Raw genomic sequence first — 54,377 nt, forward strand, 5'->3', positions numbered from 1 at the left:
ACGAGGAATTCACCGGCGATCCGGCGGGCGCGGCGATCTCGGAGGCCGAGACCGAATACCTGTGCCGCGCCGTCAGCGGCTATTTCCGCCGCCCCGTCACCCCGGCCGACGTGGTCTGGAGCTATGCCGGGGTGCGCCCGCTGTATGACGACGGTGCCGGCCCTGCCCAGGAGGCGACGCGGGACTATGTCCTGACGCTCGACGCGCCGGCGGGGGAGGCGCCCCTGCTGTCGGTCTTCGGCGGCAAGATCACCACCTACCGGCGGCTGGCCGAGGCCGCGCTGGCGAAGCTCGGCCCGCACTTCGCCGGGCTGGGCGCGCCCTGGACCGCGACGGCCAGCCTGCCCGGCGGCGACTTCCCCTGGGACGGCGCGCCGGCCCTGGCCACGGCGCTGCGCGACCGCTTCCCCTTCCTCGATGCCCGGCTGGCACGGCGGCTGGTGCGGCAATACGGCACCCGTGCCGCCGCCGTGCTGGGCGATGCGCGCGGCATGGCCGATCTCGGCCAGGGTTTCGGTGCCGGGCTGACCGCGCGCGAGGTGGACTGGCAGATGCGCGAGGAATGGGCCCGCACCCCGGCCGATATCCTCTGGCGCCGGAGCAAGCTCGGCCTGCGGATCGATGCCGCGGGCCAGGCGGCGCTGGCGGCGCATATGGCCGCGGTGCCGGCCCGGCGGGCGGCGGAGTGAGCCGCGCGTCCGCCGGGCCGGGGCTGCCGCGCCGCGCCGCGGCGGCGCCTGCCGGGCCGCGGCGCGACGATCCGACCTGACTTCCGGGGGCTTCGGCCCCCGCCCATTCTTCCGTAGGGTTCCGCCATGCCCGCAGGCCATATCCTCGCCCTCGACCAGGGCACCACCTCGACCCGCGCCATCCTGTTCCGCACGCCGGACCTCACGCCGGTCGCCGTAGCGCAGCAGGAATTCGCCCAGCACTACCCGGCCTCGGGCTGGGTGGAACACGAGGCGGAGGATCTCTGGGAGACCTCGCTCGCGGTGATGCGGGAGGCGATGGAGAAGGCCGGGCTCGGGCCGGCCGATATCGCCGGCATCGGTATCGCCAACCAGCGGGAGACCACGCTGGTCTGGGACCGCCGCAGCGGCCGCCCGATTCACCGCGCCATCGTCTGGCAGGACCGCCGGACGGCGGCCGCCTGCGCCGCGCTGCGCGAGGCCGGCCATGCGGAGGCCGTCGCCGCCACCACCGGCCTGCTGATCGACCCGTATTTCTCGGCGACCAAGATCGGCTGGCTGCTCGACAGCGTCGCCGGCGCTCGGGAAGCGGCCGAGCGCGGCGAGCTCGCCTTCGGCACGGTGGACAGCTTCCTGCTCTGGCGCCTGACCGGCGGCCGGGTGCATGCGACGGATGCCACCAACGCCGCCCGCACCATGCTGTTCGACATCAAGGCCGGCGCCTGGTGCCCGGCGATGTGCGCGCTGCACCGCGTACCGATGTGCCTGCTGCCGGAGGTGCGCGACTGCGCCGCCGAGTTCGGCACCACCGACGTCCTCGGCGGCGCCGTCCCGGTGCGGGGCATCGCCGGCGACCAGCAGGCGGCGACCATCGGCCAGGCCTGCTTCCGGCCGGGGATGCTGAAATCCACCTACGGCACCGGCTGCTTCGCGCTGCTCAACACCGGCGATGCGCCGGTCGCCTCGCGGCACCGGCTGCTGACCACCATCGCCTACCAGTTGGATGGCCGCCGCACCTATGCGCTGGAGGGCGCCATCTTCGTCGCCGGCGCCGCGGTGCAATGGCTGCGCGACGGGCTCGGGCTGATCAGGGACGCCGCCGAGACCGGCGCGCTGGCGGCCGCCGCCGACCCGGCGCAGCGCTGCTACCTGGTGCCGGCCTTCGTCGGCCTCGGCGTGCCGCATTGGGATGCCGAGGCGCGCGGCGCCATCCATGGCCTGACGCGCGCCACCGGCCCGGCCGACTTCGCCCGCGCCGCGCTGGAGAGCGTCGGCTACCAGACCCGCGACCTGCTGCTGGCGATGCAGGCGGATATTGCCGGCGCCGCCGGGGTTGGCGGGGCGGCCGGAGGCGCCGGCGAGACCAATGTGCTGCGGGTCGATGGCGGCATGGTCGCCTCAGACTGGACCATGCAGTTCCTCGCCGACATCCTCGGCGCGCCGGTCGACCGGCCGGTGGTGCGGGAGACGACGGCGCTCGGCGCGGCCTATCTCGCCGGGCTGCAGGCGGGGCTCTGCCCGGACCCCGCGGCCTTCGCCGCGTCCTGGCAGCTCGACCGCCGCTTCACCCCGGCGATGCCGGCGGCCGAGCGCGACGCGGCCTATGCCGGCTGGCAGCGGGCGGTGCGGCGGACGCTCTCGGGCGTGCTGTAGCGCGGGTCGCCGCAGGGCCGCATCGCCCGAAGGCGCGGATCGGCCCGGGCACCGCAAGGCCAGGGCACGAAAAAAGGGCGGGCCCTGGCGGACCCGCCCCTGGTTCGGGAAGCGGCGCGAGGCCTACTTCATCGCCTTCTGCAGGTTGTCGTCGAGCTTCGCCAGGAAGGCCTGGGTGGTCAGGAAGGGCTGGTCCTTGCTGATCAGGATGGCCAGGTCCTTGGTCATGAAGCCGCTCTCGACGGTGTCGACGCAGACCTTCTCCAGCGCCTCGGCGAAGGCGGTCACGTCCGGCGTGCCGTCGAACTTGCCGCGGTAGGCCAGGCCCCGGGTCCAGGCGAAGATGGACGCGATCGGGTTGGTCGAGGTCTCGCGGCCCTTCTGGTGCTCGCGGTAGTGGCGGGTGACGGTGCCGTGCGCGGCCTCCGACTCGATGGTGTTGCCATCGGGGGAGAGCAGCACCGAGGTCATCAGGCCGAGCGAGCCGAAGCCCTGCGCCACGATGTCCGACTGCACGTCGCCGTCGTAGTTCTTGCAGGCCCAGACATAGCCGCCTTCCCACTTCAGGGCCGAGGCCACCATGTCGTCGATCAGCCGGTCCTCGTAGGTCAGCCCGGCGGCCTTGAACTTGTCGGCGAAGTCGGTGTCGTAGATGCGGCGGAAGATGTCCTTGAACTCGCCGTCATAGGCCTTGAGGATGGTGTTCTTGTGGCTGAAGTACACGCTGTAGCCACGGCTCAGGCCGTAGTTCAGGCTGGCGCGGGCGAAGCCCTCGATGCTGGCGCGGGTATTGTGCATGCCCATCATCACGCCGCCGCCGGCGGGGAAGTTGGTCACGTCCAGCTCGATCGGGGCGCCGCCGTCGGCCGGCGTCCAGGTCAGGGTGGCCTTGCCGGCACCGGGGATCTTGCTCTCGGCGGCGCGGTAGATGTCGCCATAGGCATGCCGGCCGATGACGATCGGCTTCGACCAGTGCGGCACCAGGCGCGGCACGTTCGAGCAGATGATCGGCTCGCGGAAGATGGTGCCGTCGAGGATGTTGCGGATGGTGCCGTTCGGGCTCCGCCACATCTTCTTCAGGCCGAACTCCTTCACCCGCGCCTCGTCCGGGGTGATCGTCGCGCACTTGACCCCGACGCCGTACTGCTTGGTGGCGTTGGCGGCGTCGATGGTGACCTGATCGTCGGTCTGGTCGCGGTACTCGATGCCCAGGTCGTAGTACTTCAGGTCGATATCGAGATAGGGAAGGATCAGCTTCTCCTTGATGAACCCCCAGATGATGCGGGTCATCTCGTCGCCGTCCATCTCGACGACCGGGGTCTTCACCGTGATCTTCGCCATACCGCGTCCTCGTCGCTTCCCGGCGCGACCAAACGATCATCCGGGATAGTGGGAAAGAGGCCGGACAATCGCACCGGGCCGGGAGACGGGCAAGCCCGGCGGCAGTGCATCACGGTTGCGCCAGCCTACCGTCAAATGTTAGTTGATGATTGGCTCAACATCGCGTCCCGCGTGCCGGGCCTGGGGTCGATCGACTATGCAAATGGGCCCGGGCCACGCGTCCCGCCCCGCCATCGTGCTGGGCACCGTCGCCGCCTTCGGCGCCGCGGTCTGGGGCGTGACCCTGCACCTGTTGGCCCTTGATGCCCGGCCGCCGGCGGTGACGAACCTGGCCGTCCTGCTGGTCCCCGCGGCGCTGGCCACCTTCGTTGCGGCCTTTGGCGCCGGCCTCTGGCTCGGTGACCGGCGCCAGGCAATCCGGACGGCGGCGGTCGCCGCGGCCGGGCAGTCGCGCCTGGCCATGGTGCAGCACGAGATGCACGCGGCCGCCGAACGCGCCGCGCTGGAAAAGCAGCGCATCGCCCTGCTGCTGGACAGCGCCGCGCCGGGCGCCGCGTTGTTCGACGCGGCGCACCACCTGCTGGCCTGGAGCCGAGGCTTCGCCGCGCTGGCCGAGGTGCCGGAGGGGGCGCTGCAGCCCGGCCTGCCGCTGGCCGACCTGGTGCGGCTGCAACCTGCCGGCCTGACCCGCAAATTGTCGCGGCACGGGATCGAAGCCGGCATTGCCGGCGCCGCCCGTCGGCAGCTCGGTGACGGCAGCCATGTCGAGGACCGCTGGGCGCCCGGGGCCGAGGGCGGGATGCTGCTGACCTGCCGGCTGGCCGAGCCGCCGCGCCAGGCCGTGCCGCTCTCGACCGCGGCGCTGGCGGCGCTCTGCGAGGAGGAGGTGCGTACCCGCCTGCCGCGGCTGGGAATCGCGATCACCGCCGGCGACGTCGCCGCCGTGCGGATGGAGGCGCATGCGATCCGCGGGGTCGCCGCCAGCTTCGGGCTCGATGCCCTCGCCGCCGCGCTGCTGGTGGTGGAGACCGCGGCGCGGGCGGGTGACCTCGGCGCGCTGGCTGCGGCGAGCAACGGCCTGCCGGATCTGGCGGAGGACGGGCTGCGGCGGCTGGCGCGGCAGCCGGCGTAGGCAAGGCCAGGGAGGAAGTGTCCTGCCTGGACCCTCCTCTGATTCTGCGGGCTGGCACTCGCCACGCGGCAGGTGCCAAGCCCACGGAAGGGGCGGGAGGGGCCTTGGAAGGGAATAGCTGTCCCTCCCCGAGCTTTCCTTCAGTCCCGCACCAGGATCGGCGTCAGCCCATGCCGTGCCGCCGCCGCGGCCAGGCTGCCATCCGCCTTGGCCGCGGCGACGAAGGCGTCCACCTCGGCCAGCCAGGCCGGCTCGCCCTTGGGCACCGCATAGGCATAGGCGGTTTCGCCGAACCGGCCGGGCGGGTCGATGATCCGCGCCCAGTCATGCATCAGCAGCATGCGGCGGGTGTAGGGGAAGTCGCTCATGAAGATGTCGGCCCGGCCGGCCTGCACCTCCGCCTCCCGCGTGCTGGGCGGGCGGACCACCAGCAATTCGGCCTGTCGCAGGCTCTGCCGCATCAGCGGCTCCATCAGCGTCCCGGCGGCGACCGCCACCACGGTGCCCGGCCGATCGATGTCCGCCCAGGCCTGGATCCGGGTGCTGTCCCGCGTGGTCACGCCATAGACCGAACTGGCCAAGGTGGGCCGGGAGAAATCGATGCGGGCCTGCCGCGCGGGAAGCACGCCGACCGCCATCATGGCGATGTCGCAGTCGCCGCGTTCCAGCCGGCCCATGAACTCGGCGAAATTGGTCTCGACGAAGCGCAGGCCCAGGCCGAGCCGGGCGGCGAGCGCCCGGGCCATGTCGATGTCGATGCCTTCCAGCTCCCCGTTGCGCGGGTTGCGGTAGCTGATGGCGAAGTACTCCGGCCACATGCAGACCTGGACCCAGCCACGCGCGCGAATGTCGCCTAGCCGGTCTTGTGCCGCGGCCGGCATCGAAATGATCTCCAAAAAAACGACAATGCATGCAATAAGGGACGCCACCATGCATCCCCCGCCCGGTTTCCACGCCATCCTGCGCCGCTCCCTCCGCCTGGTGCCGGCCAGCGCGGCCGAGCCGCGGCCGCGCCTGCTGTTCGGTGCCGCCGTCGGGCTCGTCCTCGCCTGTCTCGTTTCGGTTGTCTACTACGTCGTCTTCGAACGCGGCCAGCGCGACGCCCTGGCCGATGCCGAACGCCTGACCCAAAGCGTCGCCGGCGCCCTGGCCGACCAGCTCACCCGTGCCTCGCAGACGGTGGACCTGGTGCTGAACGACCTGGCGGCCCAGCCGCCAGACCGCCTGCCGGCCGACTTCGAGGCGCAGCTGGCGATGCGGGTGCGGGACGTGGCGCCGGTGCGGGCGCTGCTGCTGACCGACGCGGCCGGCCTGGTGGTGGCGGCCTCGCAGCCGGCGCTGGTCGGCCAGTCGGTCGCCGGCCGCGACTGGTTCCAGGCCCTGGCGGCGGGGCAGGCGGTGACCCGGGTCGGCGGGCCGGAAGCCGGGCGGTTCCTCGCCCAGGGCGGCCAGCGCATCGCCGAGACGCGGATCTGGTCGATCCCGCTGGCCCGCGCCGTGACGGGTGGCAAGGGCGGTTTCGGCGGCGCCACCGTGGCGCTGCTGAACCCCGACTATCTGGTCAGCGTCAGCCGCCGCTATGCCGAGGCCTTCGACGTCGCCATCCGGCTGCATTCCTTCTCCGGCCAGCTGCTGGCGCGCTCGGACGGCGCGGCCGAGGGGATCGGCGGCAGCGCCCTGCAGGCCTGGCTGTTCCGCGACTTCCTGCCGCGCCGGGAAAGCGGCACCTTCCGCGGCCAGGACCAGGACTCGGCCGCGGTCATCGGCAGCTTCGCCGTGACCCGCAGCGGCAGCTTCGTGGTCGAGGTGACGCGCGACCGCAGCGCGGCGCTGGCGCCGGTCTACCGGCTCGGCTGGCTGCTGACGGTGGGCATCGGCATCGCCGCGGCGGTCACCTTCCTCGCGCTCTGGCTGCTGGTGCGGCAGGCGGAGACGCTGCGGCTGCAAGGCGCCCGGCTGGCGGTGAGCGAGGCCGAGGCAGTGGCCGCAGGCCGCGCCAAGGACGAATTCCTGGCCGCCATGAGCCACGAGATCCGCACCCCGCTGCATGGCGTGATCGGCATGGCGGGCGTGCTGATGGACACCCGGCTCGACCCGCTGCAGCGCCGCTATGCGGAGACGATCGAGAAATCGGCCGAGCACCTGACCATGGTGCTGAGCGACATCCTCGACTTCTCCAAGCTGGAGACCGGGGCGATGGAGCGCGAGGAGGTGCCCTTCGACCTCGAGGCCGAGATCGGCACCATCGTCGAGCTTTTCGCGCCGCGCGTGGCCAATCGGGGCGTCGAGCTGGTCTGCGCCCTGGCGCCGGACATGCCCGCCCGGGTGGTGGGCGACCCCGGCCGCTTCCGGCAGCTGCTGTTCAACCTGGTCGGCAATGCGGTGAAATTCACCGAGGCCGGCTGGATCGAGCTGGCGGTCTCGACCGAGCGCGAGGGGGCGGGCTGGCGGCTGACCTGCCGGGTCAGCGATACCGGCATCGGGCTCGACCCGCAGCAGGTCCCGATGCTGTTCGAGCGCTTCACCCAGGCCGATGCCTCGATCCGGCGGCGCTATGGCGGCACCGGCCTCGGCCTGGCGATCTGCCGCCGGCTGGCCGAAAGCATGGGTGGGTCGATCGGTGCCGCGGCCCGGCCGGGCGGCGGCAGCATCTTCCGCTTCGACCTGCTGCTGGGCGCTGCTGCCGATGCAGGCGATGCGGCCGAGCCATGCCCGCTGCGCGGCCGGCAGGTGCTGGTGGTGGACGACCTGCCGCTGAACCGGGAGATCATGGCGCGCCAGCTCATCGCCTGCGGCGCAGAGCCGACGGTTGCGGCGGATGCGGAGGCGGCGGTGGCCGCGCTCCGCGCTGCCCGCCTGGCCGGCCGGCGCTTCGACGCCGCGGTACTCGACGGCCGCATGCCGGATTGCGACGGCGAGACGCTGGCGCGGCGGATCCAGGCCGAGCTGGGTGCGGACCGGCCCTCGCTCGTGCTGTGTTCGTCCGGCACCGCCCTGTTGCGGGAGCCGCCGGCCGCGGCGCTGTTCGATGCGGTGCTGCTGAAGCCGGTCCTGCCGTCGCGGCTGCGGGAGGCGCTGTTGCATGCGCTGCGCCGCGGCGAGCGTCCGGGCGAGCGCCGCGACGTCCCGCCGCCGCCGGAGGCCGCGCCCCGGCCGCGGGTGCTGGTGGTGGAGGACAACGCCACCAATCAGCTCGTCATGCGCAGCATCCTGCAGCGCGCCGGCTGCCATGTGGACGTGGCGGTGGATGGGCAGGAAGGCGTCTCGGCCGCGCGACGGCACGCCTATGGGCTGATCCTGATGGACCTGCAGATGCCGGTGATGGACGGGCTGGAGGCGACGCGGCAGATCCGCGGCGGGGCCGGGCCGAACCGGGCCGCACGGATCATCGGCCTGACCGCCGCGGCGGGGGACAATTTCCGTGTGCAATGCCTCGAGGCGGGGATGGATGCCTACCTGCCGAAGCCGGTGCAGCGTGGCGTGCTGCTGGCGGAGCTGGGGCTGACCGAGCCGGCGCGGACGGCGTGAAGGCAAGCTTGGGGAAGAATAAAGTATTCCTTCCCCAAGCCCCACCCTTCGTTTCTGCGGGCCGGCTCCTGCCGCGCTGAAAGGACCGACCCGGGAAAACAGATCAGGGGGCTGGGGAGAACACCTTCTCCCCGGCCTGTTGCTTATCCCCGCCGCGGCTTGACCAGCCCCTGCTCGTGCAGCGACTCGGCGATCTGCACCGCGTTCAGCGCCGCGCCCTTGCGCAGGTTGTCGGCGACGCACCAGAAGGCCAGGCCATGCGGCACTGTCGGGTCGCGCCGCAGCCGGCTGACATAGACCGCGTCCTCGCCGACCGAGTCGAGCGGCGTGATGTAGCCGCCATCCTCCCGCTTATCGATCAGCTGGATGCCCGGCGCCTCGCGCAGCGCCTCGATCGCCTGTTCCTCGGTGATCGCGCTCTCGAACTCCACGTGCACCGCCTCGGCATGGCCGATGAAGACCGGGACGCGGACGCAAGTGGCGACCACGGCGATGTCGGGGTCGAGGATCTTCCGCGTCTCGACCGCCATCTTCCATTCCTCCCTGGTCGCGCCGTCGTCCATGAAGGCGTCGATATGCGGGATGACGTTGAAGGCGATCGGCTTGGTGAACTGCTCCGGCACCGCGGCGTCGTTGACGAACATCGCGCGGGTCTGGTTGAACAGCTCGTCCATCGCCTCCCGCCCCGCGCCGGAGACCGACTGGTAGGTGCTGACCACCACCCGCCGGATGCGGGCGATGTCGTGCAGCGGCTTCAGCGCCACCACCATCTGGATGGTCGAGCAATTCGGGTTGGCGATGATGTTGCGCCGGGCGAAGCCCTTCAGGTGGCGGGCATTCACCTCCGGCACCACCAGCGGCACGTCGTGGTCCATGCGGAACTGGCTGGTATTGTCGATGACCACGCAGCCGGCCGCGGCTGCGCGCGGCGCATGGATGGCGGATACCGCGGCGCCGGGGGAGAAGAAGGCGAGCTCGGTATCCTTGAAGTCGTAGCGTTCCAGCGCCTGCACCTTGAGGACGGATTTCTCGCCGAAGGAGACCTGCTGGCCGACCGAGCGGCCGGAGGCGAGGGCGACGACCTCGCGGATGGGGAAGTCCCGCTCGGCGAGGGTCTTCAGCATCTCCCGCCCCACCGCGCCGGTGGCGCCGACGACCGCGACCCGGTAGCCCATGGAATTCTCCTTCGAAACAAGGGGCCCCGCAGCCATGGGGCTGCGCCCAACTAGGCCGGGGGGCGGCGGGGTTCAACCCGGGCGGCGGCGGCCGCGGGCGAACCATTCGCTTGATTGACCCTGGCTCCGCCCCCAATATCCGCATGGGCGATCGACGCCACAACGGAGGAAATCATGGCCTGGACCAAGCCGCGCGTGACCGAAGTTTCGCTCGCTCTCGAGATCAACAGCTACGCCTGCGCCGATATCGGCTGAGTCCGGCGGCCCGCCCGGAGTCCCGGGCGGGTCCTGACGTTGCCTGATCGCGTGCCTTGGCCCCGCGGCCGGATCATCCCGGCCGCGGGGCTTTTGCTGTGCGGCGCGCTGCTGGCGGGGCCGGCGGTGGCGCAGCAAGGCGCCGGCGATGCGCGGCCGGGGTGGCGGCTGGCCGCGGCCCGCTGCGCGGCCTGCCTTGGCGCCGCCGGCAGGGCGAGCCCATCCGACACGCCGGACCTGGCCTATCTGGAGATCCAGCTGCGGGCCTTCCGCCGCGGGGAGCGGCCGCATGCGCCGATGTACGCGGTGGCGCGAACTGACGGACGCGCAGATCGCCAGCCTGGCGGCCTGGTTCACCGCGATCCAGGTCCAGGTCACGCTGCCGGGACGGTAGGCACGGCCACCTTCGGCGGGGTTGGCCACCCCTTGGGCCGGCCCTACATTTCCACCCGACGCGGCCCGCAGTGGCTGCCGGAGGAGACCGCCATGGCCCATCCCGCCGCCACCCGCGCCCACTGAGCGCCTTGGCGATGCTGCATGCCATCGTCCTGGGGGCCGCTGCCGGCGGTGGCTTCCCGCAATGGAATTCCGCCGGGCCCGGCTGCCGCCGGGCGCTGGGCGGCGACCCGGCGGCGCCCGCCCGCAGCCAGGCCTCGCTCGCCGTCTCGGCGGATGGCGCGCGCTGGGTGCTGCTGAACGCCTCGCCCGACCTGCGGCAGCAGATCATCGCCACGCCGGCATTGCACCCGCGCCCGGCCCCGGGCGAGATCCGCCACTCCCCGATCGCCGCCGTGGTGCTGACCGGGGCCGAGGTCGACACCATCGCCGGCCTGCTGACGCTGCGCGAACGCCATGCCTTCGCGTTGTATGGCGCCGACCGGGCGCTGGCGGTGCTGGACGCCAACCCGATCTTCGGCGCGGTGAACCCCGCCATCGTGCCGCGCCGGACCCTGCCGCTGGACGCACCGCTGGCGCTGGCGGATGCCGCCGGCGGGCCGCTCGGGCTGACGGTCGAGGCCTTCGCCGTGCCCGGCAAGGTGCCGCTCTTCATGGAGGATGCCTCGGGCGCCGATCCCGGCCGGGCGGAGGCGGGCGAGACCATCGGCCTGCGCGTCTCGGCCGGCGGGCGGGCGCTGTTCTTCATCCCCGGCTGCGCCGCGCTGCCGCCCGACCTCGCCGCCCGGCTGGACGGCGCCGACTGCGTCTTCTTCGACGGCACGCTGTGGCAGGACGACGAGATGCTGCGGGCCGGCGCCGGGCCGAAGACCGGGGCGCGGATGGGGCATATGAGCCTCGACGGGCCGGGCGGGACGATCGCCGCCTTCGCCGGCCTCGGGGTGCGGCGGCGCATCCTCATCCACATCAACAACACCAACCCCGTCCTGCTGGCGGACAGCCCGGAACGCGCCGCGGCCGCGGCCGCCGGCTGGGAGGTCGCGCAGGACGGCATGGAGGTGACGCTGTGAGCCAGGATGACAGGCTGCTCCCGGGGGATGACCTGGAAAGTCGCCTCCGCGCCATCGGCGAGGAGCGCTATCACATCCACCACCCCTTCCATCACCTGCTGCACGGCGGCAAGCTGACCAAGCCGCAGGTCCAGGCCTGGGCGCTGAACCGCTACTACTACCAGGCCTCGATCCCGGCGAAGGACGCCGCGGTGCTCGGCCGGCTGCCGACGCCGGAACTGCGCCGCGAATGGCGGCGGCGCATCGTCGACCACGACGGCGACGGCAGCAAGCCGGGCGGGGTGGAGCGCTGGCTGAAGCTGACGGATGCGCTCGGGCTCGACCGGGACTACGTGGTCTCGCTGCGTGGCCTCCTGCCGGGGACGCGGCACGCGGTCGATGCCTATGTGAACTTCGTGAAGTACCGGAGCGTGCTCGAGGCCGTGGCGTCGTCGCTGACGGAGATGTTCTCGCCGAACATCATCTCCCAGCGGGTCGCCGGCATGCTGCGCAGCTACGACTTCGTCAGCCAGGAGACGCTGTCCTATTTCACGCCCCGGCTGACCCAGGCGCCGCAGGATGTCGAATTCGCCCTGGGCTTCGTCAAGCGGGAGGCCCGCACCCGGGAGCAGCAGGAGCAGGTGCTCGACGCGCTGCGCTTCAAGTGCGACCTGCTCTGGGCCCAGCTCGACGCGCTGCACTACGCCTATGTCGAGCCGGGCAACATCCCGCCCGGCGCCTGGAAGCCCTGAGGATGGAGGGCGCCTCCATCCCCCGCCTCGGCCGCGGCATGAAGCTGCGGGAGGACAAGGCGCGCGACCGTTGGGTGGTGATGGGGCCGGAACGCATGTTCGTCCCGGATGAGATCGCGCTGGAGGTTCTGCGCCTGGTCGACGGCGCCCGCAGCGTCGATGCCATGGTGGACGACCTGGCCGTGCGCTTCGCCGCGCCGCGCGGCGAGATCATGGCAGATGTGGTGGCCATGCTGGACGACCTGGCGGCGAAAGGCGTTGTGGTCGCATGACAGCAGACCTCCCGCCGGTTCGCGCCGCCGGTCCCGCCGCCCCGCTCGCGCTGCTCGCCGAGCTGACCCATCGCTGCCCGCTGCGCTGCCCCTATTGCTCCAACCCCACCGAGCTGACCCGGGTGGCGCAGGAGCTCGACACCGCCACCTGGGCCCGGGTCTTCGCGGAGGCCGCGGCGCTGGGCTGCCTGCAGGTCCACCTTTCGGGCGGTGAGCCGACGGCACGGCGCGACATCCTCGAGATCGTCCGCGCCGCCAGCCAGGCCGGCCTCTATACCAACCTCATCACCTCCGGCGTGCTGACCGGGGAGACGAAATTGCAGGCGCTGGTCGAGGCCGGGCTCGATCACGTCCAGCTCTCGGTGCAGGACGCCGAAGCGGGTTCGGCCGACCGCATCGGCGGCTATCGCGGCGGCCATGCGCGGAAGCTGGAATTCGCCAGGCTGGTGCATCAGGCCGGCCTGCCGCTGACGCTCAACGCCGTGGTGCACCGGCAGAACCTCGACCGGCTGGCGGACCTCATCGCGCTGGCGCTCGACCTCGGCGCCGGCCGGCTGGAAGTGGCCCATGTGCAGTACTACGGCTGGGCCCTGGCCAACCGCGATGCCCTGCTGCCGACCCGCGACCAGCTGGACGCCGCCACCGCGACGGTCGAGGCGGCGCGGCGCGACCTGCGGGGCCGGCTGGTGATCGACTACGTGGTGCCGGACTACTACGCGAAGCGCCCCAAGGCCTGCATGGGCGGCTGGGGTCGGCAGTTCCTCGCGGTCTCACCGGCCGGCCGGGTGCTGCCCTGCCATGCCGCGGAAAGCCTGCCGGGCTTCGACTTCCCCAATGTGCGGGAGGTCTCGCTGCGCGACGCCTGGGAGCATTCCGAAGCCTTCAACCGCTTCCGCGGCACGGATTGGATGCCGGCGCCCTGCCAGGGCTGCGAGCGGGCGGAAGTCGACTGGGGCGGCTGCCGCTGCCAGGCCTTCGCCCTGCTCGGCGATGCGGCGGCCACCGATCCCGCCTGTGCCTTGTCGCCGCACCACGGCGTGCTGTCGGTCGCGGTAGGCGCGGCCGCGGCGGCGGGGGAGGGGTTCACCTATCGGGAACCGCAGAAGGTTCCGGGCTGACCCAGGCTTGCGGTTGCCGCCGCGCGCGCCACTATCCAGGGCCGCTATCGAAGGATGATCCGGATGTTCCTCCCGCGTTGCAACCTGCTCGGCCTGCCCGGCCCCATGACCATGGCCGGCACCGCCATGGGCGGCATGGCCGTGCTCGCGGGGGTTGGTCCCTTCCTGGCCGGTATCGGCGTCGGCGCCGGGATCGTCGGCGGTGCCCTGCTGGCCCGGAAGGCGATGGACCGCCGCTCCGGCTGGCGCGACGAGCCCTCCGACACCCTGTCGGACATGCCCGACGAGGGCGAGGCGACGATCCCCGCGAACCCGATCTAGCGAGCCCCCACCCCGGCCTTTTGTGGGTCGGCACCCGCCACGCGGCAGGTGCCAACCCACGGAAGGAAGGAGTGGAGCCCGGGGAGGATGCCTCCTCCCCGCCTTGCCTCACGCGGGCGCGTTGCCACCCCGGCCGGAGATCGCCAGGCCGCTGGCATGGCCGGTGCGCAGTGCCTCCCGCGCCCAGCGCGGGGCGGTCGGCAGCCAGCCGGGCAGGGCGTCCCCGGCCAGGCCGAGCCGGACGCCATGGGTGTAGCAGACCCCCGAAAGCGCCTCGTCGAAGACCCGGCCGCGGCGGTTTTCCAGGGCCGCGCGCAGCGGCGCATCGTTGATCCGCCGGGTCGCCTGCCCTGGCCCTTCCTTGGCAGGCGCCGCACTGCCCATGGCGTGTCCGTCCATCATACCCTCCGGTCCTCCGCCTCAGCCTCCGCAATACCGTTGCGCAGGTCCAATCACGGGCTTTCGGCTTCGGCGGAATGTGATGCGACGGCAACCAACTGCCGCGCCCGTGCGCGCTGCGATATCCTGAGGCCGAACAGCAGGGGAGGGACCGGCATGGCCGGCGAGATTCGCGTGGAGATCCGGGAGGCGCCGGCGACCGGCCGCGTCGCCTTCGTCACCATCGCGCATGAGGCGAAGCTCAACACGCTGAACCCGGACCTGATGCGGGAATTCGCTGCCGCCATGGCCGGGCTCGCACGGGACGAGGCGCTGCACGCCGCGGTCCTGACCGGCGCCGGGCCGAAGAGCTTCGTCGGCGGCGCCGATATCGGCGTGATGGCGGGGCTGGAGGACGGCGAGGCGGCGCGTGGCTTCATCACGCTGGTGCACGGCTGCTGCCGCGCCGTGCGGGACTGCCCGGTGCCGGTGATCGCCCGCATCAATGGCTGGACGCTGGGGGCCGGGCTGGAACTGGCGGCCGCCTGCGACCTGCGGATCGCCGCCGACCATGCCCAATTCGGCATGCCGGAGGTCCGCGTCGGCATCCCCTCGGTGGTGGAGGCCGCGCTGCTGCCGGGGCTGATCGGCTGGGGCCGCACCCGCCGCCTGCTGCTGCTGGGCGAGACGATCGGCGCGGCGGAGGCGCGCGACTGGGGCCTGGTCGAGCGGCTGGTCCCGGCCGAGGGCCTCAATGCCGCGGTGGCCGAGTGGCTCGGCCATCTCGGCGCCGCCGGACGGCAGGCGCTGCGGCTGCAGAAGCGCCTGATCCGGCAATGGGAGGACCTGCCGATCGGCGCCGCGGTGGCCGCCGGCATCCCGGCCTTCGCCGCGGCCTGGGAGACCGAGGAGCCGCGGCGGATGCTCGGTGCCTTCGCGCAGCGCCGGCCGCGACCGCGATAAGAGAGGCGGCAATAACGGGTCGGCGCAACGAAGTCCCCGGAATTGCCTCGATGCGGGCGGGCCCGCGACCTTGTTTGATCCGGCAAGAAAAACTCGCCATGCTTTGAAGTTATACCAGCGTGGCTTGGCCTTATGTTCGGCTGGCATCCTTGGCGCGGCCCGGACCGATCGGGGTCCGGCCGCCGTCGGACGCCAATGGTCACCATGCTGTCGAACCCACAACTCCTGCCCGTACGGCAGGCTTTACCGATTCGCGTGGACTCGCTGCCGACCGGCTGGCTGGCGCTGCGCCACTGCCGGCTGGAAGGCACCCTCCTGCCGCTGATCCTGCTGCACCCGGCCCTGGGCATCGCCGTCATTGGCGGCCCGCCGGACGGGCCGGCCCTGCTGCGCGCCCGCCTGGCCGCGGGGCGCTTCGAGGCGATCTTCCCGGGAGCGCTGCCGGTGCTGCGGCTGGCCGAGGCCGCCGATCCCGCCGCGGCGTTCGCCGCCCTGCCGCCGCTTGGCCTGCCGGGCGGGGATGCCTGGGTCGGGGTGGTCCGCCGGGCGCTGGAAACCGCGCCGGGACCTGCCCCGGTGGCGGCGCGGCGCAGCTGGGCCCGGCACCGCCGGCTGAAGCGGCGCCTGGCGGTGCTCGGCGGCGTGGCGGGGCTGGCATTGCTGGCGGGCGTCGGCTGGGTCGTCACGCTGCCGCCAGGCGGCGTCCGGCCGGCCGGGATGGCAGGTCTTGCCCTGCCGGGGGGGCCGGCCGCCGCCGGGATGGACGGCATGGGCGGCGAGGCCTTGCCCGAGCCGGAGTTCGACCTCGCCATGGGCCCGGACACCGCCTCACCGGCTCCGGCCGTGGCGGCGCGGGATGACGGGACGGATGACGCGCTGGTGTCGAGCCAGGTCGAGGCCGCGCCCGCGGCTTTCGACGCCGGGTCGCCCGCGGCCGACTTCGCCAGGCCGCAGCCCGGACACGACGAGGCGGCGATCGCCCGCGCCGAGGCCCCGCCGGCTTCGTCGATCCCCACCGTCATGCCGCCGCCCGCCAGCGAGCCCTTGCCGCCCGCCTTGGGCGCGGCGGCGCCCCTGCCGCCGATCGCCACCGCCTTGCCGCCCGTGGTCGCCAGCGCGGTGCCGCGGCCCGGCGGCGACCAGGACCGGGCCAACCGGGCCGAGGCCTCCCCGCCCGTGGCTGCCGCGCCGCCGGAGATGCGCCGCCCGCCCGCCACGGAAATCGACCGCCTCGCGGCCAGCCTCGTGCCGCTGCCGGCGCGCGCCTTGCCGCCCGAGCCCGATCCCGCTGCCATCCGCACGGCCGCGGCCTCGGTCAACCTCCTCGGCCGCTGCCGCATGATCACCCAGCGGCTGCAGATCGGCGAGATGGTGGCCGAGGACGATATCCGCCTGCTCCGGCGCGGCTGTCAGGACTGAGGGCCGGCATCCGCCCCTGGCTTGCCCACAGGCCGAGAATTCTCTCGTAGGCGTGATCTTTGCTTGCCAGACTCTCCCATGCCTGGAAAGAGCATGGGCATGGCTCATCTGGCAGTAGAAATCGCCGCATACCCTTCCGCGCGCCGCCCCCGGGGCGCGGCATGATCTTCGCCTCCTTCGAATTCCTTTTCCTGTTCCTGCCGACCTTCTTCGCCGCCTATTTCCTCACCCCGGCGCGGCTGCGGAACTGGCCGATCCTGATCCTGTCCTGGGCCTTCTATGCCTGGTGGCGGGTGGATTTCCTGGCGCTGCTGGCCGGCGTCACCCTGTTCACCTATCTGGTGGCGCGCGGCATGGATGCCTGCGGCGTGCGGAGCCGGGCGGGGAAGCGCCTGCTGCTGCTGGGGCTGGCGGGCAATCTCGGCGTCCTCGCCTGGTTCAAATATGCCAATTTCGGCGTCGAGACGCTGAATGCGCTGCGTGCCGGCTGGGGCCTGGCACCCATGGGGTGGGCCGAGATCCTGCTGCCGATCGGCCTGTCCTTCTACGTGCTGCAGTCGGTCAGCTACCTGGTCGACCTCTACCGCGGCGACGTCCCGGTCAGCCGCCGCTTCGTCGACTATGCGGCCTACAAGGCGATCTTCTCCCAGCTCATCGCCGGGCCGATCGTCCGCTATGCCGAGATCCAGCAGGACCTGACATCCCGCACCCATGGCCTGGCGCTGTTCGGCCTCGGCGCCCGGCGCTTCATGCTGGGCTTCGCCGCCAAGGTGCTGGTCGCCGATACGCTGGCCCCAATGGTCGAGGCCGCCTTCGGCCTGCCGGCGCCGAGCCTGGCCGAGGCCTGGACCGGGGCGGTGGCCTATGCGCTGCAACTCTTCTTCGACTTCGCCGGCTATTCCGCCATGGCGATCGGCCTCGCCCTGATGTGCGGCTTCCGCTTCCCGGAGAATTTCGCCCACCCCTACCTCGCGGGCTCGATCCAGGAATTCTGGCAGCGCTGGCACATGACGCTGTCGCGCTTCCTGCGGGATTACCTCTACATCCCGCTCGGCGGCAGCCGGCACGGGCCGGTGCGCACCTATGTCAACCTGCTGGCCACCATGGTGATCGGCGGCTTCTGGCACGGCGCCAACTGGACCTTCCTGCTGTGGGGCGCCTGGCATGGCGGGCTGCTGGCCCTGCACCGGGGCTGGAGCCGGCGCGGCGGGCGGCTGCCCTGGCTGCTGGCCAACCCGCTGCTGCTGCTGGCCGTGGTGATCGGCTGGGTCACCTTCCGGGCGCCGAGCATCGAGGCGACCTGGGCGATGTACCGCGGCATGCTGGGACTGAACGGTGCAGGCTTCACCGACGCGCTGCCCTGGCAGGTGACGCCGGACCAGTGGTGGTGCCTCGGCATCGCCGGCGGGCTGGTCTATGCGCCGGCGCTGCTGCGCGGCCGGGTGCCGGAGGCCCTGGTGCGGGTGGCTTGGTGGGGCGGGCCGCTGCTCGGCTTCCTGGTCGGCATCGTTGCGCTCTACAGCCGCGCCGCCGTGCCCTTCCTCTATTTCCAGTTCTGAGGCGGCGATGCGCGATCCGTCCCCCGCCGCCGCCCGGGCCTATGCCCTCGCCATGGTCGCCCTGCTGGGCTGGGGCTTCTGGCAGGGGGTCGCGGCGCTGCGCGCGCCCGCCACGAGTACCCGCATCGCCGGGACCCTGACGCCCGAGGGCTTCCTTGGCGGCCGCACCGCGGCGGCGGTGAACCACGCCATGGCGCATGGCCTGCCGGCCGACCCGGTGCTGCGCGCCGCCGGCGGGGTGCTGCGCTGGGGTGTCTTCGGCTCCGGTGGGCCTGCTGTGCGCGTCGGCTGCGACGGCTGGCTGTTCCTGGCCGAGGAGCTGCGCCCCTGGCCGGATGCCGAGGCGGCGATGGCCGAGCGCGCCGCGGCGCTGGGCCGCATCCGGGCACGGCTGGCCGCCGAGGGCGTCACCCTGCTGGTCGCCGTGGTGCCGGACAAGGCGCGGGTGGAATCCGGCAGCCTGTGCGGCGCCCCGCGCGCGGCGCAAGCGGTCGCGCGGCTGCCGGCCTGGCTCGACCTGCTGGGCCGGGAGGGGGTGCCGGCGCTGTCGCTGCTGCCGGCGCTCGCGGCGGTGCGGCCGGCCTTCTGGCGCACCGACACGCATTGGAGCCAGGCCGGCGCCGCCGCGGCCGCGCAGGCCATCGCCGAGGCCACTGCCGCCCTGCCGCTGCGCCGGGCGGATGCCTTCCGCACCGTCGCCGCGCCGGAGGCGGCGGATGGCCCCGGCGACCTGCTGCGGCTGATGAGCCTCGACCGCGTGCCCGACGTGCTGCGCCCGGCGCCGGACCGGCAATACCCGGACCGCACCGAGGCGGCCGGCGAGGCCGCCGGCCTGCTGGACGAGACGCCGCCGGCGGAGGTCGTCCTGCTCGGTTCCTCCTATTCGGTGAATGCCAATTTCCATGGCCGGCTGCAGCAGTCGCTGGCCTCCGCCGTGGCCAGCCATGCCAAGGCCGGCGGCGGCTTCGCCGGCGCGGCGCGGGACTACCTCGCCGGTGCCGCCTGGCGCGAGGCGAAGCCGAAGCTGGTGGTGTGGGAGATCCCCGAACGCGTCGTCGGGCAGCCGGTCGGGGCGGAGGAGCGGGACTTCCTCGCGGGTTGGTAAGCAAGGTTGGGGAGGGCAAAGTATTTCCTTCCCGTTGGGCGCATGCGCCCAACCCCGCCCTTCCTTATCCGTGAGTCGGGACTTGCCGCGCGGCAAGTCCCGACTCAGGAAGATAGATGAGGGGGCCTGGGGGAGAATACCTTCTCCCCCAGTCTTCCTTCCTCAGGCCGCGACCCGCGCCGGATCAGCCAGCGGCCGAGCGCGATCCCCGGCCGCTCCACCAGCCGGTAACCGAGCGCCGCGGCGAGGCAGAGCGGCGGCAGGGTGATGGCGAGGCAGGCGAGATAGGCCGCGCCACCCTGGCCCAGCGCCTCCACCACCCGCGCATAGGCCGGGCGCAGCGCCAGGATCAGCATGAAATGCGCGAGGTAGATGCTGTAGCTCCGCTCCCCCAGCCAGAGCGCGGCGCGCGACCGCAGCGGCCAGGACGGCCGCAGCGCCTGCCAGAGGCACAGCGCGGCGAAGCCCGCGCCGATCAGCAGCAGGTCGGGATTGCCCGGCCTCGCCAGCGGGGCCGCCAGCGGCGAGAGCATGACGCCGAGCAGGCCGAGCGCCAGCACCGCCGCCCCGGCCGCCACGGGGCCTTCCCGCGGCGTGCCGCGCACCCGCTCGAACACCCGGAACGCCAGCAGGGCGAGGACGAAGACCCAGGCATTGCTGGCCAGTGCCACCTGCGGGTAGTCGCTGCCGGGCAGCGTCGCCTCCAGCCACACCCGCGCCGCCCAGGACAACGCGGTCGCCAGCACCGCGGCCAGGACCATCCCGCCGATGCCCCGGATGCGCAGCAGCAGCGGCAGCAGCAGGTAGAAGGGCATCTCGACGCCGACGGTCCAGCCGGCCGGCACCAGCCCGCCATGCCAGCCGGGGATGAAATTGAAGGCGAAGCCGTATTCCGCCGCCACCCGTCCGGTGCCCGGCCAGCCGCCGCGGAGCAGGGCCAGCGTCGCCAGCAGCCAGTAGAGCGGCGCGATGCGGAAGAACCGCTTGACCAGATAGGGCCCCGGCCGCGCCGCCGCCTCCGGGTTGGCCCAGGCGAGGGAGAAAGCCGAGAGCGCAAAGAACAGATGCACGCCGAGGCCGAAATGCGTGGCGATCCAGGGCAGCGCCTCCGGCACCGCCAGCCTGGCGATGGCATGCAGGTGGAACAGCAGCACCATCATCGCCGCCGTCGCCCGCAACCCGTGCAGCCCGGGCAACAGCCCGCCGCGCACATCCGCCATCGCCCGCCCCCCCCCGCTTCGGACAAGGCGTATACCGGCGGCGTCAGGCCGGGGAAGCCGCGGTTCCGATCACGGTCGCGGGCGTCAGTGCCAGAGCAGCCGGCGGATCTGCGGCTCCAGCGCCGCCGAGAGGATGCCGTAGCCCAGCCAAGTCAGGTGCAGGTGATCGTAGGCGACCTGGTCGGAAAGCCGCCCCGCGCGGTCCACCACCATCGAGCCCGGCGCGGTGTAGAACACCGTCTGGCCATCGGCGCAGCCGGCGACCAGGGCATTGACCCGGTCGTTGACCGCCCGCATCGGCTCGGAGGCCAGCCCGCCGCGCGGCAGCAGCCCGACCAGCAGCACGCGGGTCTGCGGCGAGCGGCGGCGGATGGTCCGCACCACCTCGGCGATGCCCAGCGCGGTGTCCTCCGGCCGGCTGCCGGCGGCGGTGTTGTTGGTGCCGACCAGCACCACCGCCAGCCGCGGCTTCAGCCCGGAGCCCAGCGGCAGCCGCGACAGCCGCCACAGCAGGCTTTGCGTGGTGTCGCCACCAGCGCCGAAATTCACCGCCTGCCGGTCGCCGTAGAAATGCTCGAAGACCAGCGGTGCCCAGGCCTGCACCAGGGAATCGCCGAGGAAGAGCATCTGCGCCGGCTGCGCCTCGCCGCCCAGGGCCAGGCGTTCCAGCTCGGTCACCCGCAGCAGCCAGGACTGGTCGCCCAGCGGTTCGGGCCTCGCCTCCCGCGGCAGCGGCTGGCGGGCGGGCAGGCCGGCGCAGACCTCGGCGGCCCGCGCCGCGGTGCCGCCGAGCAGCAGCAGGGCGGCCAGCGCCAGGGCATGCCTCACCATACCGGCCGCGCCGCGCCGGAATTTAGCTGCACCGGCTCGGGCGCGCCGTTCGTGACCATCGCCGGCATCGGCCAGCTCCCCGCCGGGTAGCGGGTCGCCACCCCGGCCAGCAGCGGGGCGAGATCCTCGGGCGGCTTGTCCAGCCGCCAGCGCAGGTAGAACAGCCCGGTCGCGTCGTTGTAGTCGCCGGTATGGGTGAAGCGGCCGATGGCACCCAGCCGCAGCACCGGGCTCACGGCATATTCCAGGTTGACGCCGAGCCCGCCGATCGGCCCGCTGACCGAGTTGGCCGCGCTGCCGGCCGGGCCGAGGCCTGGGTTGGCCTCCAGCTGGGCCTGCATCGCCTGGTCGGTCGGGAAGGCCGGCGCGCTGTGCTGATGGAAGCGCTGCCAGCCGACCGTCGCCTGAACCCGCGCCGTCAGGTCGCCCCATTGCCGCTTCCAATCGGCGCCGAGCGCCCCGATGACATGGGTCTGCGGGCTGAAATAGCCGCCCTGGCCGAAGCTGAACCCGCCGAGGTTGCGGTTGAAGTGGAAGTACCGGACATCCGGCCCGATGGTCAGCGATTCCTCCGGCCTGCGGATCGCCGCGTAATAGAGGCCGCCGCCCGCCTCCACCATCTCGTTCGCCGCGACATTCTCGCCCCGCAGGCTCGACCAGCCGCCGCCGCCATAGACGCCGAAGCGGTCGTTGACCGCGTGTTCCAGCTGCGCCCGCGCGCCGGTGCGCATCACGCCGCCCCAGGCCCGGCCGGTGCCCGGGTCGCGCTGCCCGGCGTAGGACAGCACGCTTTCGGTCATCGGCCGGCGCAGGCCGGTGACCCGCAGGTTCAGGCCACTCCCGAGCGGCAATGCCAGCTCGGCCCCGCCGGCGACGTTCTGCTGCTGGAAGCCGAGCGGCGTCGAGCCGACATCGACCCGGACATTCGAGGCGACATAGCCGATCCCCAGCGTCTGCCCGGTGGTCCAGCGCGACTTGATCCCGGGCGCGGCGCTGCCGGCCAGCACCCCGGTGCCGAATTGCCTGCCCTGGTCGGACCCGGCCGAGAAGCCGCCGGTGCCCAGCGCGACCGTGCCGGTCTGCAGCTGCAGCCGGCCGCCGAGCCCGGCGACCGGCAGCGAGACCTCGACCGGCGCGGTGATCTCGGTCAGCCGGCTCAGCCCGCCGGTGCCGCTATGGCCGCGGATGCCGATGCCGGCCTGCAGCCAGGTCGAGGTTTCGTCGCGCGCCTGGCGCAGCGCCCGGACCAGCTCGGTGTTCAGCGCATCCGCCGGCTCCTGCCCGGCCCGGGTCGCGGCGCGGGTCGGGCTCAGCAGGTCGCGGGTCAGCGCCGCCTGGCCGGTGGCGCCGGCCGCCTGCAACTCGGCGATGCGGCGGCGGGCCGCGTCCTCCAGCAGCCGCTGGGCACGCACCGCATCGCCGCGGGCACGGGCCAGCCGGGCCTCGGCCAGGGCCAGGCGCAGGTCGTCGGGCGCCTTGGCGCGGGCTTCCGCCAGCAGCCGCTCGGCGGCCGCCCAGTCGCCCTCGGCCGCGGCGAGGTCGATCAGCGCGTCGCGCGCCTCGGCGTTGCGCGGGTCGATCGACAGCAGCTTCTCGGCCGCGGCGCGGGCCTCGGCGGTCTTGCCGCTGGCCATGTTCAGCCGCATCAGCGCGGCGTTGAGCTCGGGGTTGTCGGGCTGGCGCTGCAGCGCCGGCAGCAATTGGCGATAGGCGGCGTCCTGGTCGCCCACCTGGTTCAGCCGGTCCGCCAGGGTCACGACGGCGCTGGCCTGGAGTGCGGCGATCTGCCGCCGCGCCTCGTCCGGCAGGCCGGGGCTGTCGGCCAGCGGGCCGACCAGCGCCTCGGCCTCGGCCCGCTCGCCGATGCCCATCAGGCTGCCGGCGAGCGCCAGGCGCAGGGTGGGATCGGCGCCCGGATTGGCGGCGACCGCGTCGCGCGCCGCCGCCACCGCGGCCGGGCCGTCGCCCAGCCTTCCATAGGCGCGCACCACGGCGGCGCCGGTCGTGCCGCCCGGGCTCGGCTGCGCCGCGAGGGCGGACAGCCGGCGGCGGGCCTCCGGGCGGCCGTCGCGCACCTGCTGCTCCAGCGCGAGGATGGCGGCTTCCTGCCGGCTGCGGGTCAGCAGCCGGTTCATGTCGGCGGTGCGCAGCCGGGCCGGGACGCGTTCCAGCGCCTGGGTCGCTTCCGCCCAGCGCTCCTCGTCCGCCGCGACCAAGGCGGCGGCGTAGGAGCTGTCGGCGCCGCGGTCGCGCGCCAGGTCCTGCTCGATCGCGCGCGCCTCCGGCCCGGCGCCGGTCGCCCGCAGCAGCCGGGCGAGGTCGACCTTGATCCAGGGGTTGTTCGGGTCGGTCGCCAGCGCCTCCCGCAGCAGGGCCTGGCGCCTGGCCGGGTCCTCCTCGCGGAAGGCCTGTTCGCGCAGCGCGTAGGCGCGGGCGGCGGTGGCGCCGGCCGGCGGGCGGAAGCCGGTCTCCTGCTGCAGCGTGTCGGCCTCGGCGATGCGGCCCTGGCGCTGCAGCGAATCGAACAGCCCGGCCAGCGCGACCGGCAACTTCGGCCGCAGCGCCAGCGCCGCGCGGTAGCGGCTCTCGGCGGTGGCCCAGTCCTCCCGCCGGTAGGCGACCTGGCCCAGCACCACCTCGCCCTGCACCCGTTCGTCGCCACCGGCGCGGATGGCGCGGCGGGCGAAACCGTCGGCGCGGTCGAGGTCGCCGCGGGTCAGCGCCCGCCAGGCCAGCGCCGCATGGCTGACATAGCCGGCCGGGTCGCCGGCGCCGCCGGGCACCGGGTTGACGCCGTCGGTGCCGAGGATGCGGACGAATTCGTCGCGCCGGTCGGGCGAGATCGCGGTCGCCTGGTCGAGCAACTGCCTGACCTCGGCATTGCGGCCCTGGCGGCGGCGGATGACGGCCAGGCCGACCAGCGATTCGGCATCCTGCGGGTCGACCCCGACGGCGGTGCGGAATTCCCGCTCGGCATCGGCGTAGCGGCCTGCGCCGCCGAGGTTCCAGCCGGCGATGCGGTGCTGGATGCCGCGGGTGGTGCGCGCCTGGGCGAGCTTCTCGGCGATCTCGGGATCGCTCGGGTTGGCCTTCAGATAGGCCTCGATCTGGTCGGCCGCCTCGGGGTCGGCGCCCTGCCAGAGCAGCGCCTGGCGCCAGGCGCGGCGCGCCGCATTGGCGGTGGCGGGCTGCAGCGCCAGGCGCTGCAGCCGCTCGATCCCTTCGGCGCGGGTATCCAGGCCGTAGGTCAGCATCTGCGCGTAGGCGAGCTGCAACGGCTGGTCGTTCGGCGTGCGGCCGGCCAGCGCGCCGAGCTTGGTGCGGGCCTCCTGCATCCCGGATTCGGACAGGGTGGCCAGCGCCGAGTAGAATTCGACGGCACGCGAAACCGGCGGGTCCTCGCCATGGAAGGCCTCGCGGTAGCGCTGCACCGCTTCCGCCGTGCGGCCGGACCGCGTCAGGGCGCGGGCCTGGTCGAGGAGCGCGGCATCGGCGCCGGGATCGCGCAGCGCGCTTTCCGCCTGCAGGGTGCGCGGCGCGTTCGGCGCCACCCGGCGCAGCCGGTCCAGCAGCCCCGCGGCTTCCGGCCGGTTCAGCTGGGTGGCGACCTCGGCGGCGGCGCTCAGCGCCTCGACATTGTCGGGATAGGCCTGCACGGCGCGGTTCAGCGCCTGCATCGCCGATTCGGGATTGTCCTGCAGCAGCCAGAAATTCGCCTGGTCCAGCAACAGGGCGAGCGAGGGGCGCGCGCCGGCCACGCGTTCGAGCCCGGCGCCGCCCTGGGCCGAGGCCGGGCCGGGTGCCGCCGCGCCGAAGGCGAGCAGGGTCAGCAGGATGGGCGTCGGCCTGGTCATCCGCGCCACCGTGCCGTGGCATCGCGGACCAGGATGGCGGCGGGGGCGGCGCCGTCGGGGCGGAGCAGCAGGATGCTGTAGCTGCCGCCGGCCTCCAGCCCCTCCAGCGCCACCGCGGCGGAATCGGCGCCGCATTCGGCGCGCAGCGCGGCGGCGACCGGGTTCACCGTGCGGCCGCGGGCGGTGCCGGGCGCCACCTGGTCGAAGACCGTGGCGCCGTTCGCCGCCAGCTTCAGCGCCGCGGCCGGGCAGCCGGGCGCGGCGTTGTAGAAGCCGAGCCGGGCCTTGGCGCGGTCGAAATCGGCGCTGTCCACCACCGGCGTGGCGGCGATGCCGCCATCGGCGGCGCGGGTCAGCAGCAGGGTGACGTAGCTGCCGGGCGCGAGCGCGAGCGTGGCGCGGCCGCGTGACCCGACGCTGCCGGCCTCGATCGCCAGGCTGCGGCCGGCGGCGCGTTCGACCACTGCATAGGGCGTCACTCGCTCCGCCGCGCCGGTGCCGAGGACCTGCGGCGGCAGGAAGTCCGGCCGCAGGGCGAGCTCCGCGCCGAGCCCGTTGACGAAGCGCAGATAGGCCGAGCCGGGCGGCGGCTGCGGGTCGTAGACCTGCGCCTGGCCCTGCGCCCGGGCGGCCGGCGGCAGCAGGCCGGCCAGCAGCGCGGCGGCGGTGAGGGTCCGGCGCAGGGTCATCCGCCGACCGCCCGCTTGACCTCCGCCAGGAAGGTCGCCGGCGGCACCGCATTCTGGCCCCAGCTGCTGCTGTTCGGCAGGTTCTGCAGGTCGAATTCCAGGTGCATCCAGACCAGCGCCCTGGGCCGGCGGCGGCGGAAGCCCTCGCTTTTCAGGTAGTCCAGAAGGGTGAACCAGGGGCCGTAATTGTTCGGTCGCCAAGCCAGCCCGACCGGCCGGTCGAGCTGTGCCGCGAGCAGCGGCACGAAGCCGTATTTCGGCTGGGCGAAGCTGTTGCCGACCACCACCACGTCGGCGCCGTCATCGGCGTCCAGCAGCCCGCCGGCGGCCTGCGGCTGGCGGATCTGGTAGGTCTCGGCCGGGTACCTGGCCCGCTGGTCGGCGGGCAGGAAGCGCACCAGGTCGCTGGCCGGGTTGGTCAGGGTGGTGGGGGCGCCGAGCGCCGCGGCGGGGCGCGGGGCGGGCGGCAGGCGCAGGCCCTCCTTCATCCGCTTCGCCAGCTCCGCCGCCGCCAGCTCGGCCCCCGCCGGGGTCCAGTGGGTGTCGGTGGCGAAGTAGATGGGCAGCTTCGGCTGGCCGGCACGGGCCGCGCGGAGCGGGGCGTCGAGGTCGACCACCAGGGCGCCCGACTTGCGCAGGGCCGCGAGGATCGCCGGGTAGCGCTTGTCGATATCGACCGGCAGCCTGACGTCGTCCGGCAGGAACTGGCGGTAGAGCCGTGCCTTGGCCGGCACCACGGCCTGCACCACCTCGATGCCGGCCGCCTTCAGCGTCGCTGCCGCCTCGTTCATCACCGGCGTGGCCGCATTCAGCGCGCCGGCATCGAAGCGGGAGGTGGCGTCCCACAGCGGGAAGAGCCAGCCGTCCCTGCCGATGACCACCAGGCCGGAGATGGCGGCCCTGGCCGGCCGCGGCAGCAGGCCGGCCAGGGCCAGGGCCGCGGCGGCCAGGCCCAGTGGGCGGCGCCCCGGAGCGGAGCCGTCTGTGGGGACGTCACGGTGGGACATGCGCGGCCTGCCGATCCGGATGCGGGAATTCTACGCGGAAGCATACAAGTTTTCGTCACGGGTCCATAGCGTAACGCGCGAACATACGCGCCTATTTTTATCGTAAACGTACAAAAATTGTGGGCCGGCCTGGCTTCGGCGGCGGCTGGTGGATGCATCCCGCGGCGTGGATGGGCTAGATGGGGGGATGCGAATCTACCTGGCCGGGCCCGAGGTCTTCCTCGCCGATGCGGACCGGATCGCCGCCGCCAAGCGCGCGGTCTGTGCCGCGCACGGGCTGACCGGCGTCTTCCCGCTGGAGCCGCCGCCGCAGGCGCCCGACCCGGCGCTGCCGGACTGGCTGCGGATCTACTGGGCGAACGAGGCGCATATCCGCGGCTGCGACGCGCTGGTCGCCAACCTCACCCCGTTCCGCGGCATCTCGGCCGACGCCGGGACGGTCTACGAGCTCGGCTTCATGCGGGCGCTCGGCCGGCCGGTCTTCGGCTACAGCAACGTGGCGCGGCGCTTCGGCGCGCGGACGCTGGCGGCGCTGGGCGGCACGGCGCGGCGGCGGCCGGACGGGGCCTGGGAGGACGCCGAGGGCATGGCGATCGAGGAATTCGACCGGCACGACAACCTGATGCTGGAAGGCGGCATCGCCGCCGCGGGCGGGACCTTCGAGGCCGCGGAGATCCCCGAGGCCGCGCGCTGGCGCGACCTGGCCGCCTTCGGCCGCTGCGTCGCCGCGGCGGCGCGCGCCCTGGGGGCTCAGCCCGTCTCGACGTCGAGCGCGTAGCCGGCCGAGCGCACGGTGCGGATCACGTCGTCCTCGCCCGGGCCGTTGATCGCCTTGCGCAGCCGGCGGACATGCACGTCCACGGTGCGCGGCTCGACATGGATGTCGCGGCCCCAGACGGCGTCCAGCAATTGTTCGCGGGCGAAGACCCGCCCGGGGTGCTGCATCAGGAATTCCAGCAGCCGGTATTCGGTCGGGCCGAGATGCAGGGCGCGGCCGTTGCGGGAGACGCGGTGGGCGTCCTGGTCCATCGAGAGGTCGCGGAAGGCCAGCGTCCCGCGCGTCGCGACGCTGCCGGCGCGGCGCAGCAGGGCGCGGATGCGGGCCAGCAGCCCGTCCATGGCGAAGGGCTTGCTGATATAGTCGTCGGCGCCGATGTCGAGCGCGCGGACGCTGTCCTGCTGCTCGGTCCGGGCGGTGACCATGATGATCGGCAGGTCGCGGGTCGCCGGGCGGCGGCGCAGCTGGCGGCAGACCTCGAGGCCGGAGAGCTGCGGCAGCATCCAGTCGAGCAGCACCAGGTCCGGCTTGGTCTCGGCGACGCGCAGCAGGGCCTCCTGGCCGTCCGAGGCCTCCTCGACCCGGAAGCCCTGCTTCTCCAGGTTGTAGCGGAGAAGGGTGAGCAGCGGCACCTCGTCCTCGACCACCAGGATGGTCGGGCGGGCGCCGCTCGGCACCATGTCCGGCATCTGCTGTTCTCCCCGCTCAGGCCGGCGGCCGGACGACGGCATAGGTCGAGTTGTCGCCCTTCGGGCGTTCCTCGGTCAGCGTGTCGCCCTGCACGGCGTAGTGCACCGTCTCGGCGATGTTGGTCGCGTGGTCGCCGATGCGTTCCAGGTTCTTGGCTACGAACAGCAGGTGGGTCGCCGCGGTGATGTTGCGCGCATCCTCCATCATGAAGGTCAGCATCTCGCGGAAGATGCCGTTGTAGACCTCGTCGACCGGCTGGTCGGCGGCCCAGACCTCGTCGGCGCGGGCGGCGTCGTTGTTGACCAGGGCGTCCATGGCGCCCTTCAGGTTCTCCTGCACCAGCCGCGCCATCCGCTGGAAGCCGTTCAGGCTGCCGAGCTGCGGCTGCTGGGCCAGCACGATGCTGCGCTTGGCGGCGTTGCGGGCATAGTCGCCGATGCGCTCGATCGCATGGATGATCTTCAGCACCCCGACCACCAGCCGGAGGTCGGCCCCGGCCGGCTGGCGCAGCGCCAGGATCTGGATGCAGAAGGCCTCGATCTCGCGTTCCAGCGCGTCGATCTCGGCGTCGCGCGCCATGACCTCGGTCGCCAGCTCGGCGTCGCGGCGGATCAGCGCGGTGACCGCATCCGCCACCTGCCGCTCGGCCAGGCCGCCCATGCGGGCGACCAGCTCGCGCAGGCGGCGCAGCTCCTCGGCATAGGAGCGCACGGTGTGTTGCTGCATCGTCATGCTCCGCGCCTCAGCCGAACCGGCCGGTGATGTATTCCTGGGTCCGCTGCTGCTTCGGCGCGGTGAACAACTGGCCGGCCGGGGCGATCTCGATCAATTCGCCCAGGTAGAAGAAGGCGACCTGGTCGGCGCAGCGGGCGGCCTGCTGCATGTTGTGGGTGACGATGGCGATGGTGAAGTCGCGCTTCAGCTCGTCGATCAGCTCCTCGATCTTCAGGGTGCTGATGGGGTCGAGCGCCGAGGTCGGCTCGTCGAACAGGATCACCTCGGGCCGCACCGCGATGGTGCGGGCGATGCAGAGCCGCTGCTGCTGCCCGCCGGACAGCCCCATGGCGGAGGAGTTCAGCCGGTCCTTCGCCTCGCCCCAGATCGCCGCGCGGCTCAGCGCCCATTCGACCCGCTCGTCCATCTGCGGCTTCGACAGCGTCTCGTGCAGCCGGACGCCGAAGGCGATGTTCTCGTAGATCGTCATCGGGAAGGGGGTCGGCTTCTGGAAGACCATGCCGATCCTGGCGCGCAGCGCGTTGAGGTCGACATCCGGGTCGAGGATGTTCTGCCCGTCCATCATCACCTCGCCGGTCGCGCGCTGGCCGGGGTAGAGGCTGTACATCCGGTTCAGCACCCGCAGCAGGGTGGACTTGCCGCAGCCGGAGGGGCCGATCATGCCGGTCACCTGGCGTTCCGGCAGGTCGAAGTCGATCCCCTTCAGCGCCCGGTTGTCGCCGTAGAAGAAGTCGAGGTTGCGGACCGCGATGCGCGCGGTCCTGTTCAGCGCGGCGGCGGAGCGCGCCTGCATGCCGCCGAAGGAGGCGGACGGGGCGGCGGTGGAATCCTGCATGGCCGAATCGCTCATGGGGTCGGGTCCTCCTTCACTTGGCCTGGCGCAGCAGGCTGCGGGCCACGATGTTCAAGAGCAGGACGGCGAGGGTGATCAGCAGCGCGCCGGCCCAGGCCAGTTCGATCCAGTCCTGGAAGGGCGAGCCGGCATAGGAATAGATGGTGATCGGCAGGCTCGGCATCGGCTGCGACAGGTCGGTGGACCAGGCATTGTTGCCGAGGCTGGTGAAGAGCAGCGGCGCGGTCTCGCCGGCGATGCGGGCGATGCCCAGCAGGATGCCGGTGATGATGCCCGAGGTCGCCGAGCGCCAGCAGACCAGGATGATCATCTTCCACTTCGGCGCGCCGAGGCCGATCACCGCTTCCCGCAGGGTATTCGGGATCAGGCTCAGCATGTCCTCCGTCGTGCGGACGACGATCGGGATGATGATGATCGCCAGCGCGACCACGCCGGCCCAGCCGGAGAAGCCGCCGAAGGGCAGCACCAGCAGCTGGTAGACAAAGAGGCCGATCAGGATCGACGGCGCCGAGAGCAGGATGTCGGAGACGAAGCGGACCACGTTGCCGAAGGTCGAGCCCTTGGCATATTCGGCGAGGAAGGTGCCGACCAGCATGCCGACCGGCGTGCCGATGACGGTCGCCAGGGCGACCTGGATGAGGCTGCCGACGATGGCGTTCAGCAGGCCGCCCGCCGAGCCCGGCGGGCGGGTGACCTCGGTGAAGACCGACAGGTTCATCGCCCCGAAGCCCTTGACGAAGAGCGTCACCAGGATCGAGGCGAGGAAGACCAGGCCGATGCCGGTGGCGGCCAGCGACAGGACGCGGAGGACGCGGTCGGCGCGCTTGCGACGGCGGCCGAGACGGGCGGCGGTGGCCGCATCCTTGACCGGCGACAGCACGGGATGGGTCGTGGCGCTCATCGGGTCAGACCTTCAGCCGGGAGCGCAGCAGCCAGCGCGAGGCGGCGAGCACGATGAATGACAGGACGAAGAGGATGAAGCCCAGCGCCAGCAGCGATGCGAGCTTCAGGCTGCCCGACTCGCTCTCGCCGAACTCGAGTGCCACGACCGAGGCGATGGTGTTGCCCGGGCCGAACAGCGTGGTGGTGATGCGGTTGGCGTTGCCGATGACGAAGGTGACCGCCATCGTCTCCCCCAGCGCGCGGCCGAGGCCGAGCATGATCCCGCCGGCGACCGAGATGCGGGTATAGGGCAGCACCACGCCCTTCATCACCTCCCAGGTCGTGCAGCCGAGGCCATAGGCGCTTTCCTTGAAGACCGGGGGCACCTGCTCGAAGACGTCGCGCATGGTGGCGGCGATGAAGGGCAGGATCATGATCGCCAGGATCAGCGCGGCGGTGAAGATGCCGGTGCCGAAGGGCGGGCCCTGGAACAGGAAGCCGATCAGCGGCAGCTCGCCGATCGTGTCGATCAGCGGCGGCTGGATGTACTGCGCCATCAGCGGGGCGATCAGGAAGAAGCCCCACATGCCGTAGATGATGGACGGCACGGCCGCCAGCAGCTCGACCGCGGTACCGACCGGGCGGCGCATCCAGGGCGGCGCGAGCTCGGTCAGGAAGAAGGCGACGCCGAAGGCGACCGGCACCGCGAGGAGGATCGCCAGCACCGCGGTCACGATGGTGCCGTAGATCGACACGCCGGCGCCGAAGACCTCGGTCACCGGGTCCCATTCGGTGGACCAGAGGAAGGGCAGGCCGAAGGCGCGGAAGGCCGGCAGGCCGCCGAGGAAGAGCTCGACGATGATGCCGCCGAGCAGCAGCAGCACCAGCGCGCCGGCGGCGTGGCAGGCACCGGAGAACAGGGTGTCGCCGAGGTTGGACCGGCTGGCGGTCCGCGGCGGCGAGGCGGCGGGGAGGGAGGCGGCCTGCGACAAGCGATGTGCTCCGACGGCGGCGGCGGGAAGCGGCGATGCCGCGTTCAGGCGTGAACGCGGCGTCGCCCCGGCTCGTTGGTGTCAGGGCGGATCGCCGCGGCCGGGCGCAGGCGCCTTGCCGCGGATCCGCCCCGGTCGGGGCTCAGCCCTGCCAGACCGGCTGGCCGTTGGCCTTCACCTCGGCCGTCCAGGCGGCGCGGACGGTGTCCTGCACGTTGGCCGGCAGCGGGATGTATTCCAGCTCCTGCGCCAGCTTGGCGCCGTTCTTGAAGGCCCAGTCGAAGAACCTCATCACGTTGCGGCTGCGCTCGGCATCCGTCGGGTTCTTAGGCAGCAGGATGAAGGTGGGCGAGACGATCGGCCAGGAGGTCGCGCCCTGCTGGTCGATCAGGCTGGCCGCCATGCCGGGCGTCGACCAGTCGGCATTCGCCGCCGCGGCGATGAAGGCTTCCTGGGTCGGCTTGACGAACTGGCCGGCCTTGTTGCGCAGCTGGGTGGTGACCAGCTTGTTGGTGATGGCATAGGCGTTCTCGACATAGCCGATGGCGCCGCGAATGTTCTTCACCGTGCCGGCCACGCCCTCGTTGCCGCGGGCCCCGGTGCCGGCGGGGAAGCGGACCGAGGTGCCGACGCCGACCTTCTGCTTCCACTCCGGCGACACCGCCGCGAGGTAGGACACCCAGACATAGGTCGTGCCGGAGCCATCCGCCCGGTAGGCCGGGGCGATCGCCAGGTTCGGCAGGGTCAGGCCCTGGTTCAACTCGACGATCTTCGGGTCGTTCCACTTGGCGATCTTGCCGAGGTAGATGTCGGCCAGCAGCTCGCCGGTCAGCTTGAGCTGCTCGTTCTCGATGCCCGGGATGTTCACGATCGGCACCAGGCTGCCCATGACGGCGGGGAACTGCAGCAGGTTGCCTTCCGTCAGCTGCGCCACCGTCAGCGGGGCATCGGAGGCGCCGAAATCGACCGTGCGGTTCTTGATCTGGTTCTGCCCGGCACCCGAGCCGACCGACTGGTAGTTCACCGTGATGCCGGTGGCGGCTTTCGCGGCCTCGGCCCACTTCTGGTAGATCGGGTTGGGGAAGGTGGCGCCGGCGCCGGTGATCTGGGCCTGCTGGGCAAGGGCCGGGCGGCCGAGCAGCGGGCTGGCCGCGGTGAGGCCGGTGGCGATGAGCAGGGTGCGACGGTTCACGCGTCTCTCTCCGTAAGGAGCTTGCCCGGGGCCGGAATGCCCCGATGCTTTCGCGGCCTGACTACCGCTGCCGGAAGTCTGCCCTGTTGCAGATTTATGAAGCTTCGATGACAGGATATCCGACGACCACCCCGGTTATCCATTCATCAAGCCTTCTCGGCCGTGCCCGGATACCAGGATGGCCGCCGCTTGCCCCGGAAGGCGGCCAGCCCCTCGCGGCCCTCGGCCGAGGCGCGCTGCATCCAGCCCTCATGCGCCAGCAGCGCCATCTGCCGGTCGTCCAGCGTCAGGCCGTTGGCGCCGAGGAAGCTGGCCTTGGTCACCGCGACGGCGCCGGGGGCCGATAGCAGCGTCTCGTCCAGGATGGCGGCCAGCCGCGCCTCGATCGCCTCCGCCGCCAGCACCTCGTGCACCAGGCCCATGCGCAGCGCCTCCGCCGCGCCGAAGCGTTCCCCGGTCAAGGCGTAGCGGCGGGTCTGCCGGAGGCCCATGGCGTGCACCATGTGGGTGGAGATCGGCGTCGGGGAGACGCCGACCCGCACCTCGGTCAGGCCGAAGATCGCCGCCGGGGTGGCCAGCGCCACGTCGACGCAGCAGGCGATCCCGGCGCCGCCGCCGAAGCAGGCGCCCTGGATCACGGCGAAGGTCGGGCGGGGGAATTCGTTCAACCGCTGCATCGCCACCGTGGTGGCGAGCGAGCACTGGTAGGCCCGCTCCGGCCCGTAGCCGGCGACCTCGGCCAGCCAGTTGATGTCCGCGCCGGCGGCGAAATGCCTGCCCGCGCCGCGGATGACCAAAGCGCGGACGGACTCGTCGGCCCGCAGGTCCTCCAGCCCGGCGATCAGCGCGCGCAGCAGGGACTCGTTGTAGGCATTGCCGACCTGCGGCCGGTTCAGGGTGACGGTGACGACGCCACGGGCGTCGCGGGACAGCAGGATGGGGGTTGCCTCGGGCATGGCGGCTTTCTCCGGTTGCCGCCGGCTTGTGCCGATGCGGCCGAATTGACAAGCCCGGCCGGCGAAGCCGACGCTTCCCCCGACCCGGAGGCACCAGCCCATGTACGCCACCCGCCCCACCCTCTACGGCACCCGCCACGCCGTCTCGGCCGGCCATTACCTCGCCGCCGCCGCCGGGTTTTCCGTGCTGGAGGCGGGCGGCAACGCCATCGATGCCGGCTGCGCCACCGGCATCGCGCTCGGCGTGCTGCTGCCGGACCTGGTCAACGTGGCGGGCGTCGCGCCCATCCTGATCCGGAAGGCGGACGGCACGGTGGAGACCATCGCCGGCCTCGGCCCCTGGCCGAAGTCGATCCCCGCCGACCTGTTCATGCGGGAGCACGGCGGCAGGATCCCCAACGGCGTGCTGCGCACCGTGGTGCCGGCCGCGCCCGACGCCTGGATCACCGCGTTGGAGCGTCACGGCACCATGGGCTTCGGCGAGGTCGCCCAGCATGCCATCCGCCATGCCCGCGACGGCTTCGCGGTCTATCCGCTGCTGGCGCAGAACATCCGCGACCACCAAGCCGACTATGCCAGCTGGCCGGGCAACGCGGCGATCTTCCTGCCCGACGGCCGCCCGCCGGCGGTAGCCGACAAATTCGTCCAGTCCGACCTCGCCCGCACCCTGCAGTACATGGTGGACGAGGAGAGGAAGGCGGCGGGCAAGGGGCGGCTGGCCGGCCTCGCCGCCGCGCATGCCGCCTTCTACCGCGGCGACATCGCCCGCGAGATCGCCGCCTTCATGGCGCGGGAAGGCGGCTACCTGACCATGGCGGACCTGGCCGCCTACCGCTCGAAGCTGGAACCGGCGGTGCGGCGGATGTGGCGGGGCCATGAGGTCCTGACCTGCGGCCCCTGGTGCCAGGGCCCGGCGCTGCTGGAAGCCCTGCTGCTGATGGAGCGGGGCGGCATCGGCGCCATGGCGCACAACGGGCCCGAGTACATCCACCTGTTCACCGAATGCATCAAGGCGGCGATGGCCGACCGGGAATACCATTTCGGCGACCCGGCCTTCGTCGACGTCCCGCTCGACCGGCTGCTGGGCGATGCCCATCTCGGCGCCCGGCTGGCGCAGATCGACCCCGACCGGGCGCTGCCGGGCATGCCCGGGCCCATGCTGAACACCGGCACCAGCCTGCCGGGCGCGACCGACCGCGCCACGCCGATGATCGAGGCCGATACCTCCTACTGCGCAGTGGTGGACCGCTGGGGCAATGCCTTCAGCGCCACGCCCTCGGACGGGTCCTGGAACTCCCCGGTGGTGCCCGGCCTCGGGATCATCCCCTCCAACCGCGGCAGCCAGAGCCGGCCCGACCCGGCGCATCCCTGCGGCGTCGCCCCCGGCAAGCGGCCGCGGCTGACGCCCAACCCGGCGATGATCGTCACCGCGGGCGGCGGCGTCATGCCCTTCGGCACCCCGGGCGGCGACGTGCAGATCCAGGCCATGCTGCAGGTGGTGCTGAACGTCCTGCAGCACGGGATGGAGCTGCAGGAGGCGATCGAGGCGCCGCGCTTCGCCTCCTATTCCTTCCCATCCTCCTTCGCCCCCTTCGACTTCTTCCCCGGCAGGCTGGCGGTCGAATCCGCCATCCCGCAGGCAACGCGGGACGCGCTGGCGGCCAAGGGGCACGAGATCCGCGACTGGCCGGAGAAGACCTGGCTGGCCGGCACGGTGGAGGTGGTGAAGTCCGACCCCGCCACCGGCCTGCTGGCCGCCGGGGCCGACCCGCGCCGGCCTGCCTATGCCGTGGTGGCCTAGCGCGCCGACCGGCGGCGCCGCCAGCGCGGGACGCCGGCAGCCGCGCCCGGGCGTGCCGCGCCCCGCCCGGGCGGGCGGGCGCTACGCCCCGTTCGGCATCCCCGCCGGCTCCAGCCCGAGCCGCGCGGCGATCGGCGGCCGGCGCCGGTGCACCAGCGCCCCGGTCTCCAGCCAGGCGGCCTCCTCGGGCGTCGAGGCACGGCCGAGGATGGCGTTGCGGTGCGGGTGGCGGCCGAAGCGCTCGATCACCGCGCGGTGGCCGCGCGCCTGGTCGGCCGAGAAGCGATAGAGCGGCCGCAGGTCCTCCCGCGCCGACCAGGCCAGGGCTTCCGCCATGGCGCCGACCCGGATCAGCCGCTCCCGGTGGTCCGGGCCCTCGGCATGGGCGAGGGGCAGGAAGCAGAAGGTCTTCTCCCAGGGGTGCTCGAGCGCGTCGTAATGCCCGTTGCGCAGGCCTTCCTCGGCGACCTGCAGCGCGTCCAGGTCGCCGGCATAGGCCAGCGGCGTGCCGGCATGGAGGTCGCGCGGTGCCTGGTCGAGCAGCAGGATCAGCGCCAGCCGGCCCTGCGCCGAGGCCGCCCAGCCGTCCAGGTGGCCGGCCTGGGCATCGCGCGCCAGTTCGGCCAGGCCGGCGGGGGCCGGCGCCCTGGGGCCGCCGAACCAGGCCTCGAACAGGGCATGGTGCGTCGCGGCGTCCGCCGTTTCGATGCCGGGCGGGAACCAGGCCGCCAGGACCTGCCGGATCTGCTCGGTGGCCTGCATCGCTGATCCTCCGATGAATTCATGGAACGACGGGAGGCTGCCGATGCCGGCCGGGAGCGTCTGTGCGGCAACGCACAATCCTTGCCCTGCCATGGACGTGGTGCCAGGGTCGCGGCACACTCGGTCGTCCGACCAAGAACCAGGCAGGAGGGAAATGGGCCATGCATGACGTCGTGATCCGGGGCGGCACCATCGTCGACGGCACCGGAGCGCCGGCCTTCGTGGGGGATGTCGCGCTCGATGGCGACCGCATCGCCCAGGTCGGCGGCAAGGCCGGCCCGGCGAGGCGGGACGTCCAGGCCGAGGGCCGCCTCGTCACCCCGGGCTGGGTCGACGTGCACACCCATTACGACGGCCAGGCGACCTGGGACCCGGTGCTCGCGCCGTCGTCCTGGCATGGCGCGACCACCATCATGTTCGGCAATTGCGGCGTCGGCTTCGCCCCGGTCCGCAAGGCGCACCACCAGGCGTTGATCGACCTGATGGAGGGCGTCGAGGACATCCCCGGCATCGCGCTCGCCGAAGGGCTGAAATGGGACTGGGAGAGCTTCCCGGAATACCTCGACGCGCTGTCCCGGCTACCGCGCACCATCGACGTGGCGGCGCAGATCGCCCACCACCCGCTGCGGGTCTATGCGATGGGCGAGCGCGCCATCGCCCGCGAGATGGCCTCCGAGGCCGATATCGCGCTGATGGCGCGGCTGACCGAGGAAGCGCTGCGCGCCGGCGCCTTCGGCTTCACCACCTCGCGTACCGACCAGCACAAGACCCCGGCCGGCGACCTCGTCCCCGGCCGCTACGCCGACCATGAGGAGCTGATCGCCATCGGCCGCGCCATGGGAAGGGCCGGGCGCGGCGCCTTCGGCATGCTGTCCGACTTCGAGGACGAGGCCGCCGACTTCGCCTGGATGAACCAGGTGGCGAAGGATTCGAAGCGCCCGGTCTGGTTCCTGCTGACCGACCGCAGCTACGACCCGCAGCGCTGGCGCCGGCTGATGGACGGCGTGCGGGCCTCGCGCGCCGCCGGCCTGCCGCTGTCGGCGCAGGTGGCGGGGCGGCCGGTCGGGCTGATCCTCGGCCTGACCACCTCGCTGAATCCCTTCGCGCTGCGCGAGAGCTTCGCCGAATTGGCCCGGCTGTCGCCGGCCGAGCAGCTGGCCCGGCTGCGCGACCCCGCGGTGCGCGCCGCGATCCTGGCGGAGGAGGCCTCGCCCCGGCTGCTCGAGGTGCTGCCGCCCCTATCGCGGCAGATCGCCACCCGCTGGGACCGCATGTACGACCTCGGCGGCAAGCCGGACTACGAGCCGCCGCCGGAGAAGAGCATCGCGGCGCTGGCCGCCAAGGCCGGGCAGAGCCCGCAGGAATACTGCTACGACTTCCTCACGGGGGGCGATGGCGGGCGGATGCTGTACTTCCCCGTCACCAACTACGTCGCCGGCGACCTGGAAGTGGTGCGGGAGATGATCATGGACCCGCATACCGTGCTGGGCCTGTCGGATGGCGGGGCGCATTGCGGGGTGATCTGCGACGCGTCGCTGAACACCACCATGCTGACCCATTGGGTGCGCGACCGCTCGCGCGGGCCGCGGCTGCCGCTGGAATTCGTCATCAAGCGGCAGACCTCGGAGACCGCGGACTTCTTCGGCTTCCACGACCGCGGCCGGCTGGCGGTGGGCAAGAAGGCCGACGTCAACGTCATCGACTTCGAGGCGCTGGCGCCGCACCACCCGGAGATGATCTACGACCTGCCGGCCGGCGGGCGGCGGCTGGTGCAGCGGGTGGATGGCTACGACATGACGCTGTGCTCGGGCGTGCCGATCTTCGAGCGCGGCGTCGAGACGGGGGCGCGGCCGGGCAAGCTGGTGCGGGCGAGCTAGAAGGCCAGGGAGGAGGTATCCTCCCGTTGGACGAATGCGTCCAACCCTCCTTTGCTTTTGTGGGTTGGCTCCTGCCGCGCGGCGAGTGCCGGACTCAGAAAAAGCAAAGGAGGGGTCTGGGGAGGAAATGCTTTTTCCTCCCCAACCTTGCCTTCCTCACCGCGCCGCCTGGGTCGCGGCGCGGGCCAGCCACTCCGCCAGGCTGAGCCCGGCCCGGCTCGCCGCCGCCTGTGCCGCCGCAAGCGCCGCGGGCGGCAGGGCCGTGGTGACCAGCACCGGTGCCGTCGCCGGCGTCGATGCCAGCTCCCGCGTCAGGCCGGCGCGGAACTGGTCCAGCCGCTGCCGCTTCGCCGCCGCGTCCAGCGTCGGGTCGTTGGCGACAGCCGGGCAATAGGCCGCCAGCAGGCTGTCCGTCAGCATGGCGTCGCCGATGCCGGGATTGGCGCGCCGCATGTCGGCCAGCAGCACCCCGGTGCGGTTGGCGATGTCGCCGCGTTCCGCCGCCCGCATCAGCGCCATGGCACCGGCCACCGGTGCCGCCATGCCGTCCGCCGCGCCGATCGGGCTGACCGCCGGGCAGAGCGCCCGCGCCGCCTCGGTCCCCGCCGCGGCCAGCGCATCCGCCTGGCGGAGCTGCGCCACCAGCGCCGGCGTGGCCGGGACGGGCGCCTGGTTGCCCCAGGCGTTGCGGACGTAGTTGGCGATCGCGGCGACTTGGCGGTCGTCGAGCGCGGCGGCGAAGCTCGGCATGGCGCCGTAGCCGCCCTGGGCGGGGATACCGTGCAGCATGGCCTGGATGACGTTGTTCGGCTGGTCCGCCGTCACCGCCTGGTTGCCGGCCAGCGGCGGGATGGCGCCGGGGATGCCGCGCCCCAGCGGCTGGTGGCAGGGGCCGCAATTCTCGAGGTACAGCGCCGCGGCGCGCGGATCCGCCCGGACGGCGGCGACCCGCGGCGTCGCCTGCCGCGGCGGGCTGTCCTTCAGGTAGGCGGCGATCGCCAGCAGGTCGGGCCGGGTCAGCCTGGCCAGGCTGTCATGCACCACCTCCTGCATCGGGCCGAAGGCGGTGCCCTTGGCGGCATCGGCGCCGGTCTTCAGCCAGTCGGCGATGCGCGCCTCCGGCCAGTCGCCGACGCCGTCGCGCAGGTCGCCGCTGATGTTCGGCGCGAACCAGCCATCCACCACCGCCCCGGCGAGGGAACGCGACGGCTCCGTCGCGCCGAGCAGGTTCCGCGGCGTGTGGCATTCGCCGCAATGGCCGAGCGCGGTGACCAGGTAGGCGCCGCGGTTCCATGCCGGCGGCCGGGCCGGGTCGGCGCGGAATTCGCCGGGGCGGAAATAGAGCTCGCGCCAGAAGCCGAGGGTGGCGCGGATGTTGAAGGGGAAGCCGAGCTGGTTGGGCTGCCGCGGCGCGCTGACCGGCTCGACCGTCGCCAGATAGGCGCGGATGGCCTGCACGTCCTCGGCCAGGATGCGGGTGTAGGAGGTGTAGGGCATGACGGGGTAGAGGTCCTCCCCGTCGCGCCCGACCCCGTCATGCAGGGCGCGGGCGAATTGCGCGTCGGTCCAGGCGCCGATGCCGGTGGCGATGTCCGGGGTGATGTTGGGCGAGAGCACGGCGCCGAAGGGCGTGTTGAGCGCGAGCCCGCCGGCGAAGGGCCTGCCGCCCGGCGCGGTGTGGCAGGGCATGCAATCGGCGGCCTCGGCGAGGTAGCGGCCGCGTGCCACAGGGTCCGTGCCGGTCTGGGCCAAGGCGCCGGCCGCCGGGAGGAGCAGGCCGAGAAGGGCGGCGAGGCCCGCGCGGATGCCATGCTGCATGGTTCTTATCCTGGCTTGGACGCCGGGAACCCTAGCGCCAGCGGCCGGGCGCACGGGATGCCCGGCGCGGGGGATCGCGCCGATGTGCGCAGCACCGCGGCCATGGACACCGAAGCGGGCTCCTCGTTACGCTCCGTGCCTCCCGCCCCGGCGGGCAAGAACGAAGCTCGAGGGAGATGCACCGACGGTCCCGACCCTGCGCCGCCGCGGCCTGCTGGCCGTTGCCGCCTCGCTCGCCGCGGCGCCCGCCCGCGCGCAGGCCTGGCCGACGCGGCCGGTGCGCCTCGTCGTCGGCTTCACCGCCGGGTCCTCCACCGACATCACCGGCCGCATTTTCGCCCAGGCCTTCGCCCAGGCCTGGGGCCAGCCCGTGGTGGTGGAGAACATCCCCGGCCAGGGCGGCGCCATCGGGGTGGACTGCGTCGCCAAGTCGCCGCCCGACGGCCATACCCTGATGTGGGCCGGCAACGGCGCGATCACCATCGTGCCCACGCTGCAGCAGGTCGGCTTCGATCCGCTGAAGGACCTCGACAGCATCTGCGCGACCCTCGGCATGGCCTCGATCTTCATCGTGGCAAGGGACTCGCCCTTCCGGACCCTGGCCGACGTGATCGCCGCGGCGAAGGCGAAGCCGGGCGGCGTCGCCTATGGCACCCCCGGGGTCGGCACGCCGCAGCACATCGCGGTCGAGATGCTGGCCCGCCAGGCCGGCATCCGGCTGGAGCACGTCCCCTATCGCGGCGCCAACCTGGCCGACGTGATGAACGGCGTGCTGCCCTTCGGCATCCAGAACGCGGGTGCGTCGATCCCCTTCGTCAAGGAAGGCCAGCTGCGTGGCATCGCGGTCACCTCGCTCGCACGCTCCGCCGCCCTGCCGGATCTACCGACGGTGGCCGAGCAGGGCTTCCCGGGCTTCGAGGCGCTGTCCTGGTTCGGCCTGATGGCCCCCGCCGGCACGCCGCGCCCCATCATCGACAAGGTGAACGCCGAGGCGCTGCGGGTGCTGGCCGATGGCGACCAGCAATCCCGCTTCGCCCAGATGGGCCTGGCGCCGATGGGGACGACGCCGGAGGCGATGCACGCGATGATCGCCCGCGACCTGCCGAAATGGGCCAAGGTGATCGCCGAGGCGGGGATCAGGTAGGGCCTATTCCCCGCCCGCCAGCGCGCCGACCGCCTCGCGCAGCGGCGCCCAGATCCGCTGGCGCTGCTCGGGCGACATGCCGGCGGCGAAGCCGCCGTCGATGGTCAGCGCCACGCCGGTGACGAAGCCGGCGCGGTCGTCGGCGAGGTAGAGCACGCCCTCGGCGATGTCGTCCGGCCGGCCGGTGCGCGGCAGCGGCTGGAAGCCGCCCATGTTGGCCGCCGCCTCCTCCGCCACGCGCGCGTCGAGCTGGGTCGGCAGCTGCGCCGAACGGCCGAAGATCGGCGTGGCGATGACGCCGGGGCAGATGCAGTTCACCCGGATGCCGTAGCCGGCCAGTTCCAGCGCGGCGCATTTGGTCAGATGGATGACCGCGTTCTTCGCCACCGAATAGGAGGTCGCGGTCGAGCCCGGCACCAGTCCGGCGACGCTGGCGGTGGAGACGATCGCGCCGCGCCCCTGCCGCTTCATGATCGGCACCGCATGCTTGATGCCGAGCATGACGGAGCGCACCAGCACCGCGAAGTCGGCATCCCAGCGCTCGGCGGGCATGGTCTCGACCGGGTTGGGGTCGCCGGGGCGGCCGGCATTGTTGAACATCACGTCGAGCCGGCCCCAGGTGCTGTCGGCCAGCGCGACGGCGGCCTCGATGTCGGACTCCCGCGTCACGTCGCAATGGATGTAGCGGGCGGCGTCGCCCAGCGTCTCTGCCAGCCGCATCCCGGCGGCGTCCTGGATGTCGGCGATGACGGCGCGGCCGCCTTCCTCCAGGAAGCGTTCCACCGTCCGTTTGCCGAGGCCCGAGGACCCGCCGGTGACGACGGCGACCTTGTCCTGCATGCGCATTGTCGTTTTCCCCCGATTATGCGGGGGAGTCTGCCGCCGCCCGGCGCCGTGCGCTACCGCCAACTGTGCCGCGGCGCATAGCCCAGGACACGCCGCGCCTTGTCGATGCTCAGCAGCGTGCCGTGCTCGGCCAACGCGCCCCGGATCGGCACGCCGGGGAAATGCTCGGCCATCAGGTCGCGGCTGGGGCGGCGCATCACCGTGTCGGCGGCGGCGATGGTGAAGGCGTCGCACCCGGCGACGTCCGCCTCCAGCGCCAGCCGCGCCGCCTGCGCCACGTCGCGCGCATCGACCCAGGACCACAGGTTCCAGCGCCGCAGCGTGGCGTCCTCCTGCCAGCCGGGGATCAGCGCGTAGTCGGGTTCCTCCAGGATGTTGGAGATGCGGAAGGCGGTGAAGCGGGTGCCGGGATTCCAGCGGTGCATCTCCTCGGCCATCCGCTCGCACAGCACCTTGGCCAGGGCATAGCCGCTCTCGGGGACCAGCCTGTGGTCCTCGGTCACCGGGGCGAAGGCCGGCGGGTTGCGGGTCAGCGGCAGGCCGTAGGTAGTCTCGGACGAGGCCCAGACCACCCGTTCCACCCCCGCCAGGGTGGCGGCGGAGAAGATGTTGTAGGTGGTCATGAAATTGTTCTGCACGGTCGCCGCATCCGGGGCGAGGCCCGGCGCCGGGATGCCCGCCATGTGCACCACGGCGAATGGCCTCGCCAGCGGATCCCGCCGGCGGTCCAAGGTGCCTGCCATCCGCTGCACGCATTCCACCGCCTCCCCGAAGGAGTTCAGGTCGGCCTTCATGAAGTGGCAGAGCGCCTCCGGCGGCGGCGCGGTGTCGACGTTCAGCACCGCATAGCCATGCGCCAGCAGGGCGCGGATGATCGCACGCCCGGCCTTGCCGCTGCCGCCGGTGACCAGGACGCTGCGCTGCATCAGTGCTTCTCCAGGAAGGCCAGCACCGCGGCGTCGAAGGCCGGCGCGTTGTCCTGGCTCATCGCATGCGCGGCATTGGGGATCAGCACCCGCTCGGCACCCTTGATGTGCCGCTCCAGCGCATCCGCGTTGGCGACGAAATTGGGCAGGGTCTGCCCGCCCACCACCAGCAGCGTCGGCGCCGTGATCGCCTCGGCCGCAGCGCGGGAATAGGGCTTCCGCTGCTCGTTGCGCTGGCCCAGCAGGGTGCGGGCATTGGCGCGGGCGACCAGCTTGCGCGTCTCGCTGCGCTTCTCCCAGGCGCCTGGCCCGCCGGTATGCTCGGCGATGCGGCGGAGCCCGCCCTCGATGTCGCCGGCCTCGACCAGCGCCGCGCCTTCCGCGAAGGCGCCGGCCTGCTGCCCCGCGGCCGGCTTGCCGCCCAGGCTCTCGTCCAGCTCGCCGCCCGGCTCGGCCAGGACCAGGGCGCGGACCAGCTCCGGGTGCCGCTCTGCCACCCGGAAGGCGATATGCCCGCCGCGCGAATGCCCGACCAGCCGCACCGGCCCGGCGCCCAGCCCGCGGAGGAAGCCGGCCACGTCCGCCACATGCCTGTCGATGGTGAAGTCGCCGCCCTGGTCGGGCCATTCCCCCGGCCAGCAATGCCGCATCGACAGCGCCAGCACCCGGTACTGCTTCCCCAATGTGGCCATCTGCGGCGCCCAGTAGCGCTGGTCGCCCAGCGTGCCGTGCACCAGCACCAGGGGCTCGCCGGCGCCGCTCTCGGCATAGTTCAGCTCGTAGCCGTCGACGGTCATGCTGGGCATCGCGTTTCCTTCCCGTGTTCGCCGCGGACGATGCGCCGCCCGCCACGCCCCGCCAAGCCTTGGCGCGCGGGTTGCTGGTCCCATCTCCGTCGCAACGACAGCCGGAGGCCCCGATGCAGCGCCGCAGCCTTCTCGCCCTGCCGGGGGCGCTTGCCGCCACGCCGGCGCCCGCCCAGGCGCCGGAGGTCGATACCCTCCTGGTCCTCGCCGTCGATGCCTCCGGCTCGATCGATGCCGACGAGTTCCGCCTGCAACGCGAAGGCTATGCCGAGGCGCTGTCCCACCCCGCCGTGCTCGCCGCCATCGCCGGCCGGCCGCAAGGCGCCATCGCGGTGGCCATGGTGGAATGGGGCTCGCCCGGCGGCGCCGCGACCGTGGTCGATTTCCTGCGCGTGGCGGATGCCGCCGGCGCCCGCGCCCTGGCCGCGGCGATCATCGCCGCGCCCCGCAGCCCGCAGACCTGGAACGCCATCGGCGACGCGCTCGACCACTGCGCGCGGCTGCTGCTGGCCGCGCCCTTCCGCGCGGCGGAGCGGGTGATCGACCTCTCGGGCGACGGGCCCGACCTGCGCTCGCTCCGCCCGGCCGCCGCGGCGCGCGATGCGGCGGTCGCCGCCGGCATCCAGGTCAACGCACTGGCCGTCGCCGCCGCCGGCCAGGTGACCCGCTTCGGCGAGCCGCTGGCCGAGACCTACCGGCGCGAGGTGATCGGCGGGCCGGGCGCCTTCGTGGTGTCGGCCGAGGACCGGCGGGATATCGCGCGGGCCTTGCGGGCGAAGCTGGTGCGGGAGATCGCGTGAAGGAAGGCTGGCGAGAAAGTATTCTCCCCCGCACCCCTCATCTCTTTCCGTGGGTCGGCACCTGCCGCGCGGCGAATGCCAACCCGCAAGAAGGAAGGGTGGGGTTCGGGGAGTGAATGCTTTTCCCTCCCCGAGCTTTCTTTCTACTGCAGCCCGAGAATATCCCCCGGCGCATCGAAGACCCAGCGCGGCCCACGGGCCCGCAGCGCCTCGGCCGCCGCATAGCCCCAGGTGACCGCGCCGAAGGCCAGCCCCACCTGCACCGCCGCCTCGGCATCCCGCGTCTCGTCGCCGATATAGACCGCCTCGGCCGCCGGCACGCCGGCCGCCCGCAGCACCTGCCGCAGCTTCGCCGCCTTGCCGAACAGCGAGGCGCCGCCCGCCACCTGGCCGACCACAGCCGCCTCGGCGCCGAGGGTCTGGCGGATGCTGGCCTCTCCATCCGAGCTGGCGATGGCGAGCGCCACCCCCGCCTCGGACAGGCCGCGCAGCATCGCCGGCACCCCGGGAAACAGCGGGATGGACCCGGCCGCCGCCGCCTTCAGCGCCCGCAGGTCGCGGGTGAGGGCGGGCAGCCGCCAGGGCGAGACCTCCAGCGCGCGGAGGATCTCCCGCGTGCCGAGCCGGCGCAGCGCCTCGACCTCCGTCGGGGCGACGGGGCGGAGGCCGTGACGGCGGCCGACCTCGTTCAGCGCGCCGCGGAACCAGGGGAAGGAATCCGCGAGCGTCCCGTCGAAGTCGAAGATGACCAGGCGCGGAGGCATCCTCCCCGCATAGGGCACCGAGATGGCAGCGGGCAAACGGCTTGCCGAAAAGACATTATTCCTATATAAGGTGTCGGTTCGGTTGAGGGAGCGGCGATGCGCGGCATGGCGGTCCGACCCGGTGGTGACGCAGCGATGCCGGCGCCCCCGCCGGGGCTTTGTCCGAATGCGGCATCCTGGCTTTCCCCGCGCCGGTGCCCTTTGTCCGGATCGAGCCCCTCCGGCGCGGCTTATTCCCTCAAATCCTCGGCGCTCCTGCCCGGAAACCCGCCGAATTCCTGGGCCAGCCGCGAATGGGGCCGAACCGGGCTCAACCGGTTGAAGCCGCGTTCGGGCGGCTTCCCCGCGGCCGGGCGGCCTTGCCGCGATTCGGGCCGGCGACCCCGCCCGGGGGATTTGTCCGAAACCCGCAACCCCGCGCCATCCGCGGCCCTTGCGCCGTCCCGCCCCCCCTGCCACACCCGGCGCGCCATGACCGACGATGCGCCCGACGACCTGCCGCCCGCTGGCCTGCTGCCGGCAGGGCTGATGGACCTGCTGCCGCCCGAGGCCGAGCGGGAAGCCGCACTGGTCGAGACCCTGATGGCCGCCTTCGCCGCGCATGGCTACGAACGGGTCAAGCCGCCGCTGCTGGAATTCGAGACCAGCCTGCTGGCGGGGTCGGGCGCCGCCGTCGCCGAGCAGACCTTCCGGCTGATGGATCCGGTCAGCCAGCGCATGATGGGGCTGCGCGCCGACACCACCCCGCAGGTCGCCCGCATCGCCGCGACCCGGCTCGGCGGCCAGGCCCGGCCACTCCGCCTGTGCTACGCCGGCCAGGTGCTGCGGGTGCGCGGCACCCAGATCGCCCCGGAACGCCAGCTGCCCCAGGTCGGCGTGGAGCTCATCGGCAGCGAGGCCGCGGCGGCGGATGCCGAGGTCGCGGTGGTCGCCGCCGAGGCGCTGGGCCGCGCCGGCGTCGCCGGCATCTCGCTCGACATCAGCCTGCCGACCATGGCCGCCACCCTGCTGGACGCCGCCGGCATGACGCCGGAAGCGCTCGCCGCCCGCGGCCTCGACCGCCGGTTGCGGCGGCAGATGGAGGAAGGGATCGACCGCAAGGACCCGGTCCGCGTGCTGACCATCGCCGCCCGCGCCGCGCCGCTCGCCGTCGATCTTGCGGCGCTGCTGCCGCGGCTGCTGGAAGCCGCCGGCCCGGCCGATGCGGGGCTCGCGGCGCTGGCGGCGCTGGATCTCCCGCCGGCGGCGCGCGCCATCGCCGACAATGCCGCGGCGGTGATCGCCGCCATCCGGGTGCGGGCGCCGGCGTTGCGGATCACCCTCGACCCGGTCGAGTTCCGCGGCCTGCGCTACCATGTCGGCGTCGCCTTCACCCTGTACGGGCCGGGCGCCACCGGGGAGATGGCGCGGGGCGGCCGCTACCGCTCGGGCAACGACGAGCCGGCCACGGGGATGAGCCTCTATCCGGACGCGGTGCAGCGCGCGGCACCCGTGCCGCCCGCCATGCCGCGCGCCTTCGTCCCGCTCGGCACGCCGGAGGCGGCGCTGGCCGCGCTGCGCGCCCGAGGCTTCGCCACCGTCTGCGCCCTGTCACCGGCCGATGCGCCGCGGGCGCTGCGCTGCACCCATGTTTTCCGGGACGGCCAACCCGTCCCCCTGAGCCAAGAGGAATAGGCCCATGGCCAATGTCGCCGTGATCGGCGCCCAGTGGGGCGACGAGGGCAAGGGCAAGGTGGTGGACTGGCTGGCCAGCCGCGCCGACCTCGTCGTGCGCTTCCAGGGCGGGCACAATGCCGGCCATACCCTGGTGGTGGGCGACCAGACCTACAAGCTGTCGCTGCTGCCTTCCGGTGTGGTGCGCGGCAAGATCGGCCTGATCGGCAACGGCGTGGTGCTGGACCCCGAGGCGCTGCTGTCCGAGATCGCCAAGGTCACCGCGCAGGGCCTCACGGTGACGCCGGAGAACCTGCGGATCGCCGAGAACGTGCCGCTGATCCTGCCGCTGCACCCGGCGCTGGACAAGGCGCGCGAGACCGCCCGCGGCGGCGACAAGATCGGCACCACGGGGCGGGGGATCGGCCCGGCCTACGAGGACAAGGTGGGGCGCCGGTCCATCCGCCTCTGCGACCTGGCCGAGCCGGAGACGCTGTCGAAGAAGCTGGACGAGCTGCTGCTGCACCACAACTCGCTGCTGCGCGGCCTCGGCGCGCCGGTCTTCGAGAAGCAGGCGTTGCTGGACGGGCTGCTGGCCCTCGCCCCGAAGCTGCTGCCCTTCGCGGAAGCGGTGTGGGAGCGGCTGGACGAGGCGCGGCATTCCGGCAAGCGCGTGCTGTTCGAGGGCGCCCAGGCGGTGATGCTGGACGTCGACCACGGCACCTACCCTTACGTGACCTCGTCCAACACTGTGGCCGGCAGCGCCGCGGCGGGATCGGGCGTCGGGCCGGATGCGATCGGCATGGTGCTGGGCATCGCCAAGGCCTACTCGACTCGTGTGGGGAGCGGGCCGTTCCCGACCGAGTTGCACGATGACATCGGCCGGGGCCTGGGCGAGCGCGGTCACGAATTCGGCACGGTGACCGGCCGGCCGCGGCGCTGCGGCTGGTTCGACGCCTGCATGGTGCGCCAGGCGGTGAAGATCGGCGGCATCAACGGCATCGCCCTGACCAAGCTGGACGTGCTGGACGGCATGGCCGAACTGAAGATCTGCACCGGCTACCGCATCAAGGGCGAGGTGTTCCGCCGGCTGCCAAGCGCCTTCCAGGCCCAGGCTGCCGCCGAGCCGATCTACGAGGTGCTGGAGGGCTGGTCTGGCTCCACCCGCGGCGCCCGCAGCTATGCCCAGCTGCCGGCGGCGGCGGTGAAGTATGTCCGCCGGATCGAGGAATTGGTCGAGGCGCCGGTGGTGCTGCTCAGCACCAGCCCGGACCGCGACGACACCATCACCCTGCGCGACCCCTTCGCAGGTTGAGGAGACCGGGATGCGAAGCCTCGTCGCCGTCATGCTGCTGCTCGCCGGCGCCGCCCGGGCCGAGCAGGCCTGCTTCCTCAGCTACGAAGGCTTCGAGGAGAAGGTCCCGCATCTCGACCTCGATGCCTGCCTGGGCGGCGCGGTGAAGCCCGAGGAAGGCTTCTGCCGCATCGCCCTGTCGGGGGCCGAGGTGCTGATCTACGAGTTCCGCCACGCCGGGCCCGGCCCCTGCCTGGCGAAGCTGGACCGCTACGCCTTCAACGACTTCGTCGCGCGGTTCGGGATCAGCTACGCCAAGCCCTGAGGCTAGATCAGCTGCAGGTCCTGGCCGATGTCGCCCAGCCCGTCGCGGACATCGTTGAAGGCGCCGTTGGCGTCGTCGACCAGGCCGCCGGTGACGCTGTTGCCGAAGTTGCGCAGCAGCTGGTCGGTGACATTGCGCGACGCCGCGGGGTCCTGGTCCGAGCCGTCGTAGATCGCCTGCAGCAGGCGCAGTTCCGGATCGGTGGTGGCGACTTCCGGGATGATGAGGGAATTGCCCGGGGTGCCGGACTGGGCGACCTCGGTGACGTAGAGGTTGACGTCGTGCCGCGCCACGTCGAGTTCGGCCAGGTTGGCCAGGTTGGCGCCGCTGTCGAGCCGGCCGTCCTGACCGGGCAGCAGGACGATCTGCCCCTGGTTTTCGTAGTTCACCGTCAGGTTCGGCAGCGAGGCAAGCGCCTGGTCCTTGGTCAGGCCGGGGAATTGCTGCGCCACCTGGTCGGCGACCACATCGGCCAGCGTGCCGTTGGCGCGCAGCACCTCGCCGATCTCGGCCCGATGCGCGCCGAGGATCACCGCCGGATCGTCGGCGATGACATAGTTGGTGATGCGCTCATCCGTCCCCGCCGGCAGGATCGCGCCGCCCGAGCCGAAGGTCACCGCCGCATGGCCCGGCAGGCCGGGCTGGTTCGGGTGGCTCTCCATGTAGAGCTGCGCCAGCGAGCCGCCGAGGCTGTGGCCGGTGACATAGATCGGGCTGCCCCAGGCGGCCGAGGCGGCGTCCACCGCCGCGACCAGCGAGCCGAAGGAGCCGTAGGCGGCGTTGATGTTGTTCAGGTCCTGCTGGCTGTCGGTCGCATCGTCGCTGCCGCGGAAGGAGACGACGATGCTGGGCAGCCCCTCGATGAAGCCGACGGTCAGCAGCGCGGCGCCGTTGCCGCTCTTGAAGAGGCCGTTCGAGAAGCTCTCGCCCGGTTGCAGCGCCAGGCCGAAATTGGACGGGTCGAGCGCGGTGAAGCCCGCAGGGAGGGCGACCGGGGTATCGGAATAGGCGTCGGCAGCCAGCTGCGACAGCACGGTAGCGGTGGCGAGGCTCACGGGGATTCTCCTGCAGGCCCGCGCGGGCCGGATGGCCGCACGCGCGGACGGGGATTTGGGAGTGTGCCGCTAGAACACCCGGCACCCGTCCCGGTTTCCGCCGGTCACCCATGCAGCCCCGCCTGGGCACGGCGCGTTGGGGCGGCGAGCCGTGATGAATGGGGACAGGATGACACATCGGATTCCGCTCGTGCTGCCGCCCGATCCGAGCCGGGGGCGCTGAGCGATGTGGGACATGGCCGTCATGGCGCCGCGCATGCGGGCGGTGCTGCGCATCGTCGTCGCGCTGATCTTCCTGGAGCACGGCACGCAGAAGCTGTTCGGCTTCCCGCCGCCGGCGAGCGGCGTGCTGCCGGCGGTGTTCAGCCTGTCCTGGTACGCCGCGGTGTTCGAACTGGTCGGCGGCCTGCTGCTGCTGGCCGGGCTGTTCACCCGGCCGGTGGCCTTCATCCTCGCCGGCGAGATGGCCTTTGCCTATTGGATCGCGCATGCGCCGCGCAGCGTCTTCCCCGTGCTGAACGGCGGCGACGCGGCGATCCTCTACTGCTTCGTCTTCCTGTATTTCGTCGCCGCCGGCCCGGGCGCCTGGGCGGTGGACATCATGCGGCGGAAGGAGCCGGAGCCGGCGCCGGTGCCCGCCGAACGGGACGCCGCCGTGCTGCGGCGGTAGCTACCGCTTCATCTGCTCCAGCCCGTGCTGCTCGCGCACCGCATGGAAGCGCAGCGCGGGCCATTCCTCCTCGGCCCGCTTGCGGCGCCAGTCGGAGCCGAAGAAGGCGACGATCTCGCCGTCATGGTCCTCCCCGGCGTCGCGGCGGTTGGCCTGGGCGAAACGGTCGATCGCCGTGCGGTCCGAGCCGGGGTCCTTGAGGGCGACCCAGCGCATCATCGACCACATGGTGTCCTGGAAGCGGGCGGGGACGCCGTATTCCACCTTGAGGCGCGACTGCAGCACGTCCAGCTGCAGCTGCCCGACCACGCCGACCACGGGCAGCGAGCCGTCGAGCGGGCGGAACAGCTGCACCACGCCTTCCTCGGCCAGCTGGTCGAGCGCGGTCTTCAGCTTCTTCGCCAGCATCGGGTCCTCGAGCTGGACATGGCGCAGGATCTCGGGCGCGAAGCTCGGCACGCCGCGGAAGTTCAGCTCCTCGCCCTCGGTCAGCGTGTCGCCGATGCGGAGCGTGCCGTGGTTGGCGACGCCGACCACGTCGCCCGGCCAGGCTTCCTCGGCGACCTGGCGGTCCTTGGCGAAGAAGAACAGCGGCGCGTTGACCGGCACCTGCTTGCCGGTGCGGACCTGCTTGAGGCGCATGCCCTTGGTCAGCTTGCCCGAGCAGAGCCGGACGAAGGCGACCCGGTCGCGGTGGTTCGGGTCCATGTTGGCCTGCACCTTGAAGACGAAGCCGGTCAGCTTCTCCTCGCCAGCCTGGACCGTGCGCGGGTCGCCGGCGCGGGGCCCGGGCGGCGGGGCGTAGCGCGCCAGGCCGTCGAGCAGGTGGCCGACGCCGAAGTCGCGCAGCGCCGAGCCGAAGAAGACCGGGGTCATGTGGCCCTCGCGGAAGGCCTCCAGGTCGAAGACCTTGAGGCCCGCTTCGGCCAGCAGGGTCTCCTCGCGCAGCATCAGGGCCCGCTCGGCGCCGACCAGGGCGTCGAGCCGCGGATCGTCGATGTCGTCGAGCGGGATGGAGCCGCTGTCGTCGGCATCCACGGGCAGGAAATGCTTGTCGATCAGGTCCCAGGTGCCGGCGAACTCCGAGGCACGGCCGACCGGCCAGGCGACCGGGGCGGCGTCCAGCGCCAGGGTCTGCTCGATCTCGTCGATCAGCTCGAAGGGGTCGCGCGCCTCGCGGTCCATCTTGTTGATGAAGGTGATGATCGGGATGTCGCGCATGCGGCAGACCTCGAACAGCTTCCGGGTCTGGCTCTCGATGCCCTTGGCGCCGTCCAGCACCATGACGGCCGCGTCCACCGCGGTCAGCGTGCGATAGGTGTCCTCGGAGAAGTCCTCGTGGCCCGGCGTATCCAGCAGGTTGAACACCAGCCCGCCGCGCTCGAAGGTCATCACCGAGGTTGCGACCGAGATGCCGCGGTCCTGCTCGATCTTCATCCAGTCCGACCGGGTCCGGCGGGCATTGCCCTTGGCCCGCACCGCGCCGGCCAGCTGGATGGCGCCGCCCTTCAGCAGCAGCTTCTCGGTCAGCGTGGTCTTGCCGGCGTCCGGGTGGGCGATGATGGCGAAGGTCCGGCGCCGGGCCGCTTCGGTCGCTACTTCGGTCGGGGCGAGGGCGGGCAGGGTGTCCATGGGGTGCTCGTCATCCGGGGGGCGCAGGGCGCCATGCGCGGGGCGTCCGGGAGATGGGGAGGTCAGGCCCGCTTCCCTAGCCCACCAGCGGCGCCGCGGCTACGGGTCCCGCAGGCTCGGACGCCCGTTCCGGCGCCGGCAGGCCGCCGGCTCGCAGCGCCAGGACCCGCTCGGCCGAGGCCCGCCAACGCGCGATGCGGGGCATGTTGTCGACCGGCCAGCTCAGGGTTGCGGCGACACTGGTGAAGGCCGGCGCCGCCTGCATCACCCGGCCGAGGGTAACCACCCCGGCCAGCCAGGCGGGGGTGGCGACCAGATAGCGGATGCCCTGGCCCAGCCGCCTGCTGGCGGCGCAGAAGAGTTGCAGCACGGCCGAGGCGGCGGTCTGTTCCTCCAACGCACCGGCCAGCGACCCGGACAGGCCGCGCAGCCGGAGCGGGTGCGAGCCCGGCGCGCCGCCGGCATCGCGGCCGCGGACCAGCGCCTCGCGGTACGCGGCCTCATCGCCTGGCGCCGCGTGGTGGCGCGTTCCAGCCGGCAGCCGTTCGGGACGGGGATGCCGGTACCCAGCCGGGCGAACAGGATGGCGACCCGGAGCAGGTAGCCGGGCACGTGGAACGCGATCCCGCCGGGCGGGATGGCCGGATGATCCGACAGGGTCCGGAGCACGCCGAGGAAACAGGTCAGCACCATCGCGGCATAGGCGAGGGAGCTGGCGAGCTAGACCGCGTCCTCGGTGGCGATGCGGCCATCGGCATTGGCGCCGCCGGGACACGGGCCGCGCCGCCGGCCCCCAGCCAATCGGCGGTCAGCCGGTGCGCCAGCCAAGCGCGCCAGTGCGGCGCCAGGTGCCGCCGCGCCCGGAGATGCAGGAAGAAGGCGACGGCGAAGGCGAAGGCAAGGACGAGCGGCACGCCGGCCTGGACCAGCACGCCCTGGCCGTCGCGCTGCTCCAGCACCTCGAACGGGTTGCGGTTCCCCTGGTCGAGGCGCAGCAGCAGCCCCGCTTCGGTCTCGCCCAGCCCGAGCCGCCCGGCGGCGACCAAACGCGCGCGCCAGGCGGCCCGGCCCTGCCAGACGCCACCGGCGATCCTTTGGGAACGCCGCAGCATAAGGCCAGAGGGGATCGACTGAAGGAGGCTATCCGGCAAGTGCCGGCCCAGGATGGGTCAAGGCAGGTCTCCCGAGGCTACTGTCAGGAACTTGCCGTCTTCTCCCGTACCCGGGTTACACCGCGATCCTGGGAGCGGATTGCAAGCGGCAACGGCCGATGCTTGGGCACGGCTTGTCGTCACCGCAACTCAGCCAGCAGCGCCTGCAGGTCGAAGCGGCTGTTGCTCATGGCCAGCTCGCCCGCCGCGTTGCGCGGCCATTCGACCCGCGGGCGGTCGCGGTAGAGCTCGACGCCGTTGCCGTCCGGGTCGCGCAGGTAGATCGCCTCGGAGACGCCGTGGTCGGAGGCACCCTCCAGCTCGATCCCGGCCTGGATCACCCGCAGCAGCGCCGCGGCCAGGGCCTGGCGGTCCGGATAGACCAGGGCGACATGGTAGAGGCCGGTGGTGCCGCGCGGCGGCGGCGCGCCGCCGGCGCTGTCCCAGGTATTGAGCGCGATGTGATGGTGGTAGCCGCCGGCCGACAGGAAGGCCGCCCGGTCGCCCATGCGCTGCATGACCTCGAGGCCGAGCACGCCGTGCCAGAAGCCGAGCGCCCGGTCGAGGTCGGCGACCTTCAGGTGGACATGGCCGATGCGGGCTTCGGGATGGATGGCGGCGGACATGGCGGGCGCTCCCTGGTGCTGGCGCAGCAGATGGGGCGGCGCGTGGCGGGGTGCCAATCGGTTGGGCGAATGAGCGGGATTGGCCGGGGGAATGGGGGGCAAGGTTGGAAAGGGGAAAGTGTTCCCTCCCGGTCGGACGCAGGCGTCCGACCCCACCCTATCCTTTGTGTGAGTCAGGCACTCGCCGCGCGGCGGGCCTCGACTCACGGAAATGGATGAGGAGGTCCGGGGGAGAATACCTTCTCCCCCGGCCTTTCAGGCCGGCGGTGCGGTGCGGGCCATCGCCGGCAGCGCGGCGACCTTGGCATACCAGGCTTCCAGCCTGGGATGCCCGGGGCGCCAGGGCTCGTTGGCATAGCGGAAATCCAGGTAGCCCAGCGCGCAGGCGATGGTGACCTCGCCGATGGTGGTGAGCAGACCGAGGCTGCCGGCGTCGGCCTCCAGCGCGTCGAGCGCGCGGGTGACCTTGGCCTGTTGGGTGGCGATGTAGTCGCGCCGGCCGTCATCCAGCGGCAGGGCGAGTTCGCGCCGGCGCGGCTGGGTGGCATCGAGGATGCCGTCGCCCACCGCTTCCTGCTGCTTCGCCTTCCAGCGGGCCGGGCCGGGGGCGGGGAAGAGCGGCGGGGCGCTGCCGATGCTGTCG

Annotated in this window: 52 protein-coding genes (2 of these 52 cut by a window edge); 24 read left to right on the forward strand and 28 right to left on the reverse strand. The window is 72.7% G+C overall.

Translation table 11 applies throughout. The features are described 5' to 3' along the window. A protein-coding gene (glpD, locus tag ACFQS7_RS09065) for a glycerol-3-phosphate dehydrogenase (protein WP_380066716.1) crosses the window boundary here: on the forward strand, window positions 1–689 show its end. Its footprint begins 868 nt before the window's first position; 689 of the gene's 1,557 nt are visible here — the last part of the coding sequence; the start codon falls outside the window, past its left edge; the stop codon is at window positions 687–689. 126 nt (window positions 690–815) lie between these two features. Next, on the forward strand, window positions 816–2,342 hold the full coding sequence (gene glpK / locus ACFQS7_RS09070; RefSeq protein ID WP_380066717.1) for a glycerol kinase GlpK: 1,527 nt from the start codon (window positions 816–818) through the stop codon (window positions 2,340–2,342). A gap of 123 nt (window positions 2,343–2,465) precedes the next feature. Here glpK and ACFQS7_RS09075 read toward each other — a convergent pair whose 3' ends face one another. Beyond that, entirely contained in the window at window positions 2,466–3,683 is a 1,218-nt protein-coding gene (locus ACFQS7_RS09075) for an NADP-dependent isocitrate dehydrogenase (RefSeq protein ID WP_380066718.1), read from the reverse strand. A 202-nt stretch (window positions 3,684–3,885) separates the two neighbouring features. On the opposite strand from ACFQS7_RS09075, the gene ACFQS7_RS09080 reads away from it, so the two are divergent. After that, window positions 3,886–4,815, forward strand: coding sequence for an Hpt domain-containing protein (locus tag ACFQS7_RS09080; RefSeq protein WP_380066719.1), 930 nt, complete (start codon window positions 3,886–3,888; stop codon window positions 4,813–4,815). Between the two features lie 140 nt (window positions 4,816–4,955). On the opposite strand, the gene ACFQS7_RS09085 is transcribed toward ACFQS7_RS09080, so the two are convergent. Then, window positions 4,956–5,633, reverse strand: a complete 678-nt coding sequence (locus ACFQS7_RS09085) for a substrate-binding periplasmic protein (RefSeq protein ID WP_380066720.1) — start codon at window positions 5,631–5,633, stop codon at window positions 4,956–4,958. A 112-nt stretch (window positions 5,634–5,745) separates the two neighbouring features. Between ACFQS7_RS09085 and ACFQS7_RS09090 the strand changes: the two genes are divergently transcribed. Then, complete coding sequence (locus ACFQS7_RS09090; protein ID WP_380066721.1) at window positions 5,746–8,343, forward strand: response regulator; 2,598 nt, start codon at window positions 5,746–5,748, stop codon at window positions 8,341–8,343. Window positions 8,344–8,486: 143 nt separating this feature from the next. Here ACFQS7_RS09090 and ACFQS7_RS09095 read toward each other — a convergent pair whose 3' ends face one another. Further along, the gene (locus ACFQS7_RS09095) at window positions 8,487–9,518 is read right to left on the reverse strand and encodes an aspartate-semialdehyde dehydrogenase (RefSeq protein ID WP_380066722.1); all 1,032 of its coding nucleotides are present in this window, start codon (window positions 9,516–9,518) and stop codon (window positions 8,487–8,489) included. Between the two features lie 174 nt (window positions 9,519–9,692). On the opposite strand from ACFQS7_RS09095, the gene pqqA reads away from it, so the two are divergent. From pqqA to ACFQS7_RS09130, 7 genes are all read left to right on the forward strand, one after another. Beyond that, entirely contained in the window at window positions 9,693–9,773 is an 81-nt protein-coding gene (pqqA, locus tag ACFQS7_RS09100; protein ID WP_380067237.1) for a pyrroloquinoline quinone precursor peptide PqqA, read from the forward strand. 51 nt (window positions 9,774–9,824) lie between these two features. Beyond that, the gene (locus ACFQS7_RS09105; RefSeq protein WP_380066723.1) at window positions 9,825–10,292 is read left to right on the forward strand and encodes a hypothetical protein; all 468 of its coding nucleotides are present in this window, start codon (window positions 9,825–9,827) and stop codon (window positions 10,290–10,292) included. Between the two features lie 11 nt (window positions 10,293–10,303). Then, complete coding sequence (gene pqqB, locus ACFQS7_RS09110) at window positions 10,304–11,239, forward strand: pyrroloquinoline quinone biosynthesis protein PqqB (RefSeq protein WP_380066724.1); 936 nt, start codon at window positions 10,304–10,306, stop codon at window positions 11,237–11,239. After that, entirely contained in the window at window positions 11,236–11,970 is a 735-nt protein-coding gene (gene pqqC / locus ACFQS7_RS09115; protein ID WP_380066725.1) for a pyrroloquinoline-quinone synthase PqqC, read from the forward strand. The genes pqqB and pqqC overlap by 4 nt, the downstream gene beginning before the upstream one ends. A 2-nt stretch (window positions 11,971–11,972) precedes the next feature. Beyond that, window positions 11,973–12,242: a pyrroloquinoline quinone biosynthesis peptide chaperone PqqD gene (gene pqqD / locus ACFQS7_RS09120; RefSeq protein WP_380066726.1), complete on the forward strand. Its 270-nt coding sequence runs from the start codon at window positions 11,973–11,975 to the stop codon at window positions 12,240–12,242. Next, the gene (gene pqqE / locus ACFQS7_RS09125) at window positions 12,239–13,360 is read left to right on the forward strand and encodes a pyrroloquinoline quinone biosynthesis protein PqqE (RefSeq protein WP_380066727.1); all 1,122 of its coding nucleotides are present in this window, start codon (window positions 12,239–12,241) and stop codon (window positions 13,358–13,360) included. Before pqqD ends, pqqE begins: the two co-directional genes overlap by 4 nt. Before the next feature lie 63 nt (window positions 13,361–13,423). Continuing rightward, a complete protein-coding gene (locus tag ACFQS7_RS09130; protein WP_380066728.1) occupies window positions 13,424–13,681 on the forward strand; it encodes a hypothetical protein in 258 nt (85 codons plus the stop codon). Window positions 13,682–13,789: 108 nt separating this feature from the next. On the opposite strand, the gene ACFQS7_RS09135 is transcribed toward ACFQS7_RS09130, so the two are convergent. Then, on the reverse strand, window positions 13,790–14,083 hold the full coding sequence (locus tag ACFQS7_RS09135) for a hypothetical protein (RefSeq protein ID WP_380066729.1): 294 nt from the start codon (window positions 14,081–14,083) through the stop codon (window positions 13,790–13,792). A gap of 153 nt (window positions 14,084–14,236) precedes the next feature. Between ACFQS7_RS09135 and ACFQS7_RS09140 the strand changes: the two genes are divergently transcribed. The 4 genes from ACFQS7_RS09140 (at window position 14,237) to ACFQS7_RS09155 (ending at window position 19,105) form a co-directional block, all read left to right on the forward strand. After that, complete coding sequence (locus ACFQS7_RS09140; RefSeq protein ID WP_380066730.1) at window positions 14,237–15,022, forward strand: enoyl-CoA hydratase; 786 nt, start codon at window positions 14,237–14,239, stop codon at window positions 15,020–15,022. 255 nt (window positions 15,023–15,277) lie between these two features. Beyond that, window positions 15,278–16,441, forward strand: coding sequence for a hypothetical protein (locus ACFQS7_RS09145; protein WP_380066731.1), 1,164 nt, complete (start codon window positions 15,278–15,280; stop codon window positions 16,439–16,441). A 161-nt stretch (window positions 16,442–16,602) separates the two neighbouring features. Next, on the forward strand, window positions 16,603–18,000 hold the full coding sequence (locus ACFQS7_RS09150) for an MBOAT family O-acyltransferase (protein ID WP_380066732.1): 1,398 nt from the start codon (window positions 16,603–16,605) through the stop codon (window positions 17,998–18,000). Between the two features lie 7 nt (window positions 18,001–18,007). After that, entirely contained in the window at window positions 18,008–19,105 is a 1,098-nt protein-coding gene (locus tag ACFQS7_RS09155) for an alginate O-acetyltransferase AlgX-related protein (RefSeq protein WP_380066733.1), read from the forward strand. A gap of 104 nt (window positions 19,106–19,209) precedes the next feature. Here the strand turns inward: ACFQS7_RS09155 and ACFQS7_RS09160 are convergent, their stop codons facing one another. The 5 genes from ACFQS7_RS09160 to ACFQS7_RS09180 form a co-directional block, all read right to left on the reverse strand. Next, on the reverse strand, window positions 19,210–20,325 hold the full coding sequence (locus tag ACFQS7_RS09160; RefSeq protein WP_380066734.1) for an acyltransferase family protein: 1,116 nt from the start codon (window positions 20,323–20,325) through the stop codon (window positions 19,210–19,212). 84 nt (window positions 20,326–20,409) lie between these two features. Beyond that, window positions 20,410–21,156: a GDSL-type esterase/lipase family protein gene (locus ACFQS7_RS09165; protein ID WP_380066735.1), complete on the reverse strand. Its 747-nt coding sequence runs from the start codon at window positions 21,154–21,156 to the stop codon at window positions 20,410–20,412. Continuing rightward, a complete protein-coding gene (locus tag ACFQS7_RS09170) occupies window positions 21,150–25,010 on the reverse strand; it encodes a cellulose synthase subunit BcsC-related outer membrane protein (RefSeq protein ID WP_380066736.1) in 3,861 nt (1,286 codons plus the stop codon). The genes ACFQS7_RS09165 and ACFQS7_RS09170 overlap by 7 nt, the downstream gene beginning before the upstream one ends. Beyond that, window positions 25,007–25,699 carry a hypothetical protein gene (locus ACFQS7_RS09175; RefSeq protein WP_380066737.1) on the reverse strand — a complete coding sequence of 231 codons (693 nt, stop codon included), beginning with the start codon at window positions 25,697–25,699 and terminating at the stop codon, window positions 25,007–25,009. Before ACFQS7_RS09175 ends, ACFQS7_RS09170 begins: the two co-directional genes overlap by 4 nt. Then, window positions 25,696–26,706, reverse strand: coding sequence for an alginate O-acetyltransferase AlgX-related protein (locus ACFQS7_RS09180; RefSeq protein WP_380066738.1), 1,011 nt, complete (start codon window positions 26,704–26,706; stop codon window positions 25,696–25,698). The genes ACFQS7_RS09175 and ACFQS7_RS09180 overlap by 4 nt, the downstream gene beginning before the upstream one ends. 187 nt (window positions 26,707–26,893) lie before the next feature. Between ACFQS7_RS09180 and ACFQS7_RS09185 the strand changes: the two genes are divergently transcribed. Then, complete coding sequence (locus ACFQS7_RS09185; RefSeq protein WP_380066739.1) at window positions 26,894–27,484, forward strand: nucleoside 2-deoxyribosyltransferase; 591 nt, start codon at window positions 26,894–26,896, stop codon at window positions 27,482–27,484. Here ACFQS7_RS09185 and phoB read toward each other — a convergent pair. From phoB to ACFQS7_RS09220, 7 genes are all read right to left on the reverse strand, one after another. Continuing rightward, window positions 27,457–28,173, reverse strand: coding sequence for a phosphate regulon transcriptional regulator PhoB (phoB, locus tag ACFQS7_RS09190; RefSeq protein WP_380066740.1), 717 nt, complete (start codon window positions 28,171–28,173; stop codon window positions 27,457–27,459). The genes ACFQS7_RS09185 and phoB overlap by 28 nt on opposite strands. Before the next feature lie 16 nt (window positions 28,174–28,189). Next, the gene (gene phoU, locus ACFQS7_RS09195) at window positions 28,190–28,900 is read right to left on the reverse strand and encodes a phosphate signaling complex protein PhoU (RefSeq protein ID WP_380066741.1); all 711 of its coding nucleotides are present in this window, start codon (window positions 28,898–28,900) and stop codon (window positions 28,190–28,192) included. A 16-nt stretch (window positions 28,901–28,916) separates the two neighbouring features. Further along, entirely contained in the window at window positions 28,917–29,702 is a 786-nt protein-coding gene (gene pstB, locus ACFQS7_RS09200) for a phosphate ABC transporter ATP-binding protein PstB (RefSeq protein ID WP_380067238.1), read from the reverse strand. 73 nt (window positions 29,703–29,775) lie between these two features. After that, a complete protein-coding gene (pstA, locus tag ACFQS7_RS09205; protein WP_380066742.1) occupies window positions 29,776–30,663 on the reverse strand; it encodes a phosphate ABC transporter permease PstA in 888 nt (295 codons plus the stop codon). 4 nt (window positions 30,664–30,667) lie between these two features. Continuing rightward, entirely contained in the window at window positions 30,668–31,636 is a 969-nt protein-coding gene (pstC, locus tag ACFQS7_RS09210) for a phosphate ABC transporter permease subunit PstC (protein ID WP_380066743.1), read from the reverse strand. A 142-nt stretch (window positions 31,637–31,778) separates the two neighbouring features. Next, window positions 31,779–32,828 (reverse strand): phosphate ABC transporter substrate-binding protein PstS, encoded by a 1,050-nt coding sequence (gene pstS, locus ACFQS7_RS09215; protein WP_380066744.1) that lies wholly within the window; start codon window positions 32,826–32,828, stop codon window positions 31,779–31,781. 146 nt (window positions 32,829–32,974) lie between these two features. Beyond that, entirely contained in the window at window positions 32,975–33,784 is an 810-nt protein-coding gene (locus ACFQS7_RS09220) for an enoyl-CoA hydratase-related protein (protein ID WP_380066745.1), read from the reverse strand. A 100-nt stretch (window positions 33,785–33,884) separates the two neighbouring features. Between ACFQS7_RS09220 and ACFQS7_RS09225 the strand changes: the two genes are divergently transcribed. After that, a complete protein-coding gene (locus ACFQS7_RS09225) occupies window positions 33,885–35,585 on the forward strand; it encodes a gamma-glutamyltransferase family protein (RefSeq protein WP_380066746.1) in 1,701 nt (566 codons plus the stop codon). 81 nt (window positions 35,586–35,666) lie between these two features. On the opposite strand, the gene ACFQS7_RS09230 is transcribed toward ACFQS7_RS09225, so the two are convergent. Further along, window positions 35,667–36,347 (reverse strand): DUF924 family protein, encoded by a 681-nt coding sequence (locus ACFQS7_RS09230; protein WP_380066747.1) that lies wholly within the window; start codon window positions 36,345–36,347, stop codon window positions 35,667–35,669. A 161-nt stretch (window positions 36,348–36,508) separates the two neighbouring features. On the opposite strand from ACFQS7_RS09230, the gene ACFQS7_RS09235 reads away from it, so the two are divergent. Then, window positions 36,509–38,224: an amidohydrolase family protein gene (locus ACFQS7_RS09235; RefSeq protein ID WP_380066748.1), complete on the forward strand. Its 1,716-nt coding sequence runs from the start codon at window positions 36,509–36,511 to the stop codon at window positions 38,222–38,224. Between the two features lie 156 nt (window positions 38,225–38,380). Here the strand turns inward: ACFQS7_RS09235 and ACFQS7_RS09240 are convergent, their stop codons facing one another. After that, window positions 38,381–40,042 carry a c-type cytochrome gene (locus ACFQS7_RS09240; RefSeq protein ID WP_380066749.1) on the reverse strand — a complete coding sequence of 554 codons (1,662 nt, stop codon included), beginning with the start codon at window positions 40,040–40,042 and terminating at the stop codon, window positions 38,381–38,383. Window positions 40,043–40,319: 277 nt separating this feature from the next. Here ACFQS7_RS09240 and ACFQS7_RS09245 point away from each other — a divergent pair, with 277 nt between their 5' ends. Then, window positions 40,320–41,186 (forward strand): Bug family tripartite tricarboxylate transporter substrate binding protein, encoded by an 867-nt coding sequence (locus ACFQS7_RS09245; protein ID WP_380066750.1) that lies wholly within the window; start codon window positions 40,320–40,322, stop codon window positions 41,184–41,186. A 3-nt stretch (window positions 41,187–41,189) separates the two neighbouring features. Here the strand turns inward: ACFQS7_RS09245 and ACFQS7_RS09250 are convergent, their stop codons facing one another. Genes ACFQS7_RS09250 through ACFQS7_RS09260 form a run of 3 tightly spaced genes read right to left on the reverse strand, consistent with a single transcriptional unit; the run spans window position 41,190 to window position 43,764 of the window. After that, window positions 41,190–42,032 carry an SDR family NAD(P)-dependent oxidoreductase gene (locus tag ACFQS7_RS09250; protein WP_380066751.1) on the reverse strand — a complete coding sequence of 281 codons (843 nt, stop codon included), beginning with the start codon at window positions 42,030–42,032 and terminating at the stop codon, window positions 41,190–41,192. A gap of 53 nt (window positions 42,033–42,085) precedes the next feature. Next, window positions 42,086–42,958: an NAD-dependent epimerase/dehydratase family protein gene (locus ACFQS7_RS09255; protein ID WP_380066752.1), complete on the reverse strand. Its 873-nt coding sequence runs from the start codon at window positions 42,956–42,958 to the stop codon at window positions 42,086–42,088. Next, window positions 42,958–43,764: an alpha/beta fold hydrolase gene (locus tag ACFQS7_RS09260; protein ID WP_380066753.1), complete on the reverse strand. Its 807-nt coding sequence runs from the start codon at window positions 43,762–43,764 to the stop codon at window positions 42,958–42,960. The genes ACFQS7_RS09255 and ACFQS7_RS09260 overlap by 1 nt, the downstream gene beginning before the upstream one ends. Before the next feature lie 113 nt (window positions 43,765–43,877). On the opposite strand from ACFQS7_RS09260, the gene ACFQS7_RS09265 reads away from it, so the two are divergent. Beyond that, window positions 43,878–44,564, forward strand: a complete 687-nt coding sequence (locus ACFQS7_RS09265; RefSeq protein WP_380066754.1) for a DUF1194 domain-containing protein — start codon at window positions 43,878–43,880, stop codon at window positions 44,562–44,564. A gap of 143 nt (window positions 44,565–44,707) precedes the next feature. On the opposite strand, the gene ACFQS7_RS09270 is transcribed toward ACFQS7_RS09265, so the two are convergent. After that, window positions 44,708–45,328 carry an HAD hydrolase-like protein gene (locus ACFQS7_RS09270; RefSeq protein ID WP_380066755.1) on the reverse strand — a complete coding sequence of 207 codons (621 nt, stop codon included), beginning with the start codon at window positions 45,326–45,328 and terminating at the stop codon, window positions 44,708–44,710. A 471-nt stretch (window positions 45,329–45,799) separates the two neighbouring features. Here ACFQS7_RS09270 and ACFQS7_RS09275 point away from each other — a divergent pair, with 471 nt between their 5' ends. Genes ACFQS7_RS09275 through ACFQS7_RS09285 form a run of 3 tightly spaced genes read left to right on the forward strand, consistent with a single transcriptional unit; the run spans window position 45,800 to window position 48,600 of the window. After that, window positions 45,800–47,002, forward strand: a complete 1,203-nt coding sequence (locus ACFQS7_RS09275) for an ATP phosphoribosyltransferase regulatory subunit (RefSeq protein ID WP_380066756.1) — start codon at window positions 45,800–45,802, stop codon at window positions 47,000–47,002. A 4-nt stretch (window positions 47,003–47,006) separates the two neighbouring features. Beyond that, entirely contained in the window at window positions 47,007–48,296 is a 1,290-nt protein-coding gene (locus tag ACFQS7_RS09280) for an adenylosuccinate synthase (RefSeq protein WP_380066757.1), read from the forward strand. Between the two features lie 10 nt (window positions 48,297–48,306). After that, window positions 48,307–48,600, forward strand: coding sequence for a hypothetical protein (locus ACFQS7_RS09285; protein WP_380066758.1), 294 nt, complete (start codon window positions 48,307–48,309; stop codon window positions 48,598–48,600). 2 nt (window positions 48,601–48,602) lie between these two features. On the opposite strand, the gene ACFQS7_RS09290 is transcribed toward ACFQS7_RS09285, so the two are convergent. Further along, entirely contained in the window at window positions 48,603–49,655 is a 1,053-nt protein-coding gene (locus ACFQS7_RS09290) for a hypothetical protein (protein WP_380066759.1), read from the reverse strand. 226 nt (window positions 49,656–49,881) lie between these two features. Here ACFQS7_RS09290 and ACFQS7_RS09295 point away from each other — a divergent pair, with 226 nt between their 5' ends. Next, entirely contained in the window at window positions 49,882–50,325 is a 444-nt protein-coding gene (locus tag ACFQS7_RS09295; RefSeq protein WP_380066760.1) for a DoxX family protein, read from the forward strand. On the opposite strand, the gene ACFQS7_RS09300 is transcribed toward ACFQS7_RS09295, so the two are convergent. The 5 genes from ACFQS7_RS09300 to ACFQS7_RS09320 form a co-directional block, all read right to left on the reverse strand. After that, window positions 50,326–51,957, reverse strand: coding sequence for a peptide chain release factor 3 (locus ACFQS7_RS09300; RefSeq protein ID WP_380066761.1), 1,632 nt, complete (start codon window positions 51,955–51,957; stop codon window positions 50,326–50,328). Window positions 51,958–52,033: 76 nt separating this feature from the next. Further along, window positions 52,034–52,354, reverse strand: a complete 321-nt coding sequence (locus tag ACFQS7_RS09305) for a hypothetical protein (RefSeq protein ID WP_380066762.1) — start codon at window positions 52,352–52,354, stop codon at window positions 52,034–52,036. Between the two features lie 286 nt (window positions 52,355–52,640). After that, window positions 52,641–53,069, reverse strand: a complete 429-nt coding sequence (locus ACFQS7_RS09310) for a hypothetical protein (RefSeq protein ID WP_380066763.1) — start codon at window positions 53,067–53,069, stop codon at window positions 52,641–52,643. Window positions 53,070–53,248: 179 nt separating this feature from the next. Continuing rightward, on the reverse strand, window positions 53,249–53,734 hold the full coding sequence (locus tag ACFQS7_RS09315) for a VOC family protein (RefSeq protein WP_380066764.1): 486 nt from the start codon (window positions 53,732–53,734) through the stop codon (window positions 53,249–53,251). A gap of 255 nt (window positions 53,735–53,989) precedes the next feature. Continuing rightward, window positions 53,990–54,377 carry the 3' portion of a glutathione S-transferase N-terminal domain-containing protein gene (locus ACFQS7_RS09320; protein WP_380066765.1) on the reverse strand. 209 nt of this gene lie beyond the right edge of the window, so 388 of the gene's 597 nt are visible here — the last part of the coding sequence; its start codon lies off the right edge, out of view; its stop codon occupies window positions 53,990–53,992.

This window comes from Dankookia sp. GCM10030260, assembly GCF_042666655.1.
Lineage (GTDB): Bacteria > Pseudomonadota > Alphaproteobacteria > Acetobacterales > Acetobacteraceae > Paracraurococcus.

What these genes read in the sequence shown, in the direction of transcription:
- ACFQS7_RS09150 (WP_380066732.1), top strand. Translation starts at nt 16,603, where the DNA reads ATGATCTTCGCCTCCTTCGAATTCCTTTTCCTGTTCCTGCCGACCTTC.
- ACFQS7_RS09160 (WP_380066734.1), bottom strand. Translation starts at nt 20,325, where the DNA reads ATGGCGGATGTGCGCGGCGGGCTGTTGCCCGGGCTGCACGGGTTGCGG.
- pstB (WP_380067238.1), bottom strand. Translation starts at nt 29,702, where the DNA reads ATGCAGGCGCGCTCCGCCGCCGCGCTGAACAGGACCGCGCGCATCGCG.
- ACFQS7_RS09130 (WP_380066728.1), top strand. Translation starts at nt 13,424, where the DNA reads ATGTTCCTCCCGCGTTGCAACCTGCTCGGCCTGCCCGGCCCCATGACC.
- ACFQS7_RS09265 (WP_380066754.1), top strand. Translation starts at nt 43,878, where the DNA reads ATGCAGCGCCGCAGCCTTCTCGCCCTGCCGGGGGCGCTTGCCGCCACG.
- ACFQS7_RS09185 (WP_380066739.1), top strand. Translation starts at nt 26,894, where the DNA reads ATGCGAATCTACCTGGCCGGGCCCGAGGTCTTCCTCGCCGATGCGGAC.
- ACFQS7_RS09285 (WP_380066758.1), top strand. Translation starts at nt 48,307, where the DNA reads ATGCGAAGCCTCGTCGCCGTCATGCTGCTGCTCGCCGGCGCCGCCCGG.
- pqqB (WP_380066724.1), top strand. Translation starts at nt 10,304, where the DNA reads ATGCTGCATGCCATCGTCCTGGGGGCCGCTGCCGGCGGTGGCTTCCCG.
- ACFQS7_RS09275 (WP_380066756.1), top strand. Translation starts at nt 45,800, where the DNA reads ATGACCGACGATGCGCCCGACGACCTGCCGCCCGCTGGCCTGCTGCCG.
- phoU (WP_380066741.1), bottom strand. Translation starts at nt 28,900, where the DNA reads ATGCAGCAACACACCGTGCGCTCCTATGCCGAGGAGCTGCGCCGCCTG.
- pqqD (WP_380066726.1), top strand. Translation starts at nt 11,973, where the DNA reads ATGGAGGGCGCCTCCATCCCCCGCCTCGGCCGCGGCATGAAGCTGCGG.
- ACFQS7_RS09280 (WP_380066757.1), top strand. Translation starts at nt 47,007, where the DNA reads ATGGCCAATGTCGCCGTGATCGGCGCCCAGTGGGGCGACGAGGGCAAG.
- ACFQS7_RS09240 (WP_380066749.1), bottom strand. Translation starts at nt 40,042, where the DNA reads ATGCAGCATGGCATCCGCGCGGGCCTCGCCGCCCTTCTCGGCCTGCTC.
- ACFQS7_RS09315 (WP_380066764.1), bottom strand. Translation starts at nt 53,734, where the DNA reads ATGTCCGCCGCCATCCATCCCGAAGCCCGCATCGGCCATGTCCACCTG.
- ACFQS7_RS09075 (WP_380066718.1), bottom strand. Translation starts at nt 3,683, where the DNA reads ATGGCGAAGATCACGGTGAAGACCCCGGTCGTCGAGATGGACGGCGAC.
- pqqA (WP_380067237.1), top strand. Translation starts at nt 9,693, where the DNA reads ATGGCCTGGACCAAGCCGCGCGTGACCGAAGTTTCGCTCGCTCTCGAG.
- ACFQS7_RS09155 (WP_380066733.1), top strand. Translation starts at nt 18,008, where the DNA reads ATGCGCGATCCGTCCCCCGCCGCCGCCCGGGCCTATGCCCTCGCCATG.
- ACFQS7_RS09170 (WP_380066736.1), bottom strand. Translation starts at nt 25,010, where the DNA reads ATGACCAGGCCGACGCCCATCCTGCTGACCCTGCTCGCCTTCGGCGCG.
- ACFQS7_RS09090 (WP_380066721.1), top strand. Translation starts at nt 5,746, where the DNA reads ATGCATCCCCCGCCCGGTTTCCACGCCATCCTGCGCCGCTCCCTCCGC.
- ACFQS7_RS09300 (WP_380066761.1), bottom strand. Translation starts at nt 51,957, where the DNA reads ATGGACACCCTGCCCGCCCTCGCCCCGACCGAAGTAGCGACCGAAGCG.
- ACFQS7_RS09135 (WP_380066729.1), bottom strand. Translation starts at nt 14,083, where the DNA reads ATGATGGACGGACACGCCATGGGCAGTGCGGCGCCTGCCAAGGAAGGG.
- ACFQS7_RS09225 (WP_380066746.1), top strand. Translation starts at nt 33,885, where the DNA reads ATGTACGCCACCCGCCCCACCCTCTACGGCACCCGCCACGCCGTCTCG.
- ACFQS7_RS09220 (WP_380066745.1), bottom strand. Translation starts at nt 33,784, where the DNA reads ATGCCCGAGGCAACCCCCATCCTGCTGTCCCGCGACGCCCGTGGCGTC.
- pstA (WP_380066742.1), bottom strand. Translation starts at nt 30,663, where the DNA reads ATGAGCGCCACGACCCATCCCGTGCTGTCGCCGGTCAAGGATGCGGCC.
- ACFQS7_RS09250 (WP_380066751.1), bottom strand. Translation starts at nt 42,032, where the DNA reads ATGCGCATGCAGGACAAGGTCGCCGTCGTCACCGGCGGGTCCTCGGGC.
- ACFQS7_RS09080 (WP_380066719.1), top strand. Translation starts at nt 3,886, where the DNA reads ATGGGCCCGGGCCACGCGTCCCGCCCCGCCATCGTGCTGGGCACCGTC.
- ACFQS7_RS09230 (WP_380066747.1), bottom strand. Translation starts at nt 36,347, where the DNA reads ATGCAGGCCACCGAGCAGATCCGGCAGGTCCTGGCGGCCTGGTTCCCG.
- ACFQS7_RS09235 (WP_380066748.1), top strand. Translation starts at nt 36,509, where the DNA reads ATGCATGACGTCGTGATCCGGGGCGGCACCATCGTCGACGGCACCGGA.
- ACFQS7_RS09095 (WP_380066722.1), bottom strand. Translation starts at nt 9,518, where the DNA reads ATGGGCTACCGGGTCGCGGTCGTCGGCGCCACCGGCGCGGTGGGGCGG.
- ACFQS7_RS09255 (WP_380066752.1), bottom strand. Translation starts at nt 42,958, where the DNA reads ATGCAGCGCAGCGTCCTGGTCACCGGCGGCAGCGGCAAGGCCGGGCGT.
- ACFQS7_RS09295 (WP_380066760.1), top strand. Translation starts at nt 49,882, where the DNA reads ATGTGGGACATGGCCGTCATGGCGCCGCGCATGCGGGCGGTGCTGCGC.
- ACFQS7_RS09165 (WP_380066735.1), bottom strand. Translation starts at nt 21,156, where the DNA reads ATGGTGAGGCATGCCCTGGCGCTGGCCGCCCTGCTGCTGCTCGGCGGC.
- ACFQS7_RS09140 (WP_380066730.1), top strand. Translation starts at nt 14,237, where the DNA reads ATGGCCGGCGAGATTCGCGTGGAGATCCGGGAGGCGCCGGCGACCGGC.
- ACFQS7_RS09270 (WP_380066755.1), bottom strand. Translation starts at nt 45,328, where the DNA reads ATGCCTCCGCGCCTGGTCATCTTCGACTTCGACGGGACGCTCGCGGAT.
- ACFQS7_RS09260 (WP_380066753.1), bottom strand. Translation starts at nt 43,764, where the DNA reads ATGCCCAGCATGACCGTCGACGGCTACGAGCTGAACTATGCCGAGAGC.
- ACFQS7_RS09180 (WP_380066738.1), bottom strand. Translation starts at nt 26,706, where the DNA reads ATGTCCCACCGTGACGTCCCCACAGACGGCTCCGCTCCGGGGCGCCGC.
- pqqE (WP_380066727.1), top strand. Translation starts at nt 12,239, where the DNA reads ATGACAGCAGACCTCCCGCCGGTTCGCGCCGCCGGTCCCGCCGCCCCG.
- ACFQS7_RS09085 (WP_380066720.1), bottom strand. Translation starts at nt 5,633, where the DNA reads ATGTGGCCGGAGTACTTCGCCATCAGCTACCGCAACCCGCGCAACGGG.
- ACFQS7_RS09310 (WP_380066763.1), bottom strand. Translation starts at nt 53,069, where the DNA reads ATGCTGCGGCGTTCCCAAAGGATCGCCGGTGGCGTCTGGCAGGGCCGG.
- ACFQS7_RS09175 (WP_380066737.1), bottom strand. Translation starts at nt 25,699, where the DNA reads ATGACCCTGCGCCGGACCCTCACCGCCGCCGCGCTGCTGGCCGGCCTG.
- glpK (WP_380066717.1), top strand. Translation starts at nt 816, where the DNA reads ATGCCCGCAGGCCATATCCTCGCCCTCGACCAGGGCACCACCTCGACC.
- phoB (WP_380066740.1), bottom strand. Translation starts at nt 28,173, where the DNA reads ATGCCGGACATGGTGCCGAGCGGCGCCCGCCCGACCATCCTGGTGGTC.